This is a genomic window from Bacillus sp. NPDC077411, assembly GCF_044543425.1.
Classification (GTDB): domain Bacteria; phylum Bacillota; class Bacilli; order Bacillales; family Bacillaceae_G; genus Bacillus_A; species Bacillus_A bruguierae.
In genome coordinates, this window is record NZ_JBITWA010000025.1 from 1 (window position 1) to 57,671 (window position 57,671).

The window sequence follows — 57,671 nt, forward strand, 5'->3', positions numbered from 1 at the left end:
AAGTACATACAAAGAACATATGTAGGCGATCACCTACCGAAAATTCATCCCCCACCTACTCGCTGGGCTACGCCCTTCTCGCTCCTTGAGGAAGGGGACTTCTTTTCGGAAAATATGTTAAAAAAGAAAAAAGCAGCGATATTTCGCTACTTTTTCGACCGAACAACCTCTTTTAAAAATTCAACTAATACAAGCTGACGACGCCAGCGCGTTGGATTACTGCACAAACGGTAAAACCACTCTAAATGAATAGCTTGAATCCATTTTGGAGCACGCTTTACTTCTCCGGCCCAAACATCAAAGCTCCCCCCAACGCCAACAGCTACTTTCGCATGTAAACGATGTTTATTATTTTGAATAAAATTTTCCTGTCTCGGAAATCCAAGTGCAACTAGTAAGATGTCCGGCTTCATTTCTTGAATACGTTCGATAATTTCTTCTTCTTTCTCTTGTTCAAAATATCCATCTTGTGTTCCAACAATAGATACAGCTGCATATCTTTCTGTTAAAGTTCGAGCAGCTCTTTCGATAACGTGCGGCTTTGCTCCAAGTAAAAAAACAGATACAGCTTTCTTTTCTTGTGATAATGTTTCAAACAAATTACACATGAAATCAAAACCTGCCACACGTTCTTTTAACGGTGTTCCAAGCATACCACTTGCCTTTACAACACCAATTCCGTCTGGTGTAATAAGATCTACTTGAAGAAGCGTTTGCTGAAATGCAGCATCTCTTTTGGCACACATCACAATTTCAGGATTGGCCGTTACAACTTGAAACGTATTCTCTTGTTTTTTTTCCAGCTGCTGCATTACATACCGAACTGTTTCTTCCATTGTCATCGTTGAAAAGGGCACGCCTAAAATATCAACTGTTTGCACTGCCATATTTACAATCCTCTCTATTTTAAATATCTTTTTTCACCACTGATTAGTCTAACCTCTTACTTTTGCATATTCATTACCGCCAGGCAAAACCTTCTTATACGCTTCATACGTATTTTCATATAAATTCCGTAACGAAAAATGAGAAGACGCATGAGTATATAAACGCTCACCCATTTCTACTAATTCACCATTTTTCCACTTTTCATATGCCTCTTCTAACGCACGAGTAAGCGCCGTAGCATCACCAATTGGAATAATCCATCCATATGTATCATCAACAATAAGTTGTGACATATCACCAACATCTGTAGCAATAGATGTTAAATGTTGATTCGCCCCTTCTAATAAAACGAGGGGAAAACTTTCACTATACGATGTTAATACATTGATATGTGCTGCGGCATATAAATTCTTTGCATCTTCACGATGTCCTAAAAATAGAACTTTATCTTCCAACCCTTTTTGTTTCACTGTTGCTTTTAATTCATTCTCAATTGGTCCATCACCAAGTAACAGCACTTTAATTTTGGGAATTTTTGTGTTTTGCAACGCTTCAAATAATATTTCATGTCCTTTAACAGGATGTAAACGGGCTACTTGAATTGCTGTAAATACATCTTCTTGTATACCAAAATTCTCCTTTACATCATAAGGCTCTGCTGGAATATGATCATATTCAATTCCGTTATAGATTGTACAAATTTTCTCTTCTGGTACACCTAGCGTTACCGTATTCATCTTAAAACGTTCTGTAATAGCAAAAAATAAATCAACTTTCTTAAACGAACGCAAGTTTAACTTTGTAAAAACCCAACCTTTTAAACCACGTTTCATAAAATCCAATGTTGGATCACTGTGAATGGTTGTAACCCATTTGGCATTTATCTTTCTTCTTAATAAAGAAAGATAAAAGTTGGCTCTTGCCCCGTGGGTATGGACAATATCAAAATCTTCTTTATTAATAAAAGAACGTATTTTTGAAAGAATGGATATATCATAACGAGATGATTGTGAAAAAACATGTACTTTTATTCCTAATGCTCTCGCCTCACTTGCTATTGCACCTTCTTCAAATACCGCTAATTCTACTACATCTTTCGGGAATTGCGACAAAAGTGAAATAATATGCGTTTTTCCGCCACCTGTTTCTGCTCCAGCATTCATATGTAACACTTTCATCTTTTTTTCCTCCATTAAATATATTTTCTTATTTTTTACTATAGCAAAAAATAAAAGCTAACATAGTGCTAGCTTTTATTTTTCCATTATTCTATTTCTAAATCAACGATTAAATATGCTAATAATACGACAAAGTAAATACTTACTCCTGGTGCCGTTAACACATGACCTGCTGTAAAAGCAATTCCTAATGCTAACCCAAGACCAGCAGCTAACAATGCGTACTTGACCGTAAATACTTCACGGAACCTTGTTATTAACACCATTAGAATTCTCAAACCATAATACAGAAACGGAATCATAAGAAAAATGAAACCGATAATGCCAAAAGTATAAAACCAATCATGGAAATCTCTTTCAATTAATTTTGGGGCATCTTTAAAGTTACCACCATATCCCATACCAAGTAACTTCTGAGACATAGGCGCTTGTTTATAAAAGTCTTCATACGTTTTTGTAAATAATTCACGCCCACTAAAAATGAGAGCTTGTGTCTCAGCCTTTTTCTCTTCTTCTTTCGCTTTTTCTTTCTCTTTTGCAGTATCCTCTTGTTTAACATGGTTATTATGTTGCTTTTTTTCCTCTTGTACTTTTTCAAATACTTGATGATGAATCCCTGTATTTTTATATATTGGCGAGAATGGAAAATATCCTACTACTCCTGCAAATATAACTATCGCGACTAAACCATTTAACAAATATGGCTTTTTATTACGTTCTTTCCGTTGTAAAAACGCTTGTATAAAGCACATAAAAATACCAATAACAAATGTACAAACAATAGCACCAGCCCCTACTTTTGTTCCAATTGCAAACAATGAAAATACAATTAAAAGAGACGGAATCCAGAAATAACTCTTTGCTAAGCTTGTTGTTTTTTCAATAGAATACAATACAACAACTGGGCATACAATCGCTAAGATCGATCCAAGTTCATTCCCTGCAAAAAACCAGCCGCGAGAACCTTCTTTAAAATAGTCATAACTATTATAATCCGTTCCAGTTGCGATAGCTGCAACCATAGTTACATTTATAATTAAAGCTGCATATGCTATATAGTTTCTCATCTTTGTATGCATTGTTTCTTTCGTCTTTAATGACTTGAATACGAGAATATAGCAACTTATCATCACAAATGGATATAACGCCTTTGCTATAAACTTAAGATCTTCCATTTGTAACATCGGATGCTTAATCATTTTGTTATTTAAAAATCCTAATCCAAGGACAATTCCTAACCCAAGTAAATATATAATATATTTTCGATTTTCTTTTATACGGGCTTGCGTAAGAATATAAATACCACCAAGAGCCATAACAAATAAGCGTGTTATCACTCCAACCGTTGCATCGATTTTTAGCTCTAAAATACAAAACGATGTAAGTAAATCTATAATTGGTTGTAATATAATAAAAATCAATAGAAAACGTTCAAATTTATAACTTAAACTATTGCGATTTAACATTTTTACCCCCCATAAATATTGTTGCTTCTTTCCAAATACCTATTATAGCATAAGTTATGAATTGACTAGATGGGATTTTAATTGAATCATAAAATCTTTGAGGGCGTCACCTTTCTCCTATATCAATTGTATTTACTTTGAAAACAACACTTTCAAACGCTTTCTTTCCTTATTCTTTCGCTTTTTTTACATGTAGCGAAACAGGAATTGTTATTTTGATAACTTTAGTGTATATTCTTTCCTTGGAACATCTTTAGAAGGAAGGGATCGGAGCGATGTTTTTAATTGATGTATTTACATTTCTCGGTATTATCGCAGCTGCCATTTCTGGTACATTAGTAGGTTTAAAAAAAGAACTCGATTTATTTGGTGTCCTTTGTTTGTCTGTAGCAACTGCACTTGGCGGCGGAATCATTCGAGATGTTATGATTGGAAACTTACCTCCAGTTGCATTTGTTCAACCAATTTACTTTTTTATTAGTATCTTAGCAGCATTATTTACTTGTATGTTTTTTGAACGAATTCATAAATTACAAGTTGTTATTATGCTATCAGATGCTGTCGGTCTAGGCGTATTTACTGCTATCGGTGCAAATGCGGCCATTACTCATCATATGAATGCTTCTTTCTTAGTTGTTTCTATGGGAGTCATCACAGGTATTGGCGGTGGAATTTTACGTGATATGTGTGCGCAAGATATCCCATATGTCTTTCGTAAAGAAATTTATGCAATTGCCTCCATTCTAGGTGCAATTAGCTTTCTTATTACTTATGAAATGGGATCACACGTATTAGCTTTCTATATTTGTTTACTCGTAACATTTGTTATACGTGTAGTAACTTTTATCTATAATGTACATTTCCCAGTCTTTTTTAAAACACATGCGAAAATCCATAAAGGTCATTGATCTATTTTTATAAAAAGAGAATTCTTTCATGAATTCTCCTTTTTTATATACAAGTTAAAAAACAACATAAACATTATCTTTCTATTTAAGGGGGAACGAGAGCGCATAGAAATAGTCATGTCAGGACCCTTCCCTACCATATGTGACGTTTAAAACAAAAGAAGAAGCTAGCGCAGGTCATGTTTTATTCTACATGACAGCGAATTACATGTTGAAAAATTTAAATGGATACATAATATATTACATAAATCCTTCGAGTTTTATATAAAAATAAGGTATAGAAAAATAGATATAATAAATAAAGAAAGATTAGAAGCGATTCATAAAACAAATTGACGATTAGTGGGGGTTTTACTATCCACGAATAACGTGATAAAACAAAATTCCTATGAGTGAGGAATAAAATCATCCACACTCATAGGAACTTTACTTTTTAAAAAATAGCTTTTGACAATATTGATTTATCATATATATCCCATAGCTTTGTAATATCAATAGACTTGGGACTAATACACCCTCATATAAAATATGCATGTTCATAAACTTTGTATACAAATGGCTCGCAATTATGAGTAGAAACAGCATATAATTTCTATTTCCCTGTTTTTGAACTAGAAGATGTAACATAGAGATTGCCGCGAATATCGTAATCATCATGTATATAAAATATCCACCTTTTATAAAGGTGTTTTTCATTTCTTGTTTCTCTAGCTTTCCTAAACTCATTTGAATAGAAGAAAAACGATCCTTCTCTATTTTATTCAACTTTTTGTTTATAAAATCCATATTATATTCTTTTTTCTCTTGTTCTGCTCTTTTTTCATTTTTTCCTACTAGGACAGATTGAATATACCCTTCGTTTGTAAAGGTGTATCGCGAATTACTTGATGTTCCAAGTGCATAACTTACTGCGTAATGAACACCATAAAATATAACACATACACCTATTAGTCTAATCAACATTCCTTTTCTATCTGGACTTTGCAAAACTTCTACTAATACAAGATACAAAACAAGAACTATAATTAAAAATAAGCCTAATGGACGAATCATATTACTGAAAGCAAATAAAGCAACGGCGACTCCCCACATATACGAATGACTTAATCCTTTATGTATAATAAGTAAGTAACAGGCAAAATAAAATAAACATGTTGCCAAATGCTCATTCGTTAACACAGAACAAAGCATGATATTAGGAATATACAAAGCGTATAATACCGCTGCAATTCGGCCACATTCTTCATGAAATAGTTTTGAAGCAAGCTGATAAATAAAATAAGCGGTAGCTCCGCAATATAAAACATTACATACCTTTAAGACAAACGTTGCATCTCCGAAAAAACGAATTAAAAAAGATTCGTACATAATAAAAGGAGATTGAACTACAGTTTCTAGACTGCTAAAAATAGTATTTCCTTGTGCAACTTGTTTAGCAGCTTCATACATCACATTCATATCACTTTCGATCGGATCTTTCATTAACACAATAGATAGAAATCGGAGTAACACAGTACCAGAAATGAGAAAAATAATAAATTGTTTATCCGTAAATCGATATTGTAAAATAGAGGTAGTCAGCAAAAGTAAAATGATACAAACACCTAATACAATCGCTAAACTAGAAGATTTTACATCAAAAACAGTTTTTACTTCTCCAAAAGAATACCAAAAGGAATATGCAAAAAAGAGGAACATGAGTCCAACTACTACCTTGTAAAAAAAAGCTGAAAAACCTATCTGCATCTTGTCCATAACTTTATTCTATCGCACCTCTTTTTTCTCTCGTTAATAGGTATCTATACCCTTAACTTCGTATTTGTAACAAAACGATTTTATCACGAATAAAGAGAATACCGGTACCCTATTTCTATAACAAAGTTCGTAACATCATATATTCTCCTTGCAATGTAAGCGAAATCTCTTTTACACTACAATCTATATACAGAGAAATTTTCGTTCACTGTTTATAACGAATGATGGACGAAATAAATTAAGTTCCGATGAATATCATAAGAACAAACAAAACAGGAGTAGATAATATGGAAAAGAAATTTATGAGAGAGTCAAGAGCGATAAAAACAACACGTGTTTTTCCAAATGACTTAAATAACCATCAAACATTATTTGGCGGAAAATTATTAGCGGAAATTGACAGCATTGCTTCTATCGCTGCTGCACGCCATAGCCGTCAGCATTGTGTAACTGCTTCTATCGATTCTGTTGACTTCTTAACACCAATTCACCAAACCGATTCTGTTTGCTATGAAGCATTCGTTTGTTATACAGGAAAATCTTCCATGGAAGTATTCGTAAAAATCGTTGCAGAGGATTTATTAGGAGGAGAACGCCGTATTGCAGCTACTTGCTTCATCACTTTCGTCGCATTAAAAGATGGAAAACCAGCCTCTGTACCAGGTGTGATCGCTGAAACAGAAGAAGAGCTCTGGTTATATAACACAGGCGGGGAACGTGCAGAAAAACGAAAAATGAACCGATTAAAAAGTAAGGAAATGGCAGAAGTACTAACAATTCAAAAACCATGGAATGTGTAATTCCACAACCTCTTCTTGGCGAATGTATTCGCCAAGTTTTTTATATTATGAAGAAATACTAAGCTTTCTTATCTGCTATTTTTATACATTGTATGCCATTTTTAATGCAATTAAGAAAAGAATCCACTGTTGCTTTACAAAGTTTATCTGCGGTAAACTTATATCCGTAATTACTTAAAATTAATTTACTTACATAACTTATTAGCCAGAGGAACATTCCATGAATATCACTCAATAAAAAAATCCTATGCTATATATACAAGTTACAAAACCGACACAAAAATCCTTTTCTTTTTAGGAGGGAAGAGAGCATCTAGCCGCGCATAGAGGCGGTCAGGGCCTTTTCCTGCCACATGCAAGATTTAAAACAAAAGGAGACAGCAAGTGCAGATCATGTTGTATTCTGCATCGCATCGACTTACAAAGAAAAGCGGAGCCGACTGTTTAGGCCCGTTGGCTAAGGTTCTTTCACACAAAAGGTGTTTTTTACCTTCTTGTGTGGAAGAACCTTAGACATGAGGGCTTAGGAGGCAGAGCTAGACAAAGATGTCGAAAAATTAAAATGAATATATGTACAAGTTAAAACCCCCTTTCTTTTTAAGAGGGACGAGAACATCTGGCCGCACATAGAAACGGTCAGGGTCTTTTCTTGCCACATGCAAGGTAAAGCAAAAACAGACAGCGAGTGCAGATCATGACAGTCAAAATTATAGGATTAAAAATGCAAATTAGACTTCCAATATTGAATTCCTTTCAATAGAAAACACAAAAGCATTTTATTTTAAGAACTATCGATGAAAGGTGAAATTATGCAAAAATCAATTGTATCAAATATTTTTTATAAATTATTGCTCAACACCTTTAATATTATCCTTCCGCTTCTCGTGGGCCCCTATGCATATCGAATGCTTGGACCTCATTCAATGGGAATGGTTAACAATAGCGAAACAATTTTTAATTTTTTCTTTCTTTTTGCTACATTTGGTGTGTATCAATATGGCTTACGCGAAATTAGCTTAGTAAAAAAGGATAAGAAAAAAACTTCCCAATTGTTCACAAGCTTATATCTTATTAACTTTACAACTAGCATTCTTGCTTTACTTGCATTTTTAGTTTTTAGTTATATTGGATATGGAAGTAAAGAAGAATTTCCGGTCCTTCTTATTTTTGGATTCAACTTTATTTCAAGTTTATTTTATGTAGAATGGTACAATGAAGCACATGAAAATTATGATTTCATTGCGAAAAAAACAGTTATTGTTCGGCTCATTTATGTTGTCCTTCTATTTATTTTCATCCATGGTGCAAATGATTACAAACAATTTGCAGGTTTATTAGTTTTATCAACATTTTTGAACCATTTTATCAGTTTTATATATGTAAAACGTCAGGTTAAGTTCGATTTTTCCGGCATAACCATTATCCCGCATTTAAAACCATTATTTTTAGTTGTTATCTTTTCAAATGCAACTATTCTATATACACAATTAGACCGACTATTATTAGGAGAGTATGTTGGTAAATCCGAACTTTCTTACTATGTCATGTCTTTCCAAATTATGACAATTATTAATACACTGATGTTAAGCGTAATTCAAGTTACCGTTCCACGGCTCTCTTATTTATCAGGAAATGCCGATGAAAAAGAGTATGAATCATTATTAAATAAAATCTCAAAAGTGTACTTTATTACGCTATTCCCAGCAGCTATTGGCTTAATGCTTATTGCCCATGGAGTTGTTATTATTTACGGGGGCAATGAATTTGCTAGCGCTGGTAGTACATTAGTTGCTTTTGCATTATATATGATTGCACTCGGTATCGAATCTATTTTATCGAATCAAATTATTTACGTAAAAAAGAAAGAAAACATTTTAGTACGGTTTTTATTCATTGGTGGTTTTCTAAACCTGATTTTAAATATCTCGCTGATCGTCTTTCATGTATTCACACCGACAACAGCGATTTTCACAACTACGATTTCATACTGCTTGCTAATTGCACTGGAATATATATATGTAAAAAAGAAATTAAAAGTAAATTACACATTATTCGATATATCGAAACTAAAATATCTCTTCTATTCACTTACATTTATACCGTTATCATTTCTCGTCCATATAACAATAACAGGAAAAATCCTTCCTGTTATTATTACAATCATCACATGCGGATGTGTATATGCCTTGATTTTATTGATAACAAAAGATGAGATATTGTTTATGTTTTTAGATAAAATTAAAGAAAAGCTGAAGAAAAAATGATGTAAGTAACACAACACCATCTTGCATGCTTAAGTGAATGAAACTTCTTTAAAGGAGCTGTTCCGATTGAAATTCTCTTTAATCATGGCGACTTGCGGCAGACGTGATGATATTATAGATTTACTAAAATCGTTAGAAAAACAAACATATAAAAGCTTTGAACTCATTGTAGTCGATCAAAACGATACACCAATCTCTGATTTATTTGATAACTATAAAGAAAAGTTCTCAATTAATTATATATACACACCAATCAAAGGACTCTCCCGTGCGCGAAACACAGGATTAAAAGTAGCTAATGGTGATATTATCGCTTTTCCAGATGACGACTGTATTTATGAAACGAATGTGTTAGAAAACATTCAAGAAACGTTTAAACAAAATAAAAATATTCATTTTATTTCTACCAACACAACAAATATAGAAGGGACAGGCTCCTTAATACACGCTCCTAAAACAGATATTATTTTAAATAATAAATATGGATTCATGGGTCCTTCCTTCGCCCTCTTCTTCACAAAACAATTTGTACAAGATGTAGGCACCTTTGATGAAGACTTAGGAGTTGGATCAGGAACAATTTACGGAGCTGGTGAAGAAACTGACTTTGTACTTCGCGGTATGAAGAATGGATATACAGGTTTATTTAAGAAAGACCTTTTCGTGTATCATCCAGTAAAAGAAGAGATTATTAATGAGCAATCATTAATAAGAGCAATTTCCTATGCTGGTGGTTTCGGAAGAGTCATTCGCTTACATTATGGATTTCCTTACTTTTTACGTGCCATCGCCGCCGCTACATTCCGCGCGATGCAAAACATCTCTAACGATAAACGAAAATTCCATACAAATCGCTTAAAAGGGATTGTTAGAGGATACTTTAAATAAAATGAAATTAACCATCAGTTGGTGTTTTCATGATTTCCTACTGATGGTTAGTTGAACCAATCGGGCTTTTACGGGCCGTTGTCCCCCACCTATCTTCTTTAGAAAAGCGGAAGCGGCTCGCTCAGAATCGCAGGACGTCGGAGGGGGCGAAACGACCGGAGATTCTAGCCGCTAGAGCTGGACAACGTTTCTCTCCGAATCTTGAGGTGGGGGTCTTACTGCCCGTTAATGCGGGATAAAAAAAGAGCAACTTTCCAATACAGGAACAGTTGCTCTTTTTTACAAGGGGTCTTTTCATAAAAACAAGGGGGGTTTTTATACTCTCTAAACAATTATAAAATGAGTAAACTAACGACTATTTATTATCTTGGTATACAGCACACATTATTGTATTTTTATCATTATACTTACTCATCTTTACAGCGTTTGTACCGCCTTACTAACTAAAGTGTATAATATATACAAGGACTCAACTATCGATTTATCTTACACTAACATTACATTGTTGTAATGAAAAAATCCCATAAAGTTACAGGCCCTTTTCATAAGGAATACGTGAAAATTCAAAGATAAAAGATAGCATTATATTTAAGAATTTAGTATCATGATTCAAGATACTATTATAAATAGCAATTGAAAAACTTACCTAAAACCTCTTCTTTTAGGTAGGTGAGAGCATCTGGCCATGCTAGGGCCTTTCCCTCCCATATGCAGGTCATTTTTTATGCTGCGTATTAGTAACTTTTATGTTAAAAAATTAAAATAGATTTATATATTTCAAACAGAGCGGAGGACACTATGAGCTTATTAACAGTTGAAAATCTAGGTCATACTTTTGGTGATCGTACACTATTTAAAGATGTATCAATGCGTTTATTAGCAGGAGAACATGTTGGATTAGTCGGTGCAAACGGTGTTGGTAAATCAACATTTATGAATATTATTACAGGGCAACTGATTCATGATCAAGGGCGTGTAGAATGGACACCTGGCACCCATTATGGATATTTAGATCAGCACACAATTTTAACACCTGGACGAACTATTCGTGATGTATTAACAGATGCGTTCTTACCTTTATTCGAAAAAGAAAAAGAATTAAATACGATTGCTGAAAACATGGCAACAGCGTCGCCAGAAGAATTAGAAGAACTACTTGAAAAAATGGCAGGAGTGCAAGATGCACTTGAAGCAGGCGGCTTCTATTTATTAGATATTAAAATTGAAGAAGCGGCACGTGGTCTTGGAATTGATGCAATTGGCTTAGATCGTGATGTTTCGGCGTTAAGTGGTGGACAACGTACGAAGGTATTGCTTGCAAAGCTATTGCTTGAGCAACCTGAAGTACTATTACTCGACGAGCCAACTAACTATTTAGACGTTGAACATATTCAATGGTTAACAAACTATTTAAAGGAATATCCTCACGCGTTCCTTTTAATTTCCCATGATACAGAGTTTATGAACAAATGTGTTAATGTTATTTTCCATCTTGAATTTTCAAAAATGTCACGTTATACAGCAACATATGAAAAGTTCTTAGAACTAGCAGAAATCAACAAAAATCAACATTTACAAGCGTATCAAAAACAACAAGAGTTCATTAAACAACAAGAGGATTTTATTTCGCGAAATAAAGCGCGTTACTCAACTACTGGACGTGCAAAAAGTCGCCAAAAACAACTCGATCGCATGGAACGTATTGATCGTCCAGAAACTGCTATGAAACCGGAGTTTTCTTTTAAAGAATGCCGTGCAAGCAGCCGTTTTGTCTTTGAAGGAGAAGAGGTAGAAATCGGCTATACGTATCCTCTCCTACCGAAATTAACAATGACTGTTGAACGTGGTGAAAAAATTGCCATTGTTGGATGTAACGGGGTCGGAAAATCAACATTACTCAAAACGATTCTTGGAAAAATTAAACCGCTAAACGGGAAAATTAGTCTTGGTGATTTTTTAGAGCCTGCTTATTTTGAACAAGAAGTTAAGGCTGAAAATATTACACCAATTGATGATGTATGGAATGCGTTCCCGCATTTAGACCAACATCAAGTACGTGCAATGCTTGCGAAATGCGGCTTAAAAAATGAACATATTTCTCGCCCAATGAGCCAATTAAGTGGTGGTGAACAAGCAAAAGTTCGTTTATGTAAATTAATGGCAACGGAAAGCAACTGGCTATTATTTGACGAGCCAACAAACCATCTTGACGTGACAGCTAAAGAAGAATTACAGCGTGCTATGAAAGCATATAAAGGTACAATTATTCTTGTTTGCCATGAACCTGACTTTTATGAAGGCTGGATTACAAAAGTTTGGAACGTAGAAGAATGGGCAGAGAAAGCAGCTCAGCAATAAAGTCTAATCCATCGGGGCCTCACTGCTCACAAATAGTGGGATAAAAATATGCCTCTTGTCTAAGACAAGAGGCATATTTCATTATTTTTTCTATCTAAAAAACATTTTACCTTATTAAAAAAATTGTATTCTTATAAAATAAAACTTCAAGCTTTTAAGCGGAATACATAATATGCTTTCTTCCTGTATAAATCATTCTATTACAACAAGGGGTGTAACAAATCATGTTAACCATACAATGGAAGCGCTTCAATTCGTTGTTAGCAAAATGCCTCGTAATTTTGTGTTTACTTATCTTTGCTTTTACTATTTGGGATTCTTATTTAACTGTTAAAGAAACTCTATTCGTTCGAACACTTATTAGTGCTCCCATTATAATTCTCATCATGATTTTGCTTATACTACTAACTTATCTTTGTAATACATACTTTTCAAAAACGACATTTATTATTTTATTAACACTTTGTGCGTTTACCGCTCGATTCATTTGGATTCTAAAAATCCCAACACCAATTGAATCTGACTTCGCATTAATGTATGAGAGTGCTGTACAAGCTGCTCACGGCGACTATAGTTTTTCAAGTTCTCCATACTACACAACATGGGTGTATCAACTAGGATTTGCGATGTATCAAGCTTTTATCATCAAATTATTTGGTAACCATATATTCATTTTAAAGTTGTTAAATGTCCTTTATTGTACGGGAACTACACTATGTGTATATGGCATTACAAGCAAAATTTTCAATGAGTGGACTGGGCGTGTAGCTGGAATATTATATGCTTTTTTTATTTCAAGCATTATGATGAGTTCGGTCTTAACCAACGAACACCTTGCAACATTTTTATTTTATTTAGGATTCTATTTATTAATAACAAAAGGATTACACAGTAAATATACTTGGATTTTTATAGGAATTACACTAGCGCTTGGTAATATCATACGCCCTCTAGGTAGTCTCGTCTTATTAGCTGTTATCATTTATCTATTCCTTCATGGATTTCTTGGAAAAGATAAACAAACAATGTTTACTACAACAAAGAAACTTATTGGTATTCTTATTGTCTTTTATGCTGTCCATTATATTGTAAGCTCTATGTTCATTGCTACAGGAATTACAAAGTATCCTTTATCTAATCGTGACCCTCTTTGGAAATTTGTCATAGGGCTTAACCACGAAACAACAGGATCATATTCAGTGTCAGATGCTGAACAAATCTTGCGTCTAGAAATAGGTGAAGAACGAAAAGCATTAGAAATGAAACTCATTAAAGAACGAATTGCAGATAAAGAAAAGCTATTCACACTCTTTGGAGATAAATTTTCCTATATGTGGGGGGATCTTGACTCCGCTGGTTACTGGAGCTTAAATCAATTAAACAAAAAAGATTTATCTGATACATCTATGGAATATGAAAAATATATGTATATTGCAACCATGTTATTTGGTGTAATTGGATTATTATCTCTTCTTTTCACAAAACAGAAAAACTTTCATTATACATTATTTCTCTTACTTATTATTGGATATATAACTGTTCATTTTTTAATAGAGGTGCAGACAAGGTATCGATATTTTATCATTCCAAGCTTCTTCATTATTCAAAGCTATGGAATCTATGTAATTCATCGATGTATAGGAAAAAAACTATATAAATGCAAGTTGAAAAAATGACATAAAAACCTCTTTCTTTTTAGGGGGGACGGGAGCATCTGGCTGTGCATAGAAGCGGCCAAGGCCTTTTCCTGCCACATGTAAGGGTTAAAAACAAAGAGAGAAAGCGAGTGCAGGTCCTGTTTTAGTCTGCATAGCAGTGATCTATATGTTGAAAAAGCTACTATATATAAATGTGTAGAATTCATTGTCCTTTACATCAAATGTCAAATATTTACATCCGAAAAGATACTAGAGATTTCCGAATCATTGATCGTACCGGATATGTTCCAATATAATAACAGCCTGTTCCAAAAATGAAATAAACGGAATAGGCTGTTATATTTTTTAGCGTCTAAACAAGATGAGAAAATCTCCATACCCTTCTTTCTCTAAATCCTCTTTAGGGATAAAGCGTAATGCAGCAGAGTTAATACAATAGCGCAAACCATTTGGTCCTGGTCCATCTGGGAATACGTGTCCCAAATGAGAATCTGCTTCTTTACTGCGTACTTCCGTTCTCGTCATGTTATGACTTACATCTATTTTTTCTTTTATACTTGCTGATAACATCGGTTTCGTAAAACTAGGCCACCCACAACCACTATCAAATTTATCTAACGAACTAAATAAAGGCTCTCCTGACACGATATCAACGTAAATACCATCCTCTTTATGGTCCCAATATTTATTTTGAAAGGATGGTTCTGTTCCATTTTCTTGTGTAACATAAAATTGCATGTCAGTAAGCTTTTCCTTTAAATGATTATTATCTTTTGGCCAATATTTTTTGATAAACGCATCACGCCCTGAACCTTGGCGATATAACGCGTATCGAAATGGATTTTTCTCATGATAGCCCTGATGATATTCTTCCGCAAGATAAAATGGTGTAGCTGGTAAAATTTTCGTAACAATTGGCTTCGAAAAGCGTTCACTTTCTTCTAACTTACGTTTAGACATCTCTGCGTCTTTACGTTGCTCTTCGCTATGATAAAAAATGACTGTTTCATACGATTGTCCGCGATCATGAAATTGACCTCCAGCATCAGTTGGATCAATTTGCTGCCAATATAAGCGAAGCAATTGCTCATACGGCATACGCTCTGGATCAAAAGTAATTTGTACCGCTTCATAATGCCCAGTTGTCTCTGAGCAAACTTCTTTGTATGTTGGATTTTCCTTATGTCCACCTGTATATCCAGATACAACCTTTATAATGCCATCCATTTCCTCAAATGGCGATACCATGCACCAAAAACAGCCTCCAGCAAATGTTGCAAATTCATATTTTTCGTTTACACCCACTTCTTCACCCCATTATCTTTTCTTACAGTATGGCATACGAAAATGTAAATTATAAAGTGAAACTTTAATCAGTGGGGTTTTCTTCATCCCCCACTGATTATTAGCCCACCCAATCGGGCGCATGCCAGCAGTTTATCTCCCACCTAACTTCTTAAGCTCGTTCAGAATGTGAGGGGGATGGAGCTTCTGACGTAGAGGTGTTTTTTACCTCGTAGGAAGAAGCGAAGCCACTGAAGCTGGACAATACTTTCGCTGAATTTTAAGGTGGGGGCTATTATTGCCCGTTAATGCGGAATAAATAAAAAAGCATCAAAATAGATGCTTTTTATTTATTATTTACCATTTCTTCTTTCTCGTCACTTATTACTTCTAACACATCGAGTAAAAACATAAAAATTGGAATCCCTATAATCAATCCCCATACACCTAAAAAATGTTCAGAGAAAATTAAAATCATAAATGTATAAAATATAGGTAAATTTGTCTTTTCTGACATAAACTTTGGATTTAAGAAATAACTTTCAATCGCATGAATGACTGCTACAATAATTAAAACGTACAAAATATACACCATACCACCGGTATTATAAGCAATTATACAAAGTGGAAACAGCGAAATAATTACACCTGCGACTGGAATAAGCCCCAGCAAGAAGATCATTAAGGCTAACCCGAGCAACTGCGGGAAACCTAAAATCCAAAGTGCAATAGTCGATAACACACAATTTACAATGGCAATAAGAAATTGCGCCTCAATCACTTTTCCGAATGAGCGAGCGAATTTTCTTCCAAAATACTCAATTTCATTATAGAAAACAGCTAGTTTACTTTCTTTGAACTTCGCTGTAAACATAACAATTCTTGACTTTTCTAACAAGAAAAATAAGCTCAAAATAAGTGAAAGTAAAATTTGCAAACTTACTTTCCAAACATTTGCTAGCGAATTATAAATAATATCAACGCCTTGATTCACGTACTTCGATAATTCCACGTGATCAATTGCAGAAACTAGATATCTAATTACCTCATTATCAGGTGGATTTCGTACAAATACATTGAACTGATACACAAGTTGCGTAATTTGTACCATTAAAATTGGTACATATTTGTATAATGTAATAACGATTCCACTAATCAATGCTGTATATAAAAATGCAATAATTATTTTTCTATTAATCGGTAAAAAATGTTCCAATTTGCGAGAAATAAATTTTTGAAATCTATCCATCAAATACGTAAGAATAAATGTTATCAAAATTAAATTAAACATGCTTTTCATCCCATATAAGATGAGTACAAGTAACCCTAATACAACTAACCTCTGAAATCCTTTACTTTGAAACAGGTTTTTCATTTGCATAATCGAAGCGTGATCTCTCCTGTCCATTCATTTTTATCTTAATTTCATTTTACAATATAAATGGTACTTTCAGAACGTATTATTATAAACTAAATAAAAAGTTTTATTATGAAACGTTAAAAACCGACATATAAACAGTTAAGTTCAAGGTTTAAGAAAACCAGCACATGCCACAGTGACTTATAGAAAAATTTAAATGAATAGAAAAAACACCTCCAATTTGTCGTTTATATTTACATACGACAGTGGGGGTGTTTTATCCTTGTCTCGCTTTACTGGATCATTATATTAACAATAGATGAGGTTTTTAGTCATATACTCTACTTGCTTCTGTTTCATTTTAATTTTTTTACTAAAGAGTAGAGCAAATCTTTTTGTTGTCCAGTTGTCATAGTAAACCACAAGTTTTACAAACTTTTATCCTTATAGAGTAGGTATTTTCTTTCTGCTCCTTCTACAAATTGCGTATGCTCAGCAACTAAACGATAATTTTCACGAAGATAAGGAACTGTAACCTGATTTGGGCTCATTTTTGGATCAACTCTTAATACAACAAATTTAACTTTTCTCTCTTTTATATAACGATGTTGTTCATCCATATTTTCGGGATATTCATTATAATCAATATTTTGTCTTTCAAAATAGCGGATATTCGGTACAATATCTGCCACCAAATAAAATCCCCCGTCTAACTCGCCATAATTTAATAGCGTTGGATTCGGTTCTTGATGCATAATTTCTGCAAATTTTTCTTGTGCAAGAGGTTCCTTCTGATAGAACTTTGAAGACTTCATGTTGGAATTATAACCGAAGCAAAAGAAAATTGTTGCCATCGCCATCATTGATAGGGCAAACCATTTATTTTTACCAAGAGTAATCTGCGACTTGATGTTAACATTTTGAATAAAATGAGCGATTGCTATCAATCCAAATAGCCCTAAAGGAGTTATAATAAGAAAATAGTATGGATAGCCTCTTCCTCCAATATATACCCCTACTATTAAGAAAATGATAGTACTTAAAAGCATCCACTTTTGACTTCTATCTTTAAAATACTTCCATGTAAACATAAAATCAATTAAACCAACAAGAATTAACACTTTACTTTCGAAATTACCATTAAATGCATCTCCAAAAGTAAACGCAAAATTGGCTAGTTTTTCAACTTTACCAACTTGTGATGAATAAGTACCGAGATTAAATTTTAAATACACATCTATCAAATCTTGAATTGCATGATTCATACCAAAATAGATAAACCATGGAATACTTGCAAGAACTAGCCCCGCAAACGTGAAAGCAATTGCGTTCATTAAGTCCTTCCATCTTTTTTCACCTATACAAATAAATAAAATTGCAAGGTAGAATCCAATCCAAGCCCCAACAAGGGTAAATTTAATCCAAAATACGCAGGCAATCATAATCCCATTTAGAAGAAAAATTCCTCGTTTAAATAGAGAGTCGGAGCCATACTTATAATATTTAAATATCATATAAAGAAGTGTCATTATGAAAGGAATTGAAAACTCTTCAGCACTATCCCCAAAACGAAATGCATTTTGATTCAATACTAATACTGGGAAAAATATAGATATAAGTGCAGAAGGCATCCAATTCAAATAAAGGCGGGAAATCTTGAATGCTAACACAACGTTAGCAAACATCGCAAGACTTTCCAGTATGTATACTCCAACGAAAGTAGTATGAGAAAACGAATAAGCTAATGCATGTAAACCATATAACAAAGGACCCTTTTGTTCAAAAATGTCTTGATAAGGGACTACTCCATTAGCCATACCTTTTCCAACTGTAAAAAAGGCATTAGAATCTACCCACTCACTTAACGTAAAGAACGGCGATGTCTGTGTAAAAAACAACATAATAAAAAAGGAATAAAAAAATAAAAAGATATTTAGTTTTTCAAATGATGATTTATTTATCCTGAGATCATTAAACCTAACTGACTTTTCCATTTCTTTTAAGTCTTCCTCTCATTCATTTAATTACAGCCGGGAACATTTCATAAAAAGCTTTTGCCCCGATCAAACTTAATACCTATCCTAAAAATTCATCCCCATCTTCAGGCACGTGCTAGGCAATAACCCAGCAGTAAGATGGGGATGATTTTAATTAAACACAGCCTAAAATAATTGTTAGTAAATACTTATAAGGTTTATCCATCCTAAAAATACTCTTCTATGGAATTCTCCTTAGCTATACATTCAACGAAAAACCAATACTAGACTAATAGATTTTTTTACGAATACCCACTCCAAAATACTTTTGTGAGGATGAGTTTTCTTACTTTCTATTTACTTTTTAACCAATTCTGATACGTATTCTTTTTGTTTCTCAAGAACACTATTTTTTTCAATGGTATATCTCGGGCGTCCTTTTGTTTCTTTAAAGATTTTCCCTATATATTCACCAATAATTCCAATTGCCAACAACTGTACTCCTCCAACAATCCAAATGGATAGCATCAATGAAGTCCAGCCACTAGTTGTATATGAAAAAACTTTTGCAAATAATGCATAAAGAGCAATTCCTATCCCGATAAGCACCATCAAAAACCCTAAATATGAAACAAATCTTATTGGTGCAACGCTAAATGAAGTAAGTCCGTCAAAAGCGAAGGCAATCATTCTCTTTAATGGGTACTTTGATTCGCCAGCAAATCTTTCTTTACGGTCATAATAAACATTAGTAGATTTAAAGCCTAATAAGGGAACAATTCCACGAATGAATAAGTTTTCTTCTTGATATTTTATAAATTCATCTAATGCCCTTTTGCTCATTAAACGATAATCTGCATGGTTAGGTACTAACTTAACACCCATTTTTCCCATTAGACTGTAAAACCATAAAGCAGTATTTCTTTTAAATTTAGTATCAGTGTCTCGCTTATCTCGAACTCCGTATACAATATCATAACCTTCTTGATATTTATCAATAAATTGATATATAACATTTACATCATCTTGAAGGTCAGCATCTATTGAAACCACACAATCTGAAAAATCTCTTGCCGATTCCAGACCAGCGATTAATGCTCCTTGATGGCCAAAATTTCTACTTAATTTTAATCCTTGAACATACGGATTTATTGCTGTTTTCTCTTCAATTATGCCCCAAGTATTATCAGAGCTTCCATCATCTACATAAAAAATGATACTTTCATCACTTATTTTGTGATTTGCAACTAAATCGTCCATAACCCTTGTCAGTTCTTTTGTTGTTTCCTCTAATGTAGCTTCTTCATTATAGCAAGGAACAACAATCGTCAATAAAGGTACATTGCGCGCCATTCTTCCACCCCTTAATTTTCAAAAAACTCCATTTCATATATCCCAAAAATTTCTATCTTTAGTAATACCCCAACCATTTTAACATATCCAGTCATAAAATGTAATAATACCCATTGGCTTTCCGATAAAATTATTGTTAATTATTTCTTCATCGTCTCTCCCAAACAATGAGAATCTCATTTGCTTATGGTAAAATTTTCTCTGACTAATTTAATTTAGTTATAAAGTGAAACTTCCATCAGTAGGGGGTTACTGCCCGTTAATGCGAGATAAATTTCTTAGCAACACCTTAACAAAGATTAATTTTTTATCCCTTTCAAATTCCAAAACAAAAAAGAAGAGAAATATTGATTCCTTTCCTCCTCTTCTTCCTTTCATTCAGTTGATACTCTTAAAAGGATAACAACCTTATTTATTTATGGTAAGGTTCATTACGATTGATTCGAAATGCTCTATACACCTGTTCTAACAGTACCAAACGCATCAACTGATGAGGCAGCGTCATTTTCGAGAACGACAATGACTCATTGGAGCGCTTCATCACTTCTTTACTTAATCCAAGCGATCCTCCGATAACAAACGCCACTTTACTTTTTCCATATGTAGCAAGACAGTCTAAACTTGCAGCAAATTCTTCTGATGATTTTTGTTTCCCTTCAATTGCTAATGCAATCACATGCGTATCATCAGAAATTCTATCTAAAATACGAATTCCTTCTTTTTCTTTTACCATTTGCATTTCTGCTTCACTTAGATTTTCTGGTGCTTTTTCATCTGGTAATTCAACAACTTCCACTTTCGCATAAGAAGATAATCGTTTTAAGTATTCTTCAATACCTTGTTTTAAATATTTTTCTTTTAACTTTCCGATTGAGATAATTAAGATATTCACATGTACTCCCCACCTTACAAACACATTATCCACAAAAGTTATCCACATATCCACATGCATCATCCACATATTGTATGAGAATCTGTGTTCGACACAACATATATCGCCTTATTTTGACAAAATTCACATGTTTTTTTCTTATCTTCTTCGTTATCCACATTGTGGATAACTGGAGCTACTTCACATTCATCCACAATGATATCTAGCGCTAACTCCACATGTTCTAAACAACAAGGTAACTTCATAGTTTCACCTCACTTATCCACAACAGAAAACAGGAGGGGCTGCCTCCTGTTTTAATACTGTTGACTGCCTAATTTTACAGTTGTTGTTTCTCGTTTTGCCCCACGATAATATGTAATCGTCATTTTATCGTCAATTTTCTTATTATATAGGACTTTCCGGAATGCAATAATATCTTGCACTGTTTTTCCATCAACCGCTACAATGACATCATATTCATGTAAACCTGCATCGCTACCTGGCGATGGACTTTTTACATCTAAAATACATACACCTTCCGCTATATTTGCTGGGAGGTGCAATGTTTTATCCCAATAATAAGTAGGAATTTCATTTAAAGATCTAAGCTCAATCCCAACATAAGGCCGTCTTACCTTCCCATACTTTTCGAGTTCATTCATCACAGGGACAGCTCTTGCAACAGGAATTGCAAGTCCGATCCCCTCTACCTCTTTTGCAGCAATTTTCATGGAATTGATGCCAATAAGTTGCCCAGCTTCATTTACAAGAGCCCCGCCACTATTACCTGGATTAATAGCAGCATCTGTCTGCAATACTTCTACTTGCCAATCATAATGTCCATCTTGATCTAAATCAACCGGTACAATGCGTTCATTTGCTGAAATAATCCCTTGTGTTACAGTACCTGAAAATTGTAAACCAAGCGGATTTCCGATTGCAAGCGCAGCTTCACCGCGTTTTACTTTCGTAGAATCACCAAGGTCAATGACCTTTTTCGCATATTTTTCTTCAATTTGTAAGACAGCTAAATCTGTTACAACATCGGTTCCTAAAATCTTTCCAGGAACTTTTTTTCCATCACTCAAACTTACTTCAATGCGATTTGCTCCTGCTACAACATGATTATTCGTTACAATATATGCGTTTCCTTTTTCCTTCTTGTAAATTACACCAGATCCTGTTCCTGCTTCTGCATCTGCCTCTGAAAAATTATCACGCTGAATATTAATAACACCAACAACCGCTTCTGAAGCACGGTCAACAGCTTTAACGAAGCCATCTCCTGTATTCACAGATTGAGGAGTAGACTGTGCTATATACTGTTTCTCTTCACTTGCTTCAGTTTCTCTTATTGTAGTCCAACCTAATTTTGAAAACGTTGGAATGGCAAAAGCAAATAATGTAGCACCAATGACAGTTCCCGCTACACCAGAAATAAAAATATGTTTATGCTTTTGCTTTCTTTTTCGTTTCATCTGAACATCTTCTTCATCAATAAAGGACATTTATGCTCACCTAGCCTTCCGAAAGCATTTATATTCTCCTTTATTGTTTACCAAAATGAAGAATTATACGTATTGAATTTTAGTTGGTGTTTTCGGATCAGTATCGTGCAATTGAAATGCTTCTCCTACAGCTAGTCCTTTTTCTTCAAGAACTTGTGCAACAGACATACGAGCAAGTTCTTTCATATTGTTATCTAAACTAAGGTGAGCCAAATAAATGTGCTTTGTTTCATCTGTAATTACATCAGTCATTGCAAGAGCTGCATCTTCATTAGAAACATGCCCTACATCACTTAAAATTCTTCGTTTAATGCTCCATGGATAACGTCCCATTCGCAGCATCTCAACGTCGTGATTACTTTCAAACACAAAAGCATTGGCTCCCTTAATAATCCCTTTCATTCGATCACTAACATACCCCGTATCTGTAATAAGCACTAACTTTCTTCCGTTATGATGAAACGCATAAAACATTGGCTCTGCAGCGTCATGTGAAACGCCAAATGATTCCACTTCAATATCTCCAAATGTTTTAACTTCTCCAATCGAGAAAATAAATTTTTGCTCCGTTGGAATATTACCGATTAAGTGTTCCATTGCACTCCATGTCTTCTCATTTGCATAAATGGGTAAATGATACTTACGAGCTAATACACCTAGCCCTTTAATATGATCACTATGTTCATGTGTGACAAGAATACCAGATATACTATTTATATCTAATTCAGCTTGTTGAAACAAAGCTTCTGTCGCTTTTCCACTCAATCCTGCGTCTACTAATAACTTTTCACGTTCTGTCCCTACATACAGGGCATTTCCCGTACTGCCGCTTGCAAGTACACTAAAATGCAAACTCATTTACCCTCACTCCATTGCTCAGTGTCCTTGTTGTCCTTACCTAATTGAATAATTTGTCCTTCTATTGCATTTACAAAGTAGTCCATTTTATCTGTATACAAATTCCATGTTGGAACAAGAACTTGCACATTTGAAGAAGAAGGAGCTACCACTGTTGCATATCCTAATTTTGCTCCTTTTATATGACTTCCTTGCCTTAATTCGTTTTTCTTATACAATGTTTCTAATGCATTGGGAGCAGAAATAATATCCAATTCTTTATTCTTTTCTCCCATCTCTTTAAAGTCATATAGCATTGTTTGTGTATACGATATAATTTCCTTCTTTTCATTTAGTTCAGCAACAATCATCCCATGTTGATTATAAAAAAGTGGTTTATCCTTATATTTTTGAAAAAAATACACTTTCGATCCTTCTGCTTTTCCTACAGCATTGTATTTTTGTCCATCAATTACATAAGAACGTAGAAATTCACTATAGTTATCACTTGTTGTTGCTTTTGCATTCCAAAATGGCTCTTTAAGTTTACTTACAAGTGTATTTGTCTCTTGTAAAGATCCTGTTTGATTTTTTAAAGAATGTATGTCTTCATCGGAAAAAACTCTATTTTTCGCCATAATATACGTATCTTTCGTCGGTTCTTTCGGAAAATCCTCAAATATAATTTTATCTGCTTTCATTTGTTCTTCAATATTCGTTTCCGTCGTATACTCAAGTTGATTACTATCTCGTTTTTGCACGAACTGAAAGACAAGGAAGAGGTCTAAAATGAAAAAGGTAACAATAAAGATTGTTTTAATCCTATTCCAATCCAATGAGCTCTCCCCCTTTCTCTTCACACCACTCTTTAACTTTATTGTCTTCACCATACACAACATACCAAATAGGTTTTAAATTTACTGCAGCAATATTTTTCCCATCTGTCCCTGACTCTGGTATAAGCTTATATCCTAATCGAATATCTTGAATTAATTTCATATCCACATTTTCATTCTTCTCTAAAGATTGTATAACTGTCTTACCATCCGGAAGAGAGATTGTTTGATCATCACCATACTTTAATGATGATAGCTTAAATAATGGACGCTGATAGGAAATTAATTCTTCCGCCCCCCATACTTGTTCTAACGTTGTCATACCACTTTCATTAAATACAGGTAAGCTATCAACATATAAACGATATGTTGTTTGTCCTTTTTTAGAGTCCATATAATCAAAACGATAAGAATCTGTTAAACCACCATGACCATTAATAAAATCGAAACTGCGTTGAGCAAGCGTATTTGCATACTTATGCGCTTGATCTGATACAGCTGAATTTGTGTACTGCAGCATTCGCTTTTTCTTTAATACTTGCATGAGTCGAATTCCATCTGTATATGTGTTTTCACGGTCATCAGATACTTTTTTTACATAACGAGGATCTGTAAATAATGCATTTATAAATGTATCTTCCGGTATTTCACTTACTAAATACCCCATACTTTGCATATCTGTTTTCGTATCTGGTAAAAATATCTCTCTCGTATCACTTAATGTGTATTGAGAGTAGTCCCTCGCACTTGCTGCAAATTGATCACGTGCCGTTTCAAGGTCCTTAAGCATAATTCCTTTTAATACCATATGATATACCTTGCGGTGTTCATATGAAATGAAATAGACAGGAATATTACCATCGCGACTTTTTTGTAGATCAATCATTATACGATTAAAGCTAGATAACTCTGGGATTTTTTCTTTAATTGTAAAAACGTCTTTCATGGAATCCAATGGTATATCTGTAGGGAAAATCATTTCAATCTTGTTTTTACCACGAATAAAGGAGAAGAATTGCTGTTTCGGAATATCATTTGATATATCTTTAAAATCGTACAATTCTCCTTTTTCCAGTAATTTATATAATGGGTCAATACTATTTATATTTTCGCTTCCAAGATGCGTATTCTCTTTATGAAAAAGAACCATAGAAGGCAAAATTACATTCGCAAGGCTCTTCTGTTCCCCCTCTGTATTGTCTTGTAAATATTTCGCATTTTGCAATTTACTAGAATCAGGTACATAGGTCCATAAATTAAAGGTAAGAAATACACTAATAACAACCAAGTTAATCAGCAAGACTGATTTTAAGTTTTCAATATTCATTCCCAGTCATCCTCTTCGTCCTTTTCCATTGGAAGCATGAAATAAATGGTCGTTCCTTTTCCTTCTTCGCTTTTTGCCCAAATCGAACCGCCATGAGCTTGAATCATTTCCTTGGCAATTGCTAGACCTAATCCTGTTCCGCCCAATTTACGTGAACGAGCTTTGTCAACGCGATAGAAACGTTCAAAAATCTTATCAACGTTCTCTTTCGGAATTCCCACTCCTTGGTCGCTAATGCTTATTTCTAACATATCTTCTCTTTCCCGTAAACGATATGTTATTGTTCCACCTTCTGGAGAATACTTTAATGCGTTTGAAATAATATTATAAAGAACTTGTGTAATTTTATCTTCATCAATCTCAATGAAACGTGATCTCTTAGAAAATGAACGTTTAAAAGATACGTTTTGTTCTTTTGACATTTCAAAACGATCAATGATATTACTAAAGAATTGTGTAAAGTCTACCCATTCTTTCATTAGACGATATTCCGTACTATCTAATTTTGAAAGCTGTAGCAGCGCATTAACAAGTCGAATCATTCGCTCCGTTTCTTCTTGTGTTACCTGTAAGAATTGCGGCGCAATATTCGGATCTTGCCACGCTCCTTCCCCCAATGCTTCCAAATAGCTTCGCATCGTTGTTAATGGTGTACGAAGTTCATGAGAAACGTTTGCCACAAATTCACGGCGTTCCCTCTCAATTCGCTCCTGTTCCGTTACATCATATAATACAGCGATAAAACCATTTATCTTTCCATTCTCTTTTTGAATAATAGAAAAGCTAGCTCGTAGAATATACGGCTCATCTCTTGTACTAAAATCTAATATGACAGAGTCTGGTTCTTCATATAAATTATCTAATGTGTACTCTTCTTGAATGCCTAATATTTCTAGAATAGATTGATCTAATGCTGTTTCACGTGAAACGTTAAGCATTTTTTCTGCCGGATCATTTAATAAGATAATATCTCCTTTTCGATCTGTTGCAATTACTCCATCTGTCATATGAGATAATACAGACGAAAGCTTCCTTCTCTCACTCTCCGTAGAAGAACGAGCTTGCTGCAACTTCTTCGACAAGTTGTTAAATGCCAACGCTAATTGACCAATTTCATCATGACCATGTACTTTTACTTTACGAGAGTAATTTCCCTTTGCCATTTCAATGGCTTGCTTTCTCATATCTGAAATTGGTCTTGTAATAGTTTGCGCCAATAAAATACCTAGCACAGCTGTTACTAATAATGCAATAACCGTTCCCGTTGCAAAGATTTGATTAATAAGCTTCATTTGTTTATAAACATCTTCCATAGAAGCAACAATATAAATTACACAACGTTTCTCATTACTTACTTTAATAGGAGTAGCAACAACTTGCACACGATTTCCTGTATTACGGTCTATTTCCAGTTTTTCAACAGGCTTTCCTTGCACCAAGGCTCGCTTTACCAATAAATCTGTTGTTTTTTTTCCGACAATACCTTGATTATATTGATGTGATGTTGCTAATACACGACTACTCTCATCAATTACACGAACCTCTTGAATATCAGCTTTTCGATCAGAAGAAAAATCTTCTATACTCGTTTTCAGTGCCTCTTCAATGGAGGGACCTTTTGTTTTATCTCTTTCTTTTGCAAATTCCTGCTTTAAGTTGTAAGCAAGTAAATTCGTTCGTTGTGTTAATGATTCCTTAAAACTCTTCACAAGATTCTTCTCTAACTCCCGAACGAAATATACACCAATAATTTGCATTGCCATTAAAATTAATAGCATGTAAATTAATACGAACTTTAAGTGAATAGACTGAAAAAAACCAACTTTCTTCATATATTACTCCTGCTCTGGATCGCGTAAGTAATATCCCACACCACGTCTTGTTACAATTAAAGTCGGATGACTTGGATTATCTTCAATTTTCTCCCGTAAACGACGAACTGTTACATCTACTGTACGCACATCACCAAAATAATCATAACCCCAAACAGTTTGTAATAAATGTTCACGGGTCATAACTTGTCCTAAATGCTTTGCTAAATAATGAAGTAATTCAAATTCGCGATGTGTTAACTCAATATTTTCCTCGCGTTTTGTTACACTATATGCATTTGGATTAATGATAATCGGACCAATAACCATCTCTGCATTTTCTTCTTTTTCAGCTGCTGCCCCTTGTTGATGACGACGTAAATTCGCTTTTACGCGTGCTAATAACTCACGTGTACTAAACGGCTTCGTTACATAGTCATCTGCCCCCAGTTCTAGTCCAAGAACTTTATCAATTTCAGAATCCTTAGCTGTTAGCATAATAATTGGCATTTCATAGTTTTTTCGTATTTCACGACAAACTTCTAAGCCATCTTTTCCCGGTAACATAATATCTAATAAAACCATATCTGGTTGTTCTTCATTTGCTTTTTCAATTGCTTCATCACCATCATGAGCCATTACAATTTCAAAACCTTCTTTTTCTAAATTAAACTTTAAAATATCTGCAATTGGTTTTTCATCATCAACGACTAAAATTTTCTTTCCCATCATCTTAGTTTCCTCCTGAACGTTTAATGCCTTCCTTACAGAAAAACCTCTAGCTTCAACTGCTAGAGGCTTCCCTTCATTCTATTTTAAAAGAACTAATCTCATTTGTAAAATTGTACAATATAAAAAGGATATTAAGCGGGCCCACTTAATATCCTGAAAGTGGCTCGGGACGGAATCGAACCGCCGACACGAGGATTTTCAGTCCTCTGCTCTACCGACTGAGCTACCGAGCCAAAACATATATATAAAACCACTAATTGTGGTATTAAACAAAAGTGGCGGTCCCGACCGGGGTCGAACCGGCGATCTCCTGCGTGACAGGCAGGCATGTTAACCACTACACCACGGGACCAAAACACAATATATACAAAAGTGACCCGTACGGGATTCGAACCCGTGTTACCGCCGTGAAAGGGCGGTGTCTTAACCACTTGACCAACGGGCCACGAAAATAAAATGGTGAGCCATGAAGGACTCGAACCTTCGACCCTCTGATTAAAAGTCAGATGCTCTACCAACTGAGCTAATGGCTCATATTCACCAATGTCATGTTTTCGTGACGACAAGACTTATAATATCATAAAATGCTTTCTTTTTGCAATACTTTTTTATATTTTTTTATAAGAACATGAAAAAAGAACCCATTTAAATGCGGGTTCTTCTTTCAATATACCGTATTTTTAAGAAAAAAACAAGATTAGATACCGTATACGTTACGAACAATATTTGTTTGACTACGGTCTGGACCAACTGAGAACATAGCTAATGAAATACCTGTTAATTGAGATACACGTTCTACATAATGTCTTGCATTTTCAGGAAGTTCAGCTAATGTTTTTACGCCTGTAATATCTTCTGTCCAACCTGGAAGCTCTTCGTATACTGGCTCACATTTCGCTAAAATATTTAAGTTTGCTGGAACTTCATCAAGAATTTCACCGTTATATTTGTATGCAATACAGATTTTCACAGTTGGAATACCTGTTAATACGTCGATAGAGTTTAAAGATAAATCTGTTAAACCACTAACGCGGCGTGCGTGTCTTACAACAACACTATCAAACCAACCTACACGGCGTGGACGACCAGTTGTTGTACCATATTCACGACCAACTTCACGAATTTGATCACCAATTTCGTCATGAAGCTCAGTTGGGAATGGACCGTCACCTACACGGCTTGTATATGCTTTACATACACCTACTACGCGTTTAATTTTAGAAGGGCCTACACCAGAACCGATTGTTACACCACCAGCAACTGGATTAGAAGATGTAACGAACGGATACGTACCTTGGTCAATATCAAGCATAACACCTTGTGCACCTTCAAATAATACGCGGCGACCTTCATCTAATGCATCATTTAGTACAACAGATGTATCACATACGTATTGTGCGATTTGTTGACCATATTCGAAATACTCTTCGAAAATTTCTTCTGCACTAAATCCTTCTGCATCATACATTTTTTCGAATAAACGATTTTTTTCCGCTAGATTACGCTCAAGCTTTTCTTTAAATGCCTCACGGTCTAAAAGGTCTGCCATACGAATACCTATGCGAGCAGCTTTGTCCATGTATGCAGGACCGATACCTTTTTTCGTTGTACCAATTTTATTATCACCTTTACGCTCTTCTTCTAACTCGTCTTGTTTTAAGTGATAAGGTAAGATAACGTGTGCACGGTTACTAATACGTAAATTATCAGTGCTTACGTCACGATCATGTAAGTATTTTAATTCCTCAAGCAAAGCTTTTGGATCTACTACCATACCGTTTCCGATAACACAAATTTTTTCTTTATAGAAAATACCAGATGGAATTAAATGCAATTTATATTTAACACCGTTAAAAACAATTGTATGTCCTGCGTTATTTCCGCCTTGATAGCGCGCAACTACTTCCGCATGTTCAGAAAGGAAATCAGTAATTTTACCTTTTCCTTCGTCGCCCCACTGTGTTCCTACAACTACTACTGAAGACATTATTCAAGCACCTCCGAAATTTTCAAACGAACTTTTCAAACAATATAATTGTACCAAAATGCAAAGAGAAGTCAATTTAAAAACGAACATTTTTTTCTCTTTTATCTTTTTCGTTCGTAAGAATGCCTCTTTACTTATGAAATCATTATTCTCACAAACAAAAAAAGAAACACATTTTATTATAAGAAATGTGCTTCTTTTTTATACTCTCACTATGCTGGCGGTGCATGTCCATTATCAAAGCGTCGTTCTAAGTTTACGAATTTGTTAAATTCCTTCACAAACGCCAACTCAACTGAACCTACTGGACCATTACGCTGCTTAGCAATAATAATTTCAATTGTATTTTTGTTTTCCGTTTCTCGGTCATAGTAGTCTTCACGATATAAGAATGCTACTATATCAGCATCTTGCTCAATACTTCCTGATTCACGAATGTCCGACATCATCGGACGTTTATCTTGACGAGACTCTACACCACGAGAAAGCTGAGATAAAGCAATAACTGGAACTTCTAGTTCACGCGCAAGCCCTTTTAATGTACGAGAAATTTCTGATACTTCTTGCTGGCGGTTTTCACCAGATTTCCCGCTACCCTGAATAAGCTGTAAATAATCGATTAAAATCATTCCAAGGCCATGTTCTTGTTTTAAACGTCTACACTTTGCTCGAATTTCACTAACGCGAATTCCTGGTGTATCATCAATAAAAATACCTGCATTTGAGAGGCTACCCATTGCCATCGTCAGTTTCGCCCAGTCTTCCGAAGTTAAAGTCCCCGTACGAAGACGCTGTGCATCAATATTTCCTTCTGCACAAAGCATACGCATAACGAGCTGATCAGCCCCCATCTCTAAACTAAAAATCGCAACATTTTCGTCCGTTTTGGTAGCAACATTTTGGGCAATATTTAAAGAAAATGCTGTTTTCCCTACAGATGGACGTGCCGCTACAATAATTAAATCATTCCGCTGGAAACCTGCTGTCATACGATCTAACTCTGTGAAACCAGTTGGAATTCCTGTAATTTCACCTTTTTGATTATGCAGTAATTCAATTTTATCGTAAGCTGCTACAAGAACATCTTTAATATTTTGAAAACCTTTTGTATTCGTACGCTGAGATACTTCTAATATTTTTTTCTCAGCTTCATTTAATAGACTCTCTACATCATCTTCTCGTTCATAACCATCCGACACAATATGCGTTGCTGTCCGAATAAGCCGACGCAAAATCGATTTTTCTGCGATAATACGTGCATAATATTCTACGTTAGCAGCCGTCGGTACAGCTTCTGCTAGTTCAGCTAAATAAGAAACACCGCCAACTTCTTCTAATAAGTTTTGATCAGCAAGTGCTGCTGTTGCGGTAACTAAATCAATTGGCTCTCCTTTGTCAGAAAGATCAAGCATCATTTGATAAATTTTTTGATGCGCCGTTCGATAGAAATCTTCTGGCATTAGCATTTCCGAAGCTGATGTTAACGCTTCTTGATCGAGAAAAATAGCTCCTAAAACGGCTTGCTCAGCCTCTATATTATGCGGAGGGGTACGATCAGCAAATACGTCACTCATGCGCAAACCTCCTCTTCAATCTTTTGTTTATTGTTCAGTAACATGTACTTTCACTGTTGCTGTTACTTGTGGATGTAATTTCACGGTAACGTTCGTATATCCTAATGCACGAATTGCATCGTCCATTTCAAATTTACGTTTATCAAGCTTAATATTATGAGTTTTTTGTAAGCCATCTACAATTTGTTTACTTGTAATAGAACCAAATAAACGGCCACCTTCACCCGATTTTGCTTTTAATTCTACTGTTAACTTTTCTAGAGTTTCTTTTAATTCCTTGCATTTTTCAAGCTCTAATTCTGCATCTTTTTCTTCTTTACGCTTTTTCGCATCTAATGTTTTCACATTTGCATTTGTCGCTTCAATTGCAAGTCCTTGTTTTAATAAAAAGTTATTCGCATAACCGTCTGGTACATTTTTTACTTCCCCTTTTTTCCCTTTACCTTTTACGTCTTTTAAAAAGATTACTTTCATGATTGTATTCCTCCCTCTAAATACTCATTTATAACAGATTGTAAGTTTGCTTCTGCTTCATCAATTGATATGTTTTGTATTTGCGTTGCAGCATTTGTTAAATGACCGCCTCCGCCTAAATTTTCCATAATAAGCTGTACATTTACTTCCCCTAAAGAACGTCCACTAATCCCAATCACGCTTTCACTACGCTGTGCAATTACGAAAGAAGCAATCACTCCTGTCATTGTGAGTAATGTATCAGCTGATTGGGCAATTAATACTTGATCATAAAACCCATCACCATCTACCTTTGCAATCGCAATCCCATTTTTATAAATGTACGCATTTCGAATTGTTTTTGCAATTTGTAAATAATGGGCCATATCTTCTTTTAATAACTTTTGTACTAATATAGTATCTGCGCCATGAGAACGAAGATAGGAAGCTGCATCAAACGTACGTGCTCCAGTACGGAATGTAAAACTCTTCGTATCCACTATAATACCTGCCAGTAAAGCTGTTGCCTCTAGCATATTCATTTTCAAACGCTTAGGCTGATATTCCAACAACTCCGTTACAAGTTCTGCTGTAGATGATGCATATGGCTCCATATAAACAAGCAACGGATCTTCAATGAAGTCCTCACCGCGGCGATGATGATCAATTACAACAACATTTTCAATCTTATCAAGTAACTTTCTTTCCATAACCATAGATGGTTTATGGGTATCTACTACAACAAGAAGCGAATCATCATTCGCAAATTCAAGAGCCTGCTGCGGTGTAATAAAGCGCGACCATAATTCCTCATGCTGCTTAACTTCGTCCATTAAACGCTTAATTCCTTTATCAGAATCATTTTCATCTAATACGATATATCCTTCTCGTTCATTAAGCTGTGCTACTTTCAAAATCCCAATTGCAGCTCCAATTGCATCCATATCCGGTGCCCGATGCCCCATAATAATGATATTGCTACTTTCTAACACAAGATCTTTTAAAGCATGAGAAATTACACGTGCACGTACACGAGTACGCTTTTCTACCGGATTCGTTTTCCCACCATAAAACTTCACTTTCCCTGTTGCTTGTTTAATAGCCACTTGATCTCCACCCCGGCCAAGTGCTAAATCGAGACCAGATTGCGCCATAGACCCAAGCTCTACTAGTGACAAATCACCAGAACCAACACCGATACTAAGAGTCAGGGGAATATTTCGTTTAGACGTTTCTTCACGTACTTGATCTAAAATATCAAATTTCCCTTTCTCCATTTGCGTTAAAATACTTTCATTTAACACAACAAAATATCGTTCAGATGAAGCACGTTTTAAATACGCCCCATACTTCACAGCCCATTCATTTAGTAAAGATGTAACGTGACTTGTAATATTTGTACGCAATTGATCATCTAATCCTTGTGTTACTTCATCATAGTTATCTAAATAGATAACAGCAAGTACCGTCCTTTGGTCTTCATACATTTTCTCAATTTCTGTTTGCTCTGTCACATCAAAGAAATAAATTAACTTCTCTTCTTTCCTCGCAAATACACGAAATTTTCGATTGTTTAAAGATACAATATCATTAGCTGTTTCCCCTTTTGTAAATAAAAGTAAGGTTTCTGATAGATCATACAAGTGCCATCCAGCTAACGAATGTTGCCCTAAACAAGAAGATAGATATGGATTTGCCCAGTCGATTCCATAATCTTTATTATATAGTAAAATTCCAATTGGCATTTGATTGAAAGCCTCATTACTTACCTTTTTCACTCTTGTAATCGTATCATTCGTATACTTTTCAACGCTTTTTTGAAATGCAAGTTCAAATTTTATAACAAAAAATAAGACGATACAAAAGACAACAAAGGAAATCATACCCGTCATCCAATGAAAATAAACGAGAATGGTAATGAGTAAAAGCGCTAAAAACGCCAATACATAAACAGGATATAGAAACCGCTGTTTCTTATAAAATTCAGGCATATATACAACTCCTATAAAGTGAAACTTCTATCAGAGAGTTTTTTACATCTCCACTGATAGTTAGTTGAACTAATCGGGCACATGCTAGCAGTTATCCTCGACCGATCTTCTTTGACTCCTCAAATTTTTGAAGCGGGAGTCCTACTGCCTATTCATAGCGGGATAAAATAAACCATCCATTAATTAAACCCTTATCCTCTACCGATATTTAGTTGAGTCAACTACACTTATTCCCCGCTTACAAAGTCTAATCGTTCTATTAAGCGTAGGATAAAAGCTTTGATTTCTATGGTTCGTTACAAAGGGCTTATAAAAAGTACTTTGTTTCAAATACTTATTTTACCTGTATTTTCAATCGTAACGAAAAGCCTAAATCAATTATACCTAAGATTGTCATAAGAGGAAACAAAACTGGCACAAACAACCCTACAACAAAAGTTAAGATTGGAACAACTTTAGTATATCCTTTTGCATTTGTAAAAAAAGCTAGGAATGAAAACCCTTGAAACAACAGTAAAAAAGTAAAAATTGTTGATAAATTTAAGAACACCATTTCTACATATGACCCTGCTTCGATTTTGGTAAAAGAAGCTAGCAAAATAATCACGACATACAACCAAACAATGCTCTTAGGAATTTGTATATCACGAAATTTCGGCCAAGATACCGCCGTGTACTTTAATCGTTTTAAAACACGATTAGCAATTAAAATAGTAATCCAAGAAGAGAATAGCGAAGCCATAGCAAGTACGGTTGGTAAAAGCATTCCAATTGTATTAACCGCTTTTTTCAATTCAGCTAGCTGCCCTTCATTTACAGATGCACCCGCCATCTTCATAAATTTCTCGCTTTGTTCCATTGATTGTTTGAACATATCTTGCATCTGTTTCACAATATCTATATTAAAAAACTGCACACTAACAATATACAGCAATACAAAACTCACAAGATATACAAGTGTCCCTACCAATAAAATTTCAATAACACTTTTTTTCTTTTTATACATGTGTCCTAATATAATTCCTGTTATTCCGAACATAAGTGTATTCGCAATACTAAGAGGCGAACTCACAATAAGTGTTACAAGAATTGCCGCTCCTAATAACATACAAGCACTACTTAACTGGTATCTGATTGAAAAAATAAGAAATGGTAACGGCAGTGCAAATATAACTATAGCACCTAAAACAGGCATATACAGAGAAGCTAAAAGCAAGACAGCATATAAAGCAAGTAATACTGCTCCTTCTGTAATGAGTCGTGTGCGTTTCATTCTTCACACCCTCTTTCTATAAAGTGAAACTTCTATCATGGTTAACAAAAAGAAAAGAATAGCAAAATGCACAGTAGAGTAATACTCTACTGTGCATTTCATACGTTATTATTCACCAACATATGGTAAAAGTGCCATTTGACGAGCACGTTTAATTGCAACTGTTAATTTGCGTTGGTATTTTGCGCTAGTACCTGTTACACGACGTGGTAAAATTTTACCACGCTCAGAAACAAAGCGTTTTAGTAAATCAACATCTTTATAGTCGATGCGAGTGATGCCGTTAGATGTAAAGAAACACACCTTACGACGTTTCGCACGTCCACCTTTGCGTCCTCCTGCCATGTTCATTTCCCTCCATTCCGTTTTAAAATATTCGGTCTATACCATTAGAATGGTAAGTCATCGTCTGAAATATCAATCGGTTGACCTACATTTGCAAATGGATCGTCATTTCTAGTAAATCCAGCATTATTGCCATTGTTACCAGATTGACCAAATGGATTTTGAGAGCCTTGATTTCCGAATCCTGCTCCCGATGGTTGCGGATTAAATGAACCACGTTGCTCACCAGCGCTACTGCGCGGCTCTAAAAATTGTACGTTCTCTGCAACCACTTCTGTTACATATACACGTTTTCCATCTTGTCCCTCGTAATTACGAGTTTGAAGACGACCATCTACGCCTGCTAAACTACCTTTTTTCAAGAAGTTCGCTACGTTTTCTGCTTGTTTTCGCCATATAACACAGTTAATAAAGTCAGCCTCACGCTCACCTTGCTGGTTTGTATATGTGCGATTTACAGCTAATGAAAAAGTAGCTACTGCAACACCGTTTGGCGTGTAACGTAAATCAGGGTCTTTAGTTAAACGACCAACGAGTAAAACGCGATTCATCAATCGAACCACTCTCCCTATATATCTTAATGATTATTCTTCTTCTTTAATAACGATGTGACGAATGATATCTTCGTTGATCTTAGCTAAACGATCGAATTCTTTAACCGCTTCTGGGTTAGAATTTACGTTTAAGATCATGTAGAAACCGTCACGTAAGTCGTTGATTTCGTAAGCTAAACGACGCTTACCCCACTCTTTTGTGTTAATGATTTCTGCACCATTTTCAGTTAAAACGCCTGCAAAACGTTCAACTAAAGCTTTTTGAGCTTCTTCTTCCATGTTTGGACGAATGATGTACATGATTTCGTACTTTTTCATTACACTTTCACCTCCTTTTGGTCTAAACGGCCCACATTGGGCAAGGAGCAATTAATTTATAGTAATTACTCACGAGTTTAGATTATATCATAGTAAGTTAGAGGAATCAACTCACGAAAACATAAAAAACTTGGCAAATCCAGTGAATTTGCCAAGTTAGATACTTTATTTTTTCCTAGGAAATAAAAGATTATACATTAAAGCGGAAGTGTACAACATCTCCGTCTTTCATAATGTATTCTTTTCCTTCTAAGCGTACTTTTCCAGCTTCTTTAGCAGCTGTCATCGAACCATTTTCCATTAAATCGTCATAAGACACTGTTTCTGCACGAATAAATCCACGTTCAAAATCTGTATGAATGATTCCAGCGCATTGCGGTGCTTTCATTCCTGTTTTAAATGTCCAAGCACGAACTTCTTGTACCCCAGCTGTAAAATAAGTAGCCAATCCTAATAAATCATATGCTGCGCGAATTAGTTGATCAAGACCAGATTCTTCAATACCCAGCTCTTCAAGGAAGACTTTTTTCTCTTCCTCGTCTAACTCAGAAATTTCTGATTCAATTTTTGCACAAACAACAATTACTTGTGAATTTTCTTTTGCAGCAAACTCTTTTACAATTTGTACATATTCATTTCCAGACGGATCGATTACATCGTCTTCAGAAACGTTTGCTACATATAACATTTCTTTTATTGTTAATAAATGAAGACCTTTTACTACTTTCATTTGCTCTTCAGTAAATTCAACTGTACGAGCCGGATTTCCTTCTTCAAATGCTTCTTTTAAGCGAACTAAAATTTCATGTTCAAATACAGCATCTTTATCTTTTTGTTTCGCTAATTTTGTAACGCGTTCAAGACGCTTATCAACAGATTCTAAATCCGCTAAAATAAGCTCTAAATTAATTGTTTCAATATCTGCAATTGGATCTACTTTTCCTGCTACATGCGTAATATTCTCATCTTCAAAACAACGAACTACTTGGCAAATTGCATCTACTTGACGAATATGAGATAAGAATTTATTTCCTAATCCTTCCCCTTTACTCGCACCTTTTACAATACCTGCGATATCTGTAAATTCAAAGACAGTTGGCACAGTTTTCTTCGGTTCTACAAGCTCAGTTAATTTATTTAAACGATGATCTGGAACTTCTACGATTCCAACGTTTGGATCTATTGTACAGAATGGGTAGTTCGCAGATTCTGCACCTGCTTGTGTAATTGCATTAAATAGTGTTGACTTACCTACGTTCGGCAATCCAACGATACCAGCCGTTAATCCCATATAATTCACTCCTATGACTCAATCTTCCATCATTATAGTTAGTAACGAATAAAATGACAAGCTTCATCCAAATTTATCAAGTGAAACGAATAATCTTTTACAGACAATTTCTCTCCTTCTATCTTCTGCGGATTCTTTACAAATTTGAAGCGAGAATCTTACTGCCCATTAATCGCTAAATAAAAAACAGCAGCAACAATGCCGCTGTTTCCTATTTCATCTATTCTTCATGCTTTACAAGTACTTTCTTCACCTTACGATCAAATTCTCTTCGAGGAATTAATACCGAATGGTCACACCCCTCGCACTTAATACGGATGTCCATTCCCATACGGATAATCTTCCAGCGATTTTCGCCACATGGATGAGCTTTCTTCATTTCCACTACGTCATGCAAATTATATTGTTTTTGCTCCATTCCCTAAGCTCCTCTCACTGCTAATTTACTTTTTCATTCATCAGCTCTTCACGATTGTATAGAACCATACGCGGATATGGAATTTCAATTCCGTGTAAATCTAGGCGATTTTTAATTTCTTTACGTAGTGCTCTCGCTACCGCAAAATGTTCCATCGGTTCTACTTCAGCTGTAACCCTCAAAACAACCTCTGATGCTGCTAAACTCTGTACACCTAATAATTGCGGACGAGTAACCATTTGCTCATACCTTGTTGGTAATTCATCTAACAATTTTTCAAGAACTTGTTCTGCATGTTCAATATCACTTTCATATGAAATAGATACATCTACAAAGGCAACGCTATTACTAACAGAGAAATTTGTTACTTCCTTAATACTTCCATTTGGAATAATGTGAATTTCTCCTGTCCATTTCTTCATTTTTGTTGTACGTAAACCAATTTCTTGAATAACTCCTTCAAATTGACCTAGGCGGACATAGTCCCCTACTGAAAATTGATCCTCTAATAAAATAAAGAATCCAGTGATAACGTCTTTGACTAAGTTTTGCGCACCAAAACCAACCGCCAAACCAACAACCCCTGCACCGGCTAATAATCCTTTTGTATCAATTCCAAATACTCCTAAAATCGCAATTATTACAATGAAAAAGATGACATATGTTAAAATGTTTTCTAATAATTTCGCTACTGTCATCGTTCGTCTTTCGGAAATTTGAATTGGCGATTTGGCCTTCATTTTAAAAGCATTACGAATAATCACTCTACCAACTCGAATAACTACACTCGAGATAAGCCAAATAAGTATGAGTTTCAGTAAACCAAGACCAATTTTCTCCCATAATCCTATATCTAATAACCAATTCATAAAGTCTGTATATAAGTCGTGAAGTCCTTTCATCGCGACCTACCTTTCTATCTCATATTCATTATTCATTGTAACAGAATTTCTCCTTATTTTACGAAAAAAGTTCTTTCATACACTTTTATTTTCGCACTCCATAAGGTATAAAATAACACATTTTTTTATATACTAGTACTAGTATTCTACAGACTACATGATACGCTTCATCCTTTTTTATACTTTATAAATCTCTAAATCCAAGAGTATCCTTCTCTTCTGCCCATATCAGATCTTTTGAAACGATCTTATCCTATAAGAAAGCGACATCTGCACAATAGGAATACTAGAAACACTTTCTAATTATTACCTAACATAAAATGATGTTTCTCCTAAACTAAAAGTAAAATAGTCATTACCTCAAGAGAAATATGTAATATGCAAAAATCAGGTTTATATGAAATACACTAAATTCTATTAAAAAGGATGGATGCTTCGTGAATATCGGAAGTTTTCGTTTACCTTTTTTTGAAAAAGATTCGCAGCAGGTTATGTATCATGATGTGAATTGCAATCAAACCATTAGTAGTTTTCTACTTTCTCATCTCCCAATCGAACAAGATTCTCCACTTATTATACTTTGTATCGGAACAGATCGCTCAACTGGTGATGCATTAGGACCCCTTGTTGGTTCAAAACTACAAGATCACAACATTCAAAATTTCCATTTATACGGAACATTAGAATCACCCGTCCATGCTTTAAATTTGGAAGAAACAATTACAGAAATACACAAATCATTTATAAATCCCTTTATCATTGCAATTGATGCCTGTCTAGGAAAATCACAAAACATTGGTTCAATTACAGTTGGAAAAGGGCCTAGTAAGCCTGGAGCAGCTATGAATAAAAACCTTCCCGCAATTGGTGATATGCATATTCATGGTATTGTAAATTTAAATGGTTTTATGGAGTTTTTTGTACTACAAAATACAAGACTAAATCTTGTTATGAAAATGGCTACTGGCATTGCCGAAAGTATTATTGAAATTGATAAAAAAATTGCTGTAATGAAAAAAATAAACCATCTATAATCGAAGATGGTTTATTTTTTATCATTCTCCCGATAAAATCTCTAAAATGCGTTGCAAATCATCTTTATTGAAAAATTGAATTTCAATTTTTCCTTTTTCTTGTTTCGTTTCTTTAATTTTTACAGATGTTCCAAATCGTTCTCGTAACACCGTTTCTTGTTCCTCAAAAAAGATATTTCTTTGTGGTTTTTGTTTCTTTGTTTCACGTGAAACATATTCATTCATCTGCTGAATAATTTGTTCCAACTGACGGACATTTAATCCTTCTTCTTTAATTCGTTGTAATAAACTATTGATTTTTGTTTTATCTTTTAATGCAAGTAGTGTTCGTCCATGTCCCATAGAAATGCTTCCATTTACAATCATTTCTTGTACGAAAAGTGGGAGAGAAAGTAAACGAATGTGATTTGCAATATGTGGTCTGCTTTTTCCAAGCCGCTTTGCTAACTGTTCTTGCGTTACCTTAAGCTCTTCCATGAGCATTTGATAAGCTAATGCTTCTTCAATAGGCGTTAAATCTTCACGTTGCAAATTCTCTAGTAGCGCAAACTCCATCATTTGTTGATCATTTAACTCTCGAACAACAGCAGGAACTGTTTTAAGCTTTGCTTCTTTTGCAGCACGAAATCTCCGTTCTCCTGCAACGATTTCATATCCTTTAATACTTTTTCGAACAATAAGAGGTTGTAAAATCCCATGTTCTTTAATTGATAACGCTAACTCTTGAATTGCTTCACTATGAAAATATTTACGCGGCTGATATGGGTTAGGACGTAATTGATTTACTTGCAATTCTTGAATTGTTTCTCCCTCTTTCACATCTAAATCTGGAAAAAACGCATTAATTCCTCTTCCTAGTCCTTTAGCCACCTGCAATCACTTCCTTCGCTAAATCTAAATACACTTCTGCCCCCCTTGACTTAGCATCATACATCATAATTGGCTTTCCATGACTCGGTGCCTCACTTAAACGTACATTACGCGGAATAATGGATCTATATACTTTATCTCGGAAGTATTTCTTCACTTCATCAATTACTTGTAACCCTAAATTTGTACGAGCGTCTAGCATTGTTAGTAAAACACCTTGAATTGCTAAATTTTTATTTAAATGCTTTTGTACAAGGCGAACTGTATTTAATAATTGACTTAACCCCTCTAGGGCATAATACTCACATTGAACAGGAATAATAACAGAATCTGCAGCAGTTAATGCATTAATGGTTAATAAACCTAAAGATGGGGGACAATCAATAATAATATAATCATATTCATCACGAATCGGCTTCAGTGCACGCTGCAGGCGAACTTCCCGGGAAATTGTCGGTACAAGTTCAATCTCGGCTCCTGCTAGTTGAATGGTAGCAGGGAGTACATCTAAATTCTCAGTTGTTGTTCGCTGTATAACAACACGAACGTCCATGTCTTCTACAAGCACATTATAAATACATTCATTTAAATCTGATTTTTCAATTCCGACTCCTGTCGTTGCATTCCCTTGTGCATCAATATCAACAAGAAGTACTTTTTTTCCTACTTGTGCCAATCCAGCTCCTAAATTTACCGATGTTGTTGTCTTTCCAACCCCACCTTTTTGATTAGCAATGGCAATGATTTTCCCCATGATGTCACCTACTTTCAACCTTTATATCTTATTCTACAAATGATTATTTTCATTTTAACATGAAACAATCACGCTTCTTTTGTTTCTGTATATTAAACTTCAAAATTTATTTACAAACTCCTTCTTAATTTTAAAAGAAAATATAGTACTTATAAAGTGAAACTTCTATCAACGGGGTGCTTTTCCCCGTTGATAGTTAGTTGAACCAATCGGGCTCTTAGGGGCAGTTATCTCTCACCTTACTTCTTTTTCTCCCTTGAAATCTTAAAGTGAGGGATATTACTGCCCGTTAGTAGCGGGATAAAGTGAAACTTCCATCAGTAAGACCTTACTATATAAATTGATTTTGATTTTTCAACATATAGATTGCTGCTATGCAGAAAAAAGGACCTTTCACTCGCTTTCTCCCTTTGTTTGAACTTCATATGTGGTAGGAAAAGGCCCTGATCGCTTCTATGCATGGCCAGATGCTCTCGCTCATCTAAAAAGAGAGGGGGGTTTGTCATTTTTCAATTTGAATTTATATAGTTTTTAATGCGTGACAAAATAAAAAGACCTCTTTCAATGATTGAGGTCTTTCTGTTTTCTTACTTCTTTTTTGGAATTTTAATTGTAATTTGATAGTATTCATCAAATTCTTCTTCTTCTGAATTCACATTTAAGCCACTATTCGTAACCATTTGTAAAGATTGACGAATGGTATTCATTGCAATACGCATATCACGGCTTACCGCTTTTTGTTTTGCTTTTCGTTTCGGTTTCGTTTCTTCTAACAATTTAGCAATTCTATCTTCTGCTTGTTTCACATTCAATTGCTTTTCAACAATTTCCTGTAAAACCTTTAATTGAATCTCTTCATTTTTAAGTGGAATAAGAGCACGAGCATGACGTTCTGTAATACTCTTCTCTAATAGCGCTTGTTTAATCTCTTCAGGTAACTTTAATAGCCTTAACTTGTTCGCAATTGTAGATTGCCCTTTACCTAGTCGCTGCGCTAATGCTTCTTGCGTTAAATTATGTAATTCAATTAACTTCTGATAAGCAACAGCTTCTTCAATTGCTGTAAGTTCTTCTCGTTGCAAGTTTTCAATTAAAGCAACAGAAGCGGTCTCAGTATCGTTCAAATTTTTTATAATAGCCGGAACAGTTTCCCAACCTAATTTTGTAGCAGCTCGAAAACGTCTTTCACCAGCGATAATCTCATATTTATCCCCTTCATACTTTCGAACAACAATTGGTTGAATTAATCCATGTGTATGAATTGTAAGAGCAAGCTCTTCAATACGAGCATCATCAAAAATTGTCCGTGGCTGATAGCGATTTGGAATGATATTTGCTAACGCAATTTGTTTAATTTCTTCACGGCTTTCTTCTTGTAACGCTAATTCAGCCTCTTTGTCTCCAAAGCCAAATAAACGAGAAAATGTGTTTTTCATACATATTCCACCACCTTGAATCCTATTGAATACTCTATACAAAAATGTTCCATGTGAAACATTTACGTTTTTATCCCGCTATTCGTGGGCAGTAGTATCCCCATCTCAAAGTTTTTCCATACACAAAGAAGATAGGTGGAGATAAACTGTCCGCAAAAGCCCAATTTGTTGAACTAACGATTAGTGAGAAGTGCAGCCTCCCTACTAATCAAAGTTTCACTTTATTTTTTTCGCTCTAACGGGCAGTAAGCCCACGCCTCAATATTGTAAGAAATCTAAAAAGATAGGTGGTGGATAACTGCCTGTAAAAGCCCGATTCGTTCAACTAATCATCAGTGCTGATGAACTAGCTTACTGATATATAACTTAATCTTACGTCTAATAAGATTTATTTTTCAATAGGTAATTTATTCGGTGTTCCTGGCTTACGAGGATATTTCTTTGGCGTTTTTCTCTTTTTCTCAATCAATAAAATGTTACGTTCACTTTCCTCGAATGGTAATTTAAACGTAGACATATCCTTCAATTCACCACCAAGCACTTGCAGAGCATACTTACCATTTTCAATTTCTTCGTTTGCAGCTGCACCTTTCATTGCAATAAATGTTCCCCCTACTTTCACAAGTGGTAAACACAATTCACTTAAGACAGAAAGGCGAGCAACGGCGCGTGCCATTACAATATCAAAAGACTCACGTACTCCTTCTTTTTGTCCAAATGTTTCAGCACGATCATGACAAAATGCTACGTCTTGTAATTCTAATTTTGTTGCTAAATGATTTAAAAACGTAATGCGCTTTTGCAAGGAGTCGACAATTGTAATTTTTAAATTTGGAAAACATATTTTTAATGGAATACTAGGAAATCCCGCTCCTGCACCCACATCACAAATAGAAAATGGCTTTGAAAAGTCATGATGGAAAGCAGCTGTAATAGAATCAAAAAAGTGTTTTAAATACACTTCTTCTTTCTCCGTAATTGCTGTTAAGTTCATTTTTTCATTCCAGTCAACTAATGTCTCAAAATAGATTTCGAATTGTTCTAACTGCCTAGTAGAAAGAGTAATCCCTCTTTCTACTAGCATAGATTGAAATTGTTCTATATTCATCTCGCTATATCTCCTAACTATTTATTGGTTCGATACTCGTGCAATTTTTCCTTGTTCTATATACACAAGTAAAATGGAAATATCAGCTGGATTTACCCCAGAAATACGAGATGCTTGCCCCATAGATAGCGGACGGACATCTTTTAATTTTTGACGTGCTTCAGAAGCTATTCCAGAAATTGCATCGTAATCAATATCAACCGGAATCTTTTTGCTTTCCATACGCTTCATACGTTCTACTTGTTGTAAAGATTTTTCAATATATCCTTCATATTTAAGCTGAATCTCAACTTGCTCTGCTACTTCAGCACTAACTTCTACTTCACTTGGAGCAAGAAGATGAATATGCTCATATGTCATTTCTGGACGACGTAATAAATCGCTCGCACGTATACCATCCTTTAGCTCGCTTCCACCAGCTCCGCGAATGAGCTCTTGTACTTCAGGACGCGGCTTAATAATAATACTTGCTAAACGTTCTTTTTCTTTTTCAATTTTCTCTTTCTTTGTTGTAAAACGTTCATAACGTTCTTCTGGAATTAAACCAATTTCATGGCCAATCTCTGTTAAACGCAGGTCTGCGTTGTCATGGCGTAATAATAATCGGTATTCTGCACGGGATGTTAATAGACGATATGGTTCATTTGTACCTTTTGTAACTAAATCGTCGATTAAAACACCAATGTATGCATCTGAACGATTTAAAATCACTTCTTTTTTACCTAATGAACGGCACGCAGCATTAATACCCGCCATTAAACCTTGCCCTGCCGCTTCTTCATAACCAGATGTTCCATTAATTTGGCCTGCTGTATATAAATTTTGTATTTTCTTCGTTTCAAGTGTTGGCCACAGCTGCGTTGGTACAATTGCGTCATATTCAATTGCATATCCTGTACGCATCATCTCTACGTTCTCTAGGCCAGGAATAGTCTTTAACATCTCACGTTGTACATCTTCTGGTAAGCTTGTCGATAAGCCTTGTACGTATACTTCCTGTGTATTACGACCTTCTGGTTCTAAGAAAATTTGATGACGCGGCTTATCATGGAAACGAACAACCTTATCTTCAATGGAAGGGCAATATCGTGGACCTGTTCCTTTAATCATGCCAGAATACATAGCGGAACGATGTAAGTTTCCATCAATTAAACGATGCGTTTCTTCACTTGTATATGTTAACCAGCATGGAATTTGATCCATGATAAACTTTGTTGTTTCAAAAGAGAACGCACGTGGTGTATCATCACCTGGTTGAATTTCTGTTTTACTATAATCAATTGTACTACTATCTACACGCGGAGGCGTACCTGTTTTAAAACGAACTAGCTCAAATCCAAGATCTTCTAGATGCTCCGATAATTTCACAGATGGTTGTTGATTATTGGGACCGCTTGAATATTTTAAATCCCCAACGATAATTTCACCGCGTAAAAACGTACCTGTTGTAATAACAACTGTTTTCGCTGTATATTCTGCTCCAGTTTGTGTAACAACACCTTTACATACACCATCTTCTACAACTAAGCGTTCAACCATCGCTTGACATAATGTTAAATTCGGCGTTTCTTCGATTGTTTTTTTCAATTCATGCTGATACGCAAATTTATCTGCCTGGGCACGAAGTGCACGTACCGCTGGACCTTTTCCTGTATTTAGCATACGCATTTGAATATGTGTTTTATCAATATTTTTTCCCATCTCGCCGCCAAGCGCATCAATTTCACGAACAACAATTCCCTTTGCAGGTCCACCAACTGAAGGGTTACACGGCATAAACGCAACCATATCTAAGTTAATTGTTAACATTAATGTTTTTGCTCCCATACGAGCTGCTGCCAAACCTGCTTCACATCCTGCATGGCCCGCACCGATTACAATAACATCATAAGAACCAGCGTTGTATCCCATTTTCTATTCCTCCTTACAATTACTTTCCTAAACAAAATTGAGAGAATAACTGATCAATTAAACTTTCGTGTACAGTGTCTCCCGTAATTTCACCGAGTATTTCCCACGTTCTTGTTAAATCAATCTGCACCATATCAATCGGCACGCCGCTATGAATAGCCGCGATTGCATCACCAATCGTCTTTTCTGCTTGTGTTAATAAACCAATGTGACGAGCATTCGATACATATGTCATATCAGCTGCTTCAATTGCTCCTTCAAAGAAGAGATCAGCAATTGCCTGTTCTAGCTCATCTACACCTTTCTCTTCAAGTAAAGCTGTTGTAATAACACGAGCTGAACCAGCTAATTTTGTAACATACTCCATATCAATTCGCTGCGGTAAATCTGTTTTATTTACAATGACGATAAAGTCTTTCCCTTGCACCGCTCGGAATAACTCTTCATCTTCACTTGTTAACGCTTCGCTATAATTGACAACAAGAAGAACTAGATCTGCTTTAGTCATCATCTCTTTTGAACGCTCGACACCAATTTGTTCTACAATATCCTCTGTCTCACGAATACCAGCTGTATCAATAAGTTTAAGAGGTACACCGCGCACGTTCACATATTCTTCAATAACATCTCGGGTTGTTCCTGCTATATCCGTTACAATTGCCTTCTTTTCTTGTACAAGGCTATTTAATAGCGATGACTTTCCAACATTCGGTCTTCCGATAATAGCCGTTGCAATTCCTTCACGCAAAATTTTCCCTTGCTTTGAAGTTTGTAACAACTTTTCAATTTCTGCTTTAACATAGGTTGCCTTCTCAATTAAAACACCATGAGTCATTTCTTCTACGTCATCGTATTCCGGATAATCAATGTTCACTTCTACATGAGCTAACGTTTCTAAAATTTCTTGTCGCAAACGACCAATTAATTTTGATAATCGACCTTCCATTTGATTAATCGCAACGTTCATTGCACGATCCGTTTTAGCGCGAATTAAATCCATAACCGCTTCTGCTTGCGATAAGTCAATACGCCCATTTAAAAAAGCACGCTTTGTAAATTCTCCAGGCTCTGCTAAGCGAACACCTTGTGATAAAATAAGCTGTAATACTTTATTTACAGAAACAAGGCCACCATGACAATTTACCTCAACAATATCTTCACGCGTAAATGTCTTTGGTGCCCGCATAATTGAAACCATAACTTCTTCAATAACTTTATTTGTATCTAAATCCACAATATGCCCATACTGAATCGTATGAGATGGAACTGTTGTTAAATCTTTCCCTTTAAAAATGCGGTTTACCTTCTCTACCGCATCATCTCCACTTACTCGAACAATGGCAATTGCACCTTCCCCAAGAGCTGTAGAAATCGCAGCAATTGTATCAAATTCCATGTTCTTTCACCTCACTTGCTTATTTCTCTATATTTCAACACGTTTTTTCTTTCACTAAATTATTAGGATACCATAACGAAACTGCGTAAAAAAGAATAATAACTTATTTTATTATGTCCTCACCTAAATCGCACTAAACTTATCCATTGTGCATAAGTTTAGTGCGATTTATTTATCCACAGCTCATTCTCTGTCTTTATATTTTATCCAGTAAAAAACCGGCACTCAAACGAGTTACCGGTTTATCCCGCTCTAAAAGGCAGTAAAACTCCTACTTCAATCTTCTAAGAAATGTAAAGCAGATAGGTTACCTATAAGAGACTGGTTTGTTCAACTAGCCAGCCCTCTAGAATCAATTCCTCAGGATGGAAGTTTCATTTTATTTCGGAGATACAACAACATGTCGATGTGGTTCTTTACCTTCAGACGTCGTAATTACATATGGATGATTCGAAAGTGCTTGATGTATAATTTTTCTTTCAAAAGAAGGCATCGGTTCTAACACAACCCTTTTTTTCGTATTGCTAACTTGCTTTGCTAACCGAAGCGCAAGCGATTCTAACGTATTTTTTCGTTTATCGCGATAATTTTCAGCATCGATTGTTACACCGATATATTGTTTCGTGCTACGATTCGCAACAAGTTTTGTTACATATTGTAAAGAATTTAATATATTCCCTCTTTTTCCAATCATTACACCAACATCACTACCAGAAAGTGTAAAGTGGATATCACGCCCTTTTACATCTACTCCAACAGTTACATCAACAGCCATTTCTTTTATGATACTTTTCAAATAAAGTTCTGCTTCTTCTACAGGATCTTTTTTTACAATGACCTCTACAATAGCAGACCGTCCTCCAATAAAACCAAGAAAAGCTTTTTTCCCTTCATCAATGACATGTATCTCAACTTTATCTCTTGATACTTGCAATTGTTCTAATGCGAATTGCACTGCCAGTTCGACTGTTTGTCCTTTAGCAGTAATCATACTCACTTACTTGATCCTCCTGCCTTACTAGCCTTAAGATCCGGCCCTTTGATCAAATATGTTTGAGCGATACCAAAGATGTTACCTACTACCCAGTAAAGAGATAATGCAGCTGGGAAGTTAATTGCGAAAACTAAAATCATAATAGGCATAAGCCAAAGCATCATTGCCATTTGTGGATTTTGTCCAGCAGTACCAGCCATTGCAAGCTTTTGTTGAATAAACGTTGTGATCGCTGCAACAATTGGAAGAATATAATATGGATCAGCATGACCTAAATCAAACCATAAAAAACTATGTTGTTTAATTTCTGATGTTCTGATAATTGCATGATAAAATGCAAATAAAATTGGCATTTGAATAAATATTGGTAAACAACCTGCTAATGGATTGATACCATGTTTTTGATACAATTGCATCATTTCTTGTTGCAATTTTTGTTGAGTTGCTTGGTCTTTAGAGCTATATTTTTCTTTTAATTTTGCCATTTCAGGTTGTAACACTTGCATTGCTTTCGTACTCTTCGTTTGCTTAATCATTAATGGTAATAAAGCAAAACGAATGATAAGAGTCGTAACAACAATCGCTAAACCATAGTTATTGCCAAATAATTTTGCAAAATACGTGATTAACTGAGAAAGTGGATATACGAAATATTCATTCCAAATTCCCGTACTTTGCGATGTAATCGGCTGATTTGTTTGATTACAGCCAGCAGCAATTGCCATAACAGCAATAAGCATGACTAGTAAGCCTATCTTTTTTTTCACAGCCTGCTCCTCCTTATTTCGGTATGTATATAGTGTAATTCATTTTCCTCTTTTTTCGTCACTTTTTGCTCGTTTAATTCCTGAGCGCTGCAGAGCATGAATTAAGCTTTTCTTTAATTGTTCATAGTTCATATCTGAACAAGGCTTCCTTGCTATTATAACAAAATCTTTTCCAGAATCTATCTCATCTTTTAATTCTGTAAAGGCTTGACGGATCATACGTTTAATGCGATTACGCACGACTGCATTCCCTAATTTCTTACTAACGGAAAGACCAATTCGAAAATACGGTTGATCAGGCTTCTCTAACTGATATATGACAAATTGACGATTGGCATTTGATTTTTCATTTTGAAAAACAGCTTGAAATTCCTCATTCTTCTTTACACGATTCTTTTTCTTCATATCAATTGAACACTCCTGTATTTCGCCAGTGGAAAATTCATAATTACTAGAAAAAAGACCACTGAACGATCAGTGGCCTACGCAGATAATACTTTTCTACCTTTACGACGACGAGCTGCTAGAACTTTACGTCCGTTCGCTGTGCTCATACGGCTACGGAAACCATGTACTTTGCTGCGCTTACGTTTATTTGGTTGATAAGTTCTTTTCATTATATGACACCTCCCTGAGGAATAACTGTTAAAGACAGTCCTATAAATTATAGTTAATTTGTTAGGAGAATGTCAATGCTTCTAAAAATTTTAATCAAATATTCATTTTCTCCCTATTCACAATGTTGTTCACAGCAGACTCTATTTGTTGTGGATAATTTTTTTCGCCACTTTTTTCTATCCACAAATATTTTTTTCGTTTTTACACAGTATATCGTATTGTGGACAAGTTTATTCCACAAGGTATTGATTTTGTGGATAACTTTCCGAAATACATTGCTAACGCTATCTTTTTTTGATATTATAGTTGTGTTTTCACCTTGGACAAGTTTTTTCTAATTGTTATTTATCCACAATTTGTGTATAACTTGTGGACATGTATAATCACATGTGTATAAAAAGTTTTCCACAGTATGTTTTTTTGTCGAAAACTCTATTTCGTATTTAAAGCACTTTTTTTCTTTTAAAAAGTGTTACGTATAAATATACAGCGCTTTTCGTTTACGTTATACAAATATTAAACATCCTATTTACTCATCATCTTTTGTAAAGGAGGGACACCTTTGGAAAATATTTCGGATTTATGGAATAGCACCTTAAAAGAATTAGAAAAAAAAGTGAGTAAGCCTAGTTATGAAACATGGCTTAAGTCTACAAAAGCGTATTCTTTAAAAAAGGACGTATTAACAATTACTGCGCCAAATGAATTTGCACGTGATTGGTTGGAATCCCATTATTCTGATCTTATTTCAGAAACAATTATTCATTTAATGGGAGCAGAACTTACAATTCGCTTTATCATTCCACAAAGTCAAACAGAAGAGGAATTTGACTATCCTCCTGTTCAAAAGAATAAAACAATGCATGATGAACCTAATCATTTCCCACAAAGTATGCTTAATCCTAAATATATATTTGATACTTTTGTAATAGGTTCTGGCAATCGTTTTGCCCATGCTGCTTCTTTAGCTGTAGCGGAAGCACCCGCTAAAGCATACAATCCCTTATTTATTTACGGGGGAGTCGGACTCGGAAAGACACATTTAATGCATGCGATTGGTCATTATGTCATCGAACATAATCCAAACGCAAAAGTCGTTTATCTATCATCTGAAAAATTTACAAATGAGTTTATTAATTCTATTCGTGATAATAAAGCAGTCGATTTTCGCAATAAATATCGAAACGTCGATGTTTTGCTTATAGATGATATTCAATTTCTTGCTGGAAAAGAACAGACGCAAGAAGAGTTCTTCCATACGTTTAATGCATTGCACGAAGAAAGTAAACAAATTGTAATTTCAAGTGATCGTCCACCAAAAGAAATTCCAACATTAGAAGATCGCTTACGCTCACGTTTTGAATGGGGACTCATTACAGATATTACTCCTCCAGATTTAGAAACAAGGATTGCGATTTTACGCAAGAAAGCAAAAGCTGAGGGGCTTGATATCCCGAATGAAGTTATGCTTTATATCGCCAATCAAATCGACTCTAACATTCGTGAATTAGAAGGTGCCCTAATTCGTGTTGTAGCGTATTCTTCTTTAATTAATAAGGATATTAATGCAGATTTAGCTGCTGAGGCATTAAAACATATTATTCCAAACTCAAAACCAAAAATTATTTCAATTTATGACATTCAGAAGGCTGTAGGGGATGTTTTCCAAGTAAAATTAGAAGACTTTAAAGCAAAAAAGCGCACAAAATCTGTCGCTTTCCCTCGTCAAATTGCAATGTATCTGTCTCGTGAATTAACTGATTCCTCTTTACCAAAAATCGGTGAAGAATTTGGAGGACGTGATCATACTACAGTCATTCATGCGCATGAAAAAATTTCAAAACTGTTAAAAACAGATACACAATTACAAAGACAACTCGAAGAAATTCACGATATTTTAAAGTAATAACTAAATAATGTGAACAACGTGAATAACTTTTCTTGTTTTACACACAGTCTATCCACATGTAGATAGACTGTTTTTCCGTCTTTCTAATGAGTTATCCACATATCCACAAGTACTATTACTATTACTACTAATTTTTTATTATTATTAAATAAACTTAATTTTATACTTACCGGAGGTTTTCGATATGCATTTTTTAATTCAAAAAGACTACCTTGTCAGAAGTGTACAAGATGTAATGAAAGCTGTTTCCTCTCGTACAACAATTCCAATTCTTACGGGGATTAAACTTGTAGCAAATGAAGAAGGTGTTACATTAACAGGTAGTGATGCAGATATATCCATTGAATCTTTTATCCCAGTCGAAGAAGATGGCAAAGAAATTGTAGAAATAAAACAATTTGGAAGTATTGTTTTACAAGCAAAATATTTCAGTGAAATTGTAAAAAAATTACCAAGAGATACAGTTGAAATTTCTGTAGAAAGTCATTTTATGACAAAAATAAAATCTGGAAAATCTGAGTTTAATCTAAATGGTTTAGATTCAGCTGAATATCCATTATTACCACAGATTGAAGAACATCATGTATTTCAAATCCCAACAGATCTTTTAAAACATATGATTCGTCAAACTGTATTTGCTGTATCTACATCAGAAACACGTCCAATCTTGACAGGTGTAAACTGGAAGGTATATAACAGCGAGTTAACTTGTATTGCAACAGATAGTCATCGCTTAGCACTTCGTAAAGCAAAAATTGCAGGACAAACTATTGCAAATGAATTCCAAGCTAATGTTGTTATTCCAGGAAAAAGTTTAAATGAGTTAAGTAAAATTCTTGATGAGTCAGAAGAGATGGTAGATATTGTTATCACGGAGTATCAAGTTTTATTCCGTACAAAGCATTTGTTATTTTTCTCTAGACTATTAGAGGGTAGCTATCCTGACACTACAAGATTAATTCCGCCTGATAGTAAAACAGATATTTTCGTAAATACAAAAGAATTTTTGCAAGCAATTGATCGAGCATCATTATTAGCGAGAGATGGACGTAATAATGTTGTGAAATTATCAACTTTAGAAAATCAAATGTTGGAAATTTCATCAAATTCTCCAGAAATCGGAAAAGTAGTAGAAGAAGTTCAATGTGAGCAATTTGCTGGGGAAGAGTTAAAAATTTCGTTTAGTGCAAAATATATGATGGATGCATTAAAAGCGTTGGATAGTACAGAAATCAAAGTTAGTTTTACTGGTGCGATGAGACCATTTTTAATTCGTACTGTGAACGATGAATCCATCATTCAATTAATTTTACCAGTACGTACGTACTAAATTTATGATAAGGGTTACTAGTGCAAATCTACTGGTAACCCTTTTGATTTCTCGCTATTACTTTCCTAATGCTTGTTTATTTAGTACAATGAAAGAATGAACACTTTTAGAAAGTGAGCGATTTATGATGAAACGTATTCAAATTTCGACAGAATATATTACATTAGGACAATTTTTAAAACTGGCTGACGTGATTGATACAGGTGGAGCGGTAAAGTGGTTTTTACAAGAGTACGAAGTGTATGTAAATAAAGAGCTTGAAAATCGACGAGGCCGAAAATTATATACAAATGACATTATTGAAATTCCGGAGATCGGAACATTTCAAGTTCAAGGATAAAGGGGGATCCCTTTGTATATTACAGAATTACATTTACAAAACTATCGCAATTACGAGAAGTTAGATCTCTCCTTCGAAGATAAAGTAAACGTAATTATTGGTGAAAATGCGCAAGGAAAAACCAATTTGATGGAAGCGATCTACGTATTAGCGATGGCGAAATCTCATCGAACTTCTAATGATCGTGAACTTATCCGATGGGATGAGGATTATGGTAAAATAAAAGGGAAACTACAAAAAAGAAACAACTCTTTGTCTTTAGAGCTAAACATTTCCAAGAAAGGAAAAAAGGCAAAGTTAAATGGGCTTGAGCAACAAAAATTAAGTCAATATATTGGTATGATGAATGTTGTTATGTTTGCACCAGAAGATTTAAACCTTGTCAAAGGAAGTCCTCAAGTAAGAAGACGGTTTTTAGACATGGAGCTTGGACAAATAGCTCCTGTATATTTGTATGAATTAAGTCAATATCAAAAAGTCCTTACTCAGCGTAATCATTTGCTAAAAAAAATGCAAGGAAGCAGTAAGAGTGATGAAGCTATGCTAGATGTGTTTACACTTCAACTCGTTGAACATGGTGTAAAAGTGTTAAAAAAACGTTTTGAATTTTTGCGTCTATTGCAAGAATGGGCATCTCCAATTCATCGAGGCATTAGCAGAGGACTTGAAGAATTAGAAATAGTTTATAAACCAAGCATAGATGTATCAGAATCCATGGATTTGTCGAAAATAGAAGAAGTATACTATGAAAGTTTCCAATCTGTGAAACAACGTGAAATCTTCCGTGGTACAACCTTAATTGGGCCTCATCGTGACGATTTGCAATTCTTCGTTAATGGGAAAAACGTTCAAGTTTTTGGTTCGCAAGGACAACAACGAACGACCGCGCTTTCCCTGAAGTTAGCTGAGATCGAATTGATTTATTCAGAAGTTAACGAATATCCAATCCTTTTATTAGATGATGTGTTATCGGAACTGGATGATTACAGGCAATCACATCTGCTTAATACGATTCAAGGAAAAGTGCAAACGTTTGTAACGACGACAAGTGTTGATGGAATTGAGCATGATACATTAAAGCAAGCAAAAACAATTCATGTAACGAACGGCACAGTGGATTGTGGAGAAGAAGATAAATAACTTCTGTCTAAATGGAAAAGTAGGTGATCTTTGTGTCAATGGAACAAAAGCAAATGCAAGAGAATGCATATGATGAAAGTCAAATACAGGTGTTGGAAGGACTAGAAGCAGTTCGAAAACGTCCAGGGATGTACATTGGTTCGACGAGTGGAAAAGGTCTTCATCACCTTGTATGGGAAATTGTTGATAATAGTATTGACGAGGCATTAGCAGGATATTGTGATGAGATTAATCTAGTTATTGAAGAAGATAATAGTATTACAGTAACAGATAATGGTCGTGGTATTCCAGTTGGTACGCACGAGAAAATGGGGCGCCCCGCTGTAGAAGTTATTATGACTGTTCTTCATGCAGGCGGTAAATTCGGCGGAGGCGGTTATAAAGTTTCTGGCGGTTTACATGGTGTAGGTGCTTCTGTCGTGAATGCATTATCAACGGAATTAGAGGTATTTGTTCATCGTGATGGGCAAATCCATTATCAAAAGTATGAACGTGGTATTCCAGTTGCAGACTTAAAGGTGATTGGGGATACAGATCACACAGGAACAGTGACGCGTTTCAAACCAGATGCAGAAATTTTTACTGAAACTACGGAATATGAATTTGATACGTTAGCAACTCGTTTACGAGAACTAGCGTTTTTAAATCGTAATATTAAACTAACAATTGAAGATAAACGTGAACATAAACAAAAGAAAGAATTCCATTATGAAGGCGGAATTAAGTCTTATGTCGAGCATTTAAACCGCTCTAAAGAACCAATACATGAAGAACCAGTATATGTAGAAGGTTCAAAAGATGGAATTCAAGTTGAGGTTGCTCTTCAATATAACGAAGGATATACAACGAACATTTATTCATTTACAAATAATATTCATACGTATGAAGGTGGTACGCATGAAGTAGGATTTAAAACAGCGTTAACACGTGTAATTAATGATTATGGTCGAAAAAATAATATTTTAAAAGATGCTGATAGTAATTTAACTGGTGAAGATGTTCGTGAAGGTTTAACAGCCATTGTATCCATTAAACACCCAGATCCACAATTTGAAGGGCAAACGAAAACAAAACTTGGAAATAGCGAAGCAAGAACAATTACGGAATCAGTTTTCTCTGAAGCACTTGAAAAGTTTTTACTTGAAAATCCAAATGTCGCTCGAAAAATTGTAGATAAGGGAACGATGGCAGCACGCGCGCGTGTAGCAGCGAAAAAGGCTCGTGAATTAACACGTAGAAAAAGTGCGCTAGAAGTATCAAGCTTACCGGGAAAACTTGCAGATTGCTCTTCTAAAGATCCTTCTATTAGTGAAATTTATATCGTAGAGGGTGATTCAGCGGGTGGTTCAGCAAAGCAAGGGCGCGATCGTCATTTCCAAGCAATTTTACCGCTTAAAGGGAAAATTATTAACGTTGAAAAAGCTCGTTTAGATAAAATTTTATCAAACGATGAAGTACGTACAATTATTACTGCGCTTGGTACGGGTATTAGCGGAGACTTTGATATTGAAAAGGCACGTTATCATAAAGTTATTATTATGACTGATGCTGACGTCGATGGTGCTCATATTCGCACCCTATTATTAACGTTCTTCTATCGTTATATGCGTCAAATTCTTGAGCACGGTTATGTATATATTGCACAGCCACCATTATACAAAGTGCAACAAGGTAAGCGAGTTGAGTATGCTTACAATGATAGAGAACTTGAAACGATATTAGCGGAGCTTCCGAAACAGCCAAAACCAGGTATTCAGCGCTATAAAGGTCTTGGAGAAATGAATCCAACGCAGCTATGGGAAACAACAATGGATCCAGAAGTACGTTCACTTCTTCAAGTTTCGCTTCAAGATGCAATTGAAGCAGATGAAACATTTGAAATTTTAATGGGTGATAAAGTTGAACCACGTCGTAACTTTATCCAAGAAAATGCAAAATATGTGAAAAACCTTGATATTTAATGACTGATGACAGGAATCGGAGTATTCCTGTCTTCTACGTATAAATGAACATGATATATCGATCGGAAATGTAATGAGGAGGTGCTGGTTGATGTCAGACAACCAACAACAAGGCCGAATTCGAGAAATTAATATTAGCCAGGAAATGCGTACCTCGTTTTTAGATTATGCGATGAGCGTTATCGTATCTCGTGCACTGCCAGATGTTCGAGATGGGCTAAAACCTGTACATCGTAGGGTTTTATATGCAATGAATGATTTAGGGATTACTGCCGATAAAGCGTATAAGAAATCAGCGCGTATTGTTGGTGAAGTAATTGGTAAGTATCATCCACACGGTGATTCAGCGGTATATGAAACAATGGTGCGAATGGCCCAAGACTTTAGTCAACGTTATATGCTAGTAAACGGGCATGGTAATTTCGGTTCTGTCGATGGTGATTCGGCGGCTGCGATGCGTTATACAGAGGCAAAAATGTCCAAGATTTCTATGGAATTATTGCGTGATATCACCAAAAATACAATTGATTATCAAGATAACTACGATGGTTCAGAAAGAGAACCAATTGTATTACCTGCACGCTTTCCTAATTTATTAGTAAATGGTGCAACTGGTATTGCCGTTGGGATGGCAACGAATATTCCGCCGCATCAGCTTGGTGAAGTAATTGATGGGGTATTAGCGTTAAGTCACAATCCGGAGATTACAATCGCAGAATTAATGGAGTATATTCCCGGCCCAGATTTCCCAACAGCTGGTCAAATTCTTGGACGGAGTGGAATTCGAAGAGCGTATGAAACAGGGCGTGGTACAGTAATTCTTCGTGCAAGAGTAGAGATCGAAGAGAAGGCAAATGGGAAACAATCTATTATTGTAACTGAACTACCATATCAAGTGAATAAAGCAAGGTTGATTGAAAAGATTGCGGAGCTTGT

Annotated in this window: 50 protein-coding genes and 4 tRNA genes (1 of these 54 running past the window's edge); 13 read left to right on the top strand and 41 right to left on the bottom strand. The window is 35.1% G+C overall.

Features of this window, described 5'->3' with window-relative positions; all coding sequences use genetic code 11:
• Positions 1 to 146: 146 nt before the first annotated feature.
• From ACIGHG_RS22030 to ACIGHG_RS22040, 3 genes are all read right to left on the bottom strand, one after another.
• The gene (locus ACIGHG_RS22030; protein WP_336474413.1) at positions 147 to 887 is read right to left on the bottom strand and encodes a WecB/TagA/CpsF family glycosyltransferase; all 741 of its coding nucleotides are present in this window, start codon (positions 885 to 887) and stop codon (positions 147 to 149) included.
• A gap of 48 nt (positions 888 to 935) precedes the next feature.
• The gene (locus tag ACIGHG_RS22035) at positions 936 to 2,066 is read right to left on the bottom strand and encodes a glycosyltransferase family 4 protein (protein ID WP_336474412.1); all 1,131 of its coding nucleotides are present in this window, start codon (positions 2,064 to 2,066) and stop codon (positions 936 to 938) included.
• 86 nt (positions 2,067 to 2,152) lie between these two features.
• On the bottom strand, positions 2,153 to 3,532 hold the full coding sequence (locus ACIGHG_RS22040; RefSeq protein ID WP_336474411.1) for an O-antigen ligase family protein: 1,380 nt from the start codon (positions 3,530 to 3,532) through the stop codon (positions 2,153 to 2,155).
• A gap of 275 nt (positions 3,533 to 3,807) precedes the next feature.
• Here ACIGHG_RS22040 and ACIGHG_RS22045 point away from each other — a divergent pair, with 275 nt between their 5' ends.
• On the top strand, positions 3,808 to 4,440 hold the full coding sequence (locus tag ACIGHG_RS22045; RefSeq protein ID WP_090916240.1) for a trimeric intracellular cation channel family protein: 633 nt from the start codon (positions 3,808 to 3,810) through the stop codon (positions 4,438 to 4,440).
• Positions 4,441 to 4,866: 426 nt separating this feature from the next.
• On the opposite strand, the gene ACIGHG_RS22050 is transcribed toward ACIGHG_RS22045, so the two are convergent.
• Positions 4,867 to 6,195 (bottom strand): glycosyltransferase family 39 protein, encoded by a 1,329-nt coding sequence (locus ACIGHG_RS22050; protein WP_336474410.1) that lies wholly within the window; start codon positions 6,193 to 6,195, stop codon positions 4,867 to 4,869.
• Positions 6,196 to 6,482: 287 nt separating this feature from the next.
• Between ACIGHG_RS22050 and ACIGHG_RS22055 the strand changes: the two genes are divergently transcribed.
• The 5 genes from ACIGHG_RS22055 to ACIGHG_RS22075 all read left to right on the top strand — a co-directional run bounded on the left by ACIGHG_RS22055 (position 6,483) and on the right by ACIGHG_RS22075 (position 14,181).
• A complete protein-coding gene (locus ACIGHG_RS22055) occupies positions 6,483 to 6,995 on the top strand; it encodes an acyl-CoA thioesterase (protein ID WP_336474409.1) in 513 nt (170 codons plus the stop codon).
• Between the two features lie 809 nt (positions 6,996 to 7,804).
• On the top strand, positions 7,805 to 9,259 hold the full coding sequence (locus tag ACIGHG_RS22060; protein WP_336474408.1) for an oligosaccharide flippase family protein: 1,455 nt from the start codon (positions 7,805 to 7,807) through the stop codon (positions 9,257 to 9,259).
• 66 nt (positions 9,260 to 9,325) lie between these two features.
• Positions 9,326 to 10,147 (top strand): glycosyltransferase family 2 protein, encoded by an 822-nt coding sequence (locus tag ACIGHG_RS22065; protein WP_336474407.1) that lies wholly within the window; start codon positions 9,326 to 9,328, stop codon positions 10,145 to 10,147.
• 798 nt (positions 10,148 to 10,945) lie between these two features.
• A complete protein-coding gene (locus ACIGHG_RS22070; protein WP_090916250.1) occupies positions 10,946 to 12,505 on the top strand; it encodes an ABC-F family ATP-binding cassette domain-containing protein in 1,560 nt (519 codons plus the stop codon).
• A gap of 224 nt (positions 12,506 to 12,729) precedes the next feature.
• A complete protein-coding gene (locus tag ACIGHG_RS22075; protein WP_396550583.1) occupies positions 12,730 to 14,181 on the top strand; it encodes a glycosyltransferase family 39 protein in 1,452 nt (483 codons plus the stop codon).
• A gap of 327 nt (positions 14,182 to 14,508) precedes the next feature.
• Here ACIGHG_RS22075 and msrB read toward each other — a convergent pair whose 3' ends face one another.
• The 27 genes from msrB to ACIGHG_RS22210 form a co-directional block, all read right to left on the bottom strand.
• Positions 14,509 to 15,468: a peptide-methionine (R)-S-oxide reductase MsrB gene (gene msrB / locus ACIGHG_RS22080; protein ID WP_336474405.1), complete on the bottom strand. Its 960-nt coding sequence runs from the start codon at positions 15,466 to 15,468 to the stop codon at positions 14,509 to 14,511.
• Positions 15,469 to 15,793: 325 nt separating this feature from the next.
• On the bottom strand, positions 15,794 to 16,828 hold the full coding sequence (locus ACIGHG_RS22085) for an AI-2E family transporter (RefSeq protein WP_336474414.1): 1,035 nt from the start codon (positions 16,826 to 16,828) through the stop codon (positions 15,794 to 15,796).
• A 407-nt stretch (positions 16,829 to 17,235) separates the two neighbouring features.
• Positions 17,236 to 18,708, bottom strand: a complete 1,473-nt coding sequence (locus ACIGHG_RS22090) for a hypothetical protein (RefSeq protein WP_396550585.1) — start codon at positions 18,706 to 18,708, stop codon at positions 17,236 to 17,238.
• Positions 18,709 to 19,140: 432 nt separating this feature from the next.
• Complete coding sequence (locus ACIGHG_RS22095) at positions 19,141 to 20,136, bottom strand: glycosyltransferase family 2 protein (protein WP_396550587.1); 996 nt, start codon at positions 20,134 to 20,136, stop codon at positions 19,141 to 19,143.
• Between the two features lie 412 nt (positions 20,137 to 20,548).
• Positions 20,549 to 21,028 carry a 23S rRNA (pseudouridine(1915)-N(3))-methyltransferase RlmH gene (rlmH, locus tag ACIGHG_RS22100; protein WP_336474402.1) on the bottom strand — a complete coding sequence of 160 codons (480 nt, stop codon included), beginning with the start codon at positions 21,026 to 21,028 and terminating at the stop codon, positions 20,549 to 20,551.
• Positions 21,029 to 21,087: 59 nt separating this feature from the next.
• Entirely contained in the window at positions 21,088 to 21,273 is a 186-nt protein-coding gene (locus tag ACIGHG_RS22105) for a CxxH/CxxC protein (protein ID WP_090916264.1), read from the bottom strand.
• A gap of 51 nt (positions 21,274 to 21,324) precedes the next feature.
• On the bottom strand, positions 21,325 to 22,518 hold the full coding sequence (locus ACIGHG_RS22110; protein ID WP_336474401.1) for a S1C family serine protease: 1,194 nt from the start codon (positions 22,516 to 22,518) through the stop codon (positions 21,325 to 21,327).
• Positions 22,519 to 22,581: 63 nt separating this feature from the next.
• A complete protein-coding gene (locus ACIGHG_RS22115) occupies positions 22,582 to 23,376 on the bottom strand; it encodes an MBL fold metallo-hydrolase (protein ID WP_336474400.1) in 795 nt (264 codons plus the stop codon).
• Positions 23,373 to 24,191, bottom strand: a complete 819-nt coding sequence (locus tag ACIGHG_RS22120; RefSeq protein ID WP_396550590.1) for a two-component system regulatory protein YycI — start codon at positions 24,189 to 24,191, stop codon at positions 23,373 to 23,375. The genes ACIGHG_RS22115 and ACIGHG_RS22120 overlap by 4 nt, the downstream gene beginning before the upstream one ends.
• The gene (locus tag ACIGHG_RS22125) at positions 24,178 to 25,518 is read right to left on the bottom strand and encodes a YycH family regulatory protein (RefSeq protein WP_336474399.1); all 1,341 of its coding nucleotides are present in this window, start codon (positions 25,516 to 25,518) and stop codon (positions 24,178 to 24,180) included. The genes ACIGHG_RS22120 and ACIGHG_RS22125 overlap by 14 nt, the downstream gene beginning before the upstream one ends.
• The gene (gene walK, locus ACIGHG_RS22130; RefSeq protein ID WP_336474398.1) at positions 25,515 to 27,350 is read right to left on the bottom strand and encodes a cell wall metabolism sensor histidine kinase WalK; all 1,836 of its coding nucleotides are present in this window, start codon (positions 27,348 to 27,350) and stop codon (positions 25,515 to 25,517) included. The genes ACIGHG_RS22125 and walK overlap by 4 nt, the downstream gene beginning before the upstream one ends.
• 3 nt (positions 27,351 to 27,353) lie before the next feature.
• A complete protein-coding gene (gene walR / locus ACIGHG_RS22135; protein WP_090916277.1) occupies positions 27,354 to 28,061 on the bottom strand; it encodes a cell wall metabolism DNA-binding response regulator WalR in 708 nt (235 codons plus the stop codon).
• 160 nt (positions 28,062 to 28,221) lie between these two features.
• Positions 28,222 to 28,294 (bottom strand) — tRNA-Phe (locus ACIGHG_RS22140).
• Positions 28,295 to 28,337: 43 nt separating this feature from the next.
• Positions 28,338 to 28,413 (bottom strand) — tRNA-Asp (locus ACIGHG_RS22145).
• 21 nt (positions 28,414 to 28,434) lie between these two features.
• Positions 28,435 to 28,506, bottom strand: a tRNA-Glu gene (locus ACIGHG_RS22150).
• Positions 28,507 to 28,518: 12 nt separating this feature from the next.
• Positions 28,519 to 28,594: transfer RNA gene (locus ACIGHG_RS22155), tRNA-Lys, on the bottom strand.
• Positions 28,595 to 28,758: 164 nt separating this feature from the next.
• Complete coding sequence (locus ACIGHG_RS22160) at positions 28,759 to 30,048, bottom strand: adenylosuccinate synthase (protein WP_336474397.1); 1,290 nt, start codon at positions 30,046 to 30,048, stop codon at positions 28,759 to 28,761.
• Positions 30,049 to 30,260: 212 nt separating this feature from the next.
• Positions 30,261 to 31,622: a replicative DNA helicase gene (dnaB, locus tag ACIGHG_RS22165; protein WP_090916281.1), complete on the bottom strand. Its 1,362-nt coding sequence runs from the start codon at positions 31,620 to 31,622 to the stop codon at positions 30,261 to 30,263.
• Positions 31,623 to 31,649: 27 nt separating this feature from the next.
• On the bottom strand, positions 31,650 to 32,096 hold the full coding sequence (rplI, locus tag ACIGHG_RS22170) for a 50S ribosomal protein L9 (protein ID WP_090916283.1): 447 nt from the start codon (positions 32,094 to 32,096) through the stop codon (positions 31,650 to 31,652).
• Positions 32,093 to 34,066, bottom strand: a complete 1,974-nt coding sequence (locus ACIGHG_RS22175) for a DHH family phosphoesterase (RefSeq protein ID WP_090916286.1) — start codon at positions 34,064 to 34,066, stop codon at positions 32,093 to 32,095. Before ACIGHG_RS22175 ends, rplI begins: the two co-directional genes overlap by 4 nt.
• A 334-nt stretch (positions 34,067 to 34,400) precedes the next feature.
• Positions 34,401 to 35,339 (bottom strand): YybS family protein, encoded by a 939-nt coding sequence (locus tag ACIGHG_RS22180; RefSeq protein ID WP_336474396.1) that lies wholly within the window; start codon positions 35,337 to 35,339, stop codon positions 34,401 to 34,403.
• Between the two features lie 108 nt (positions 35,340 to 35,447).
• Positions 35,448 to 35,684, bottom strand: a complete 237-nt coding sequence (gene rpsR / locus ACIGHG_RS22185; protein WP_020059677.1) for a 30S ribosomal protein S18 — start codon at positions 35,682 to 35,684, stop codon at positions 35,448 to 35,450.
• A 44-nt stretch (positions 35,685 to 35,728) separates the two neighbouring features.
• The gene (gene ssb / locus ACIGHG_RS22190; protein WP_035433797.1) at positions 35,729 to 36,238 is read right to left on the bottom strand and encodes a single-stranded DNA-binding protein; all 510 of its coding nucleotides are present in this window, start codon (positions 36,236 to 36,238) and stop codon (positions 35,729 to 35,731) included.
• Positions 36,239 to 36,268: 30 nt separating this feature from the next.
• On the bottom strand, positions 36,269 to 36,556 hold the full coding sequence (gene rpsF, locus ACIGHG_RS22195) for a 30S ribosomal protein S6 (protein WP_090916292.1): 288 nt from the start codon (positions 36,554 to 36,556) through the stop codon (positions 36,269 to 36,271).
• A 190-nt stretch (positions 36,557 to 36,746) separates the two neighbouring features.
• A complete protein-coding gene (gene ychF / locus ACIGHG_RS22200; protein ID WP_090916294.1) occupies positions 36,747 to 37,847 on the bottom strand; it encodes a redox-regulated ATPase YchF in 1,101 nt (366 codons plus the stop codon).
• A gap of 220 nt (positions 37,848 to 38,067) precedes the next feature.
• Positions 38,068 to 38,265 (bottom strand): DUF951 domain-containing protein, encoded by a 198-nt coding sequence (locus ACIGHG_RS22205; RefSeq protein ID WP_090916295.1) that lies wholly within the window; start codon positions 38,263 to 38,265, stop codon positions 38,068 to 38,070.
• 20 nt (positions 38,266 to 38,285) lie between these two features.
• The gene (locus tag ACIGHG_RS22210) at positions 38,286 to 39,134 is read right to left on the bottom strand and encodes a mechanosensitive ion channel family protein (protein WP_139207677.1); all 849 of its coding nucleotides are present in this window, start codon (positions 39,132 to 39,134) and stop codon (positions 38,286 to 38,288) included.
• Between the two features lie 470 nt (positions 39,135 to 39,604).
• On the opposite strand from ACIGHG_RS22210, the gene yyaC reads away from it, so the two are divergent.
• Positions 39,605 to 40,201 (top strand): spore protease YyaC, encoded by a 597-nt coding sequence (gene yyaC / locus ACIGHG_RS22215; RefSeq protein ID WP_090916299.1) that lies wholly within the window; start codon positions 39,605 to 39,607, stop codon positions 40,199 to 40,201.
• 21 nt (positions 40,202 to 40,222) lie between these two features.
• On the opposite strand, the gene ACIGHG_RS22220 is transcribed toward yyaC, so the two are convergent.
• From ACIGHG_RS22220 to rpmH, 10 genes are all read right to left on the bottom strand, one after another.
• Positions 40,223 to 41,071 carry a ParB/RepB/Spo0J family partition protein gene (locus ACIGHG_RS22220; RefSeq protein ID WP_170857746.1) on the bottom strand — a complete coding sequence of 283 codons (849 nt, stop codon included), beginning with the start codon at positions 41,069 to 41,071 and terminating at the stop codon, positions 40,223 to 40,225.
• Positions 41,064 to 41,825 carry a sporulation initiation inhibitor protein Soj gene (gene soj / locus ACIGHG_RS22225; protein WP_090916303.1) on the bottom strand — a complete coding sequence of 254 codons (762 nt, stop codon included), beginning with the start codon at positions 41,823 to 41,825 and terminating at the stop codon, positions 41,064 to 41,066. The genes ACIGHG_RS22220 and soj overlap by 8 nt, the downstream gene beginning before the upstream one ends.
• A gap of 587 nt (positions 41,826 to 42,412) precedes the next feature.
• The gene (noc, locus tag ACIGHG_RS22230; RefSeq protein ID WP_336474395.1) at positions 42,413 to 43,261 is read right to left on the bottom strand and encodes a nucleoid occlusion protein; all 849 of its coding nucleotides are present in this window, start codon (positions 43,259 to 43,261) and stop codon (positions 42,413 to 42,415) included.
• A 388-nt stretch (positions 43,262 to 43,649) separates the two neighbouring features.
• The gene (gene rsmG, locus ACIGHG_RS22235) at positions 43,650 to 44,369 is read right to left on the bottom strand and encodes a 16S rRNA (guanine(527)-N(7))-methyltransferase RsmG (protein WP_336474394.1); all 720 of its coding nucleotides are present in this window, start codon (positions 44,367 to 44,369) and stop codon (positions 43,650 to 43,652) included.
• A 21-nt stretch (positions 44,370 to 44,390) separates the two neighbouring features.
• Positions 44,391 to 46,280 (bottom strand): tRNA uridine-5-carboxymethylaminomethyl(34) synthesis enzyme MnmG, encoded by a 1,890-nt coding sequence (gene mnmG / locus ACIGHG_RS22240; protein ID WP_336474393.1) that lies wholly within the window; start codon positions 46,278 to 46,280, stop codon positions 44,391 to 44,393.
• A 19-nt stretch (positions 46,281 to 46,299) separates the two neighbouring features.
• Positions 46,300 to 47,676, bottom strand: a complete 1,377-nt coding sequence (mnmE, locus tag ACIGHG_RS22245; RefSeq protein ID WP_336474392.1) for a tRNA uridine-5-carboxymethylaminomethyl(34) synthesis GTPase MnmE — start codon at positions 47,674 to 47,676, stop codon at positions 46,300 to 46,302.
• A 379-nt stretch (positions 47,677 to 48,055) separates the two neighbouring features.
• Positions 48,056 to 48,673: an RNA-binding cell elongation regulator Jag/EloR gene (gene jag / locus ACIGHG_RS22250; RefSeq protein WP_336474391.1), complete on the bottom strand. Its 618-nt coding sequence runs from the start codon at positions 48,671 to 48,673 to the stop codon at positions 48,056 to 48,058.
• The gene (gene spoIIIJ, locus ACIGHG_RS22255; protein ID WP_090916314.1) at positions 48,670 to 49,437 is read right to left on the bottom strand and encodes a YidC family membrane integrase SpoIIIJ; all 768 of its coding nucleotides are present in this window, start codon (positions 49,435 to 49,437) and stop codon (positions 48,670 to 48,672) included. Before spoIIIJ ends, jag begins: the two co-directional genes overlap by 4 nt.
• Before the next feature lie 39 nt (positions 49,438 to 49,476).
• Positions 49,477 to 49,842: a ribonuclease P protein component gene (gene rnpA / locus ACIGHG_RS22260; protein ID WP_336474389.1), complete on the bottom strand. Its 366-nt coding sequence runs from the start codon at positions 49,840 to 49,842 to the stop codon at positions 49,477 to 49,479.
• Positions 49,843 to 49,919: 77 nt separating this feature from the next.
• Complete coding sequence (rpmH, locus tag ACIGHG_RS22265) at positions 49,920 to 50,054, bottom strand: 50S ribosomal protein L34 (protein WP_000831901.1); 135 nt, start codon at positions 50,052 to 50,054, stop codon at positions 49,920 to 49,922.
• Positions 50,055 to 50,617: 563 nt separating this feature from the next.
• On the opposite strand from rpmH, the gene dnaA reads away from it, so the two are divergent.
• The 6 genes from dnaA to gyrA all read left to right on the top strand — a co-directional run.
• Complete coding sequence (dnaA, locus tag ACIGHG_RS22270) at positions 50,618 to 51,961, top strand: chromosomal replication initiator protein DnaA (RefSeq protein ID WP_090916318.1); 1,344 nt, start codon at positions 50,618 to 50,620, stop codon at positions 51,959 to 51,961.
• A gap of 187 nt (positions 51,962 to 52,148) precedes the next feature.
• The gene (dnaN, locus tag ACIGHG_RS22275; protein WP_336474388.1) at positions 52,149 to 53,294 is read left to right on the top strand and encodes a DNA polymerase III subunit beta; all 1,146 of its coding nucleotides are present in this window, start codon (positions 52,149 to 52,151) and stop codon (positions 53,292 to 53,294) included.
• Between the two features lie 127 nt (positions 53,295 to 53,421).
• Complete coding sequence (gene yaaA / locus ACIGHG_RS22280; protein ID WP_028411084.1) at positions 53,422 to 53,634, top strand: S4 domain-containing protein YaaA; 213 nt, start codon at positions 53,422 to 53,424, stop codon at positions 53,632 to 53,634.
• A gap of 12 nt (positions 53,635 to 53,646) precedes the next feature.
• A complete protein-coding gene (recF, locus tag ACIGHG_RS22285) occupies positions 53,647 to 54,774 on the top strand; it encodes a DNA replication/repair protein RecF (RefSeq protein ID WP_336474387.1) in 1,128 nt (375 codons plus the stop codon).
• 38 nt (positions 54,775 to 54,812) lie between these two features.
• The gene (gene gyrB / locus ACIGHG_RS22290) at positions 54,813 to 56,735 is read left to right on the top strand and encodes a DNA topoisomerase (ATP-hydrolyzing) subunit B (RefSeq protein ID WP_336474386.1); all 1,923 of its coding nucleotides are present in this window, start codon (positions 54,813 to 54,815) and stop codon (positions 56,733 to 56,735) included.
• A 91-nt stretch (positions 56,736 to 56,826) separates the two neighbouring features.
• A protein-coding gene (gene gyrA, locus ACIGHG_RS22295) for a DNA gyrase subunit A (RefSeq protein WP_090916326.1) crosses the window boundary here: on the top strand, positions 56,827 to 57,671 show its beginning. It continues 1,621 nt past the right edge of the window; 845 of the gene's 2,466 nt are visible here — the first part of the coding sequence; it begins with the start codon at positions 56,827 to 56,829; its stop codon lies beyond the right edge, outside the window.

Bases quoted from the DNA above. Each gene is read 5' to 3' on its own strand.
- walR (WP_090916277.1), bottom strand. From the start codon at position 28,061: ATGATGGGAAAGAAAATTTTAGTCGTTGATGATGAAAAACCAATTGCA.
- rpsR (WP_020059677.1), bottom strand. From the start codon at position 35,684: ATGGCAGGAGGACGCAAAGGTGGACGTGCGAAACGTCGTAAGGTGTGT.
- ACIGHG_RS22175 (WP_090916286.1), bottom strand. From the start codon at position 34,066: ATGCCTGAATTTTATAAGAAACAGCGGTTTCTATATCCTGTTTATGTA.
- ACIGHG_RS22115 (WP_336474400.1), bottom strand. From the start codon at position 23,376: ATGAGTTTGCATTTTAGTGTACTTGCAAGCGGCAGTACGGGAAATGCC.
- yaaA (WP_028411084.1), top strand. From the start codon at position 53,422: ATGAAACGTATTCAAATTTCGACAGAATATATTACATTAGGACAATTT.
- soj (WP_090916303.1), bottom strand. From the start codon at position 41,825: ATGGGGAAAATCATTGCCATTGCTAATCAAAAAGGTGGGGTTGGAAAG.
- ACIGHG_RS22040 (WP_336474411.1), bottom strand. From the start codon at position 3,532: ATGTTAAATCGCAATAGTTTAAGTTATAAATTTGAACGTTTTCTATTG.
- mnmE (WP_336474392.1), bottom strand. From the start codon at position 47,676: ATGGAATTTGATACAATTGCTGCGATTTCTACAGCTCTTGGGGAAGGT.
- ACIGHG_RS22060 (WP_336474408.1), top strand. From the start codon at position 7,805: ATGCAAAAATCAATTGTATCAAATATTTTTTATAAATTATTGCTCAAC.
- rpsF (WP_090916292.1), bottom strand. From the start codon at position 36,556: ATGAAAAAGTACGAAATCATGTACATCATTCGTCCAAACATGGAAGAA.
- rsmG (WP_336474394.1), bottom strand. From the start codon at position 44,369: ATGAATATAGAACAATTTCAATCTATGCTAGTAGAAAGAGGGATTACT.
- ACIGHG_RS22180 (WP_336474396.1), bottom strand. From the start codon at position 35,339: ATGAAACGCACACGACTCATTACAGAAGGAGCAGTATTACTTGCTTTA.
- dnaB (WP_090916281.1), bottom strand. From the start codon at position 31,622: ATGAGTGACGTATTTGCTGATCGTACCCCTCCGCATAATATAGAGGCT.
- walK (WP_336474398.1), bottom strand. From the start codon at position 27,350: ATGAAGAAAGTTGGTTTTTTTCAGTCTATTCACTTAAAGTTCGTATTA.
- ACIGHG_RS22090 (WP_396550585.1), bottom strand. From the start codon at position 18,708: ATGTTGTTTTTTACACAGACATCGCCGTTCTTTACGTTAAGTGAGTGG.
- ACIGHG_RS22095 (WP_396550587.1), bottom strand. From the start codon at position 20,136: ATGGCGCGCAATGTACCTTTATTGACGATTGTTGTTCCTTGCTATAAT.
- rplI (WP_090916283.1), bottom strand. From the start codon at position 32,096: ATGAAAGTAATCTTTTTAAAAGACGTAAAAGGTAAAGGGAAAAAAGGG.
- ACIGHG_RS22205 (WP_090916295.1), bottom strand. From the start codon at position 38,265: ATGGAGCAAAAACAATATAATTTGCATGACGTAGTGGAAATGAAGAAA.
- ACIGHG_RS22105 (WP_090916264.1), bottom strand. From the start codon at position 21,273: ATGAAGTTACCTTGTTGTTTAGAACATGTGGAGTTAGCGCTAGATATC.
- ychF (WP_090916294.1), bottom strand. From the start codon at position 37,847: ATGGGATTAACGGCTGGTATCGTTGGATTGCCGAACGTAGGTAAGTCA.
- rnpA (WP_336474389.1), bottom strand. From the start codon at position 49,842: ATGAAGAAAAAGAATCGTGTAAAGAAGAATGAGGAATTTCAAGCTGTT.
- ACIGHG_RS22035 (WP_336474412.1), bottom strand. From the start codon at position 2,066: ATGAAAGTGTTACATATGAATGCTGGAGCAGAAACAGGTGGCGGAAAA.
- ACIGHG_RS22030 (WP_336474413.1), bottom strand. From the start codon at position 887: ATGGCAGTGCAAACAGTTGATATTTTAGGCGTGCCCTTTTCAACGATG.
- ACIGHG_RS22125 (WP_336474399.1), bottom strand. From the start codon at position 25,518: ATGAATATTGAAAACTTAAAATCAGTCTTGCTGATTAACTTGGTTGTT.
- dnaN (WP_336474388.1), top strand. From the start codon at position 52,149: ATGCATTTTTTAATTCAAAAAGACTACCTTGTCAGAAGTGTACAAGAT.
- ACIGHG_RS22085 (WP_336474414.1), bottom strand. From the start codon at position 16,828: ATGCAAATGAAAAACCTGTTTCAAAGTAAAGGATTTCAGAGGTTAGTT.
- ACIGHG_RS22075 (WP_396550583.1), top strand. From the start codon at position 12,730: ATGTTAACCATACAATGGAAGCGCTTCAATTCGTTGTTAGCAAAATGC.
- ACIGHG_RS22055 (WP_336474409.1), top strand. From the start codon at position 6,483: ATGGAAAAGAAATTTATGAGAGAGTCAAGAGCGATAAAAACAACACGT.
- ACIGHG_RS22210 (WP_139207677.1), bottom strand. From the start codon at position 39,134: ATGAATTGGTTATTAGATATAGGATTATGGGAGAAAATTGGTCTTGGT.
- gyrB (WP_336474386.1), top strand. From the start codon at position 54,813: ATGGAACAAAAGCAAATGCAAGAGAATGCATATGATGAAAGTCAAATA.
- rpmH (WP_000831901.1), bottom strand. From the start codon at position 50,054: ATGAAAAGAACTTATCAACCAAATAAACGTAAGCGCAGCAAAGTACAT.
- ACIGHG_RS22160 (WP_336474397.1), bottom strand. From the start codon at position 30,048: ATGTCTTCAGTAGTAGTTGTAGGAACACAGTGGGGCGACGAAGGAAAA.
- noc (WP_336474395.1), bottom strand. From the start codon at position 43,261: ATGAAAAACACATTTTCTCGTTTATTTGGCTTTGGAGACAAAGAGGCT.
- ACIGHG_RS22070 (WP_090916250.1), top strand. From the start codon at position 10,946: ATGAGCTTATTAACAGTTGAAAATCTAGGTCATACTTTTGGTGATCGT.
- ACIGHG_RS22110 (WP_336474401.1), bottom strand. From the start codon at position 22,518: ATGTCCTTTATTGATGAAGAAGATGTTCAGATGAAACGAAAAAGAAAG.
- mnmG (WP_336474393.1), bottom strand. From the start codon at position 46,280: ATGGGATACAACGCTGGTTCTTATGATGTTATTGTAATCGGTGCGGGC.
- ACIGHG_RS22045 (WP_090916240.1), top strand. From the start codon at position 3,808: ATGTTTTTAATTGATGTATTTACATTTCTCGGTATTATCGCAGCTGCC.
- ACIGHG_RS22050 (WP_336474410.1), bottom strand. From the start codon at position 6,195: ATGGACAAGATGCAGATAGGTTTTTCAGCTTTTTTTTACAAGGTAGTA.